Here is a 57,671-nt window from a genome sequence, read left to right as displayed (position 1 = left end):
CTCCAACGCACCCTCGAAGCCATGGGCGCCCTTGTGGCGGAACCACAGGCCGAACTCGGAGGCGCGCAGGCGTGGCAACTGATCCGCGGTCAGGCTCATGGCGTGGTCGAACATCAACTGGTTCTCCCAGTCGAGCAGGGCGGCGCGCTGCTTCTCCTTCTCGCTGGCGATGTTCTGGGTCACGGCGAACAGGCGGTAGCTTTCCTCGGCGCGGGAGTGGCGGTCATGCGAGGCGGAATAGGCATGGCTCATGATCTCCATGGCCAGGTCGATCAGGGTCATGGCGAAGCTGCTGGCCATGGCCGCCTGCTGGGGCGGCAGGGCGGTGCGCAGGATCTCTATCAGCCGGCGCTTGAGCAAGCGAGCGCCGCGCAGCACCAGGTGCACCGGGATGGACACACGGGCATGCACTTCGCCGATCTTGTTCTGATGGGCGATCACCGACTGGATGTCCGTGGTGTCGCGGGTGGAGTACAGGTTGCACACCCAGTTCTCCATGGAGCTGCTCAGGCGGCTCTTCACCTCCTCATGGGACAGAAACAGCGCAGCCTCGGGGTGTTGCAGCATCACCGCATAGAAGTGCGCGGCCAATTCGGTCTTGTGCTGCACCGCCAACTGCGCCGTCAGTTGCCTGATATGGTCGGGGCAGTTGTCCAGCTGGTGCTGCCACTCGGCCGTAAGCTCATCCAGTGACAATCGGGGCATGGCGTTATCGGACTCGGATAAGGAGGGAAGGGGCGTATTTTTCCACAGGCAGCCAAGCAAAACCAGATTTTGCAGAGCTGGTGCGGTATTTCTGGTTGAACCATCGGCGGCATTGAATTTCTATTTTTCTGTAGTCCCCTGAATACACCTGGAGGAACACATGAAACAGCAACTGATCTATAGCGCTTTGTTCAGTTTTGCATTGGCCGCTGCTGTACCGGTGGCTGTGGCCCACGATCATGACGGTGACAAGGACAAGGACAGAAAGACCATGGATGAGCGCAAACAGGATTCCGGAGCCTATGATCCGACCAGTTCCAATCCTGACGCTCCGCCGACCCATCCGGATAACCCGTCCAACCGGGATGGTGCCGGTGGTGGCACCGGTGGCGGCGGTGATGCCAGTGGTGCGGGTAGCGGTAGTGGTTAAGTGTTGCAGTACTTTACAGGCCGGGCTAGTCCCGGCCTTTTCATATGTCGTTGCGGCGCAGACAAGCGCCACCCCCAGCCTTGTCGCAGCCGCAGAACGACGCGATCCAGCCGCAAATCGCGCGGCTGGAATCCCGGCCCTGAACTAGACTGAAAGCGAACCAGTGAACGGGGGGAGTATGAGGCTGCGGATCTGGCTTGTGGTGGGTGTCGTATCCTTGGCGCTGTTCTGCGTGGCAGGCTTCGAGTTCCGGTATGCCTGGTTCCAGTCGCAGTGGATCAGCGATTATGCCAGTCGGCTTCAATACCAGCTCGATGAGGGTGAGAGCGAGGCTATTCGCTTTCCCCAGGCCGGCCCGTTCAATCAGCGACTGGGTTACAGCCTGATTCCGGACCTGCAGCCGCGGCTGCAGCAGCAGGGCTATGGCGTCAGTCGCCAGGTGCGCTTCTCCAGTGAACTGCTGGACTATGCCGATCACGGACTGTACCTGCCGTACCAGGAAAAGACCCACGCGGGCCTGCGGGTGGTCGACTATCAAGGCGAGCCGATCTACCAGTTCACCTATCCTCGTTTCAGCATCAGTGAGTTCGACAGCATTCCGGCACTGCTGGTGGAAGCCCTGCTGTTCATCGAGAACCGCCACCTGCTGGACCCGGCATTGCCGAGAGCCAACCCGGCGGTGGACTGGCCGCGCCTGGCGGGCGCCTCGGTGGCCATGGTAGTCAGTTCGCTGGGCGGCGATGGTCCCAGCCACGGCGCCAGTACCCTGGCCACGCAGAAGGAAAAATACCGCCATTCCTTTGAGGGACGCACCCTGACGCCAATGGACAAGTTGCGGCAGATGGCCTCGGCCAGCGTGCGGGCCTACATGAACGGGCCGGAGACAATGGAGGCACGCCGGCAACTGGTGCGTGACTATCTGAACAGTGTGCCGTTGACGGCGGCGCCCGGGCATGGCGAAGTGCATGGCATCGGCGATGCGCTGTGGGTCTGGTTCGCCGAGGATATCGACAATTTCAGCAGTAGCCTCGATGGTGAGCGCGGGCTGGACGCCCAGGCGCTGGCGCTGCGCCAGGCCCTGGCGTTGATCATCGCCCAGCGTCGGCCCAGCTGGTATCTGCTCGGCGGGCGAGCCGAGCTGCAGGAGCTGGTCGACAGCCATATCCGCCTGCTGGCCAGCCACCAGCGTATCGATGAGGAGCTGGCGCAGACCGCGCTGCGCACGCCGATGGCGTTTCGCGACTGGCAGACCGAGCCACTGCTGGAGCATACCAGCGCCGACAAGGCTGCGCGGGTCACCCGCAACCAGCTGGCATCGCTGCTGGGGCGACCCTTCTATGACCTGGACCGTCTCGACCTGACCGCCAGCAGCAGTCTGGATGTGGGCCTGCAGCGCGCTGTCAGCGCCTTCCTGGAAAACCTGGCCGATGAGCAGGCCGCCGCCCAGGCAGGATTGCTGGGGGAAACCCTGCTGTCACGCCAGCAGGCGGCGCAGGTGCGCTACAGCTTCACCTTGATGGAGCGTACCGCCTCGGGCAACCAGGTACGGGTGCAGACCGATACCACTGGCCTGCCGTTCGACCTGAACGCCGGCAGCAAGCTGGAGCTGGGCTCGACCGCCAAGCTGCGGGTGCTGACCAGCTATCTGGAAATCATCGCCGAGCTGCATGGCGAACTGGCCGGGGCTGACGTGCAGACCCTGCGCCAGGCCAGGACCGAGCATGGCGATCCTCTGACCCGCTGGGCCACCGAGTATCTGCAGGCGCGGCCACAAGCGAGCCTGGCGGAGATGCTCGAGGCCGCGCTGCAGCGCCGCTATTCCGCCTCGCCCTGGGAGCAGTTCTTCACCGGTGGTGGGGTGCAGCGCTTCAACAACTTCCGCAAGCAGGACAACAACCGCATCGTCACCGTGCAGCAGGCGCTGCAGGAGTCGCTGAACCTGCCTTTCGTGCGTCTGTTGCGCGACGTGGTGCGCTACAGCCTGGAGCAGAGTGTGGAGAATGCCGATAGCCTGCTGAGCAATGACCGCGATCCGCGGCGCAAGGCCTACCTGCAGACCTTCGCCGACCGCGAGGGGCGGGTCTATCTGCAGCGCTTCTGGCGGCGCTATGCCGGCATGAACGAGCAGCAACGCTTCGAACGTCTGCTCAAGGAGGTCCAACCGATTGCTGCACGGCTGTCGGTGGTGCATCGAAACCTCTATCCGCAGGCGGACTTCGAGACTTTCCGGACCTATCTCGAGGAGCACGTGCGGGTGCCGCAGAAGCCGGAACGCATCGAGCGGCTGTACCGTACCTATGCCGCGGGCAGCTTCGACCTGACCGATCAGGGCTACATAGCGCAGGTCCACCCGCTGGAATTGTGGTTGCTCGGCTATCTCAAGCAGCACCCCCAGGCCACCCTCAATGAGGTGCTGTCGGCCAGCGCCGTCGAGCGCCAGCAGGTATATGGCTGGCTGTTCCGCACCCGGCATGCCAGTGCGCGCAATGTGCGCATCCGCACTATGCTCGAACGCGAAGCCTTCGATGCGCTGCACCGGCGCTGGCAGCGGGTGGGTTACCCGTTCCCGCACCTGGTGCCCTCGCTGGGTACCGCCCTGGGCAGCTCTGGCGACCGCCCCAGCGCGCTGGCCGAGCTGATGGGGGTCATCCTCAACGATGGCATGCGCCGGGATATGCGGCGTATCACCAGCCTGCATTTCGCCGCCGACACGCCCTGGGAGACCCGCTTCGAGCCGTTGCCGGACCGGGAGCGGCAGGTCTTGCACCCGGAGGTGGCGGCGGCGCTGCGCCGGTCGCTCTCGGCGGTAGTGCTCGATGGTACCGGGCGGCGCCTGCAGGGTGTGTTCATGAGCGCCAGCGGTGAGCCGCTGGAGGTGGGTGGCAAGACTGGCACCGGCGACAATCGCATCCATACCGTGACGGCCAGGGGCGCGGTGATCTCCAGCGAGGTGATGAACCGCACCGCGACCTTCGTATTCTTCCTCGGTCCCAACCACTTCGGCACCCTGACCGCCTTCGTCCCCGGCGAGGACGCCGGCGCCTTCCACTTCACCTCGGCGCTGCCGGCGCAGGTGCTGAAAAGCCTGGCGCCGGTACTGGCGCCTTACCTCACCACACCGCCGGAAGGCATGCTGGCCCGGCAGGATTGACAGGTTCGGCCTCCCAGCTGTGGTGGGATGTGTCGTCGAGCAGGGGCTCGACAACCCGGGAGCTGCGTTACGCCGGTTCTCCGCGTGCAGGGAGGCTTGCTGTCGAGCGGGGGCCAACCCTGGGGGTGTAGCGCGCCTGCGCTACGCCGGTGCTTGTCAGCTGAACTACCGCTTTTTGCAGAAAACGGATAAAGGTGCTGCAGAAAACGGATATTGATCGCCAGCACTGCGTCGTAGCCTTCATCAAACGGACACAATGGCGACGATGCCATCGGTGTCTGCCCGGATTCGATCCGGCTCGGCAACAACAACAAGAGAAACGACGCCATGCGTAAAATAGATGTCCACGGCATCATCGACGATGCCCGCTTCAACGGCTTCCACTGGGTGATCATGGGCCTGTGTGCCCTGTTGCTGATCTTCGACGGCTACGACCTGTTCATCTATGGTGTAGTCCTGCCGGTGATCATGGAGGAGTGGGGCCTGACTCCGCTGGAGGCCGGTGCGCTGGGCAGCTATGCGCTGTTCGGCATGATGTTCGGTGCTCTGGTATTCGGCACCCTGGCCGATCGCATCGGGCGCAAGAAGGGGATTACCATCTGCTTCCTGCTGTTCAGCTGTGCCACAGTGGTCAACGGCTTCGCCAGTACTCCGACCGAGTTCGCTGTGTATCGCTTCCTCGCCGGCCTGGGCTGCGGCGGGCTGATGCCGAACGTGGTAGCGCTGATGAACGAGTACGCGCCGAAGAAACTGCGCAGCACCCTGGTGGCGGTGATGTTCAGCGGCTATTCGCTGGGTGGCATGTGCTCGGCCGGGCTGGGTATCTTCCTGTTGCCGCGCTTTGGCTGGGAAGTGATGTTCTTCGCTGCAGTGGTGCCGCTGCTGCTGTTGCCGGTGATCCTCAAGTTCTTGCCTGAGTCGGTGGGCTTTCTGGTGCGCCAGGGGCGTTCGGAAGAAGCCCGCGTGTTGCTCCAGCGGATACAGCCGGGCGTGCAACTGCCGGCCGACGCCGAGCTGCATATGGTGGACACCTCAGGCCAGAAGAACTCGGTGCTGGACCTGTTCCGTGGCGGGCGCCTGCTGGGCACGCTGTCGATCTGGGTGGCGTTCTTCTGCTGCCTGCTGATGGTCTATGCGCTGGGTTCCTGGCTGCCGAAGCTGATGGCCAACGCCGGCTACAGCCTGGGCTCGAGTCTGTCGTTCCTGCTGGCGCTGAACTTCGGCGGCATGTTCGGGGCGATCCTCGGCGGCTGGCTGGGTGACCGCTTCGACCTGGGCAAGGTGGTGGTGGCCTTCTTCCTGGTCTCGGTGGCTTCCATCAGCCTGCTGGGCATCAAGACGCCGATGCCGGTGCTCTATACCCTGATCACCATCGCCGGTGCCACCGTGATCGGTACGCAGATCCTGCTGTATGCCGCCGCCGCGCAGTTCTATGGTCTGTCGATCCGCTCCACCGGTCTTGGCTGGGCTTCGGGCATCGGTCGCAATGGCGCCATCGTCGGGCCGCTGCTCGGTGGCGCGCTGTTGGGCATCAACCTGCCGCTGCAACTGAACTTCATCGCCTTTGCCATTCCCGGCGTGATTGCGGCGCTGGCCATGACCCTGTTCGTGCTATCGGGCAAGCGGCAAGGTGCCGCCACTGCGGCCCCGCTGATGGCGGCCAGGGCCTGAAGGCCAGTGGTGGATTGAAGGCAGCACGGGGAGGGGATATGCAGCTATCGACATGTGCCAGCCCCGGGGATGCTAACCTCTACCGCCAACAGCGGGCGCCCGCCCCAGGCTCTGAGACGCGAGACGACATGAAGGCATTGCTCAAGGACATTTCACTTTCGGCGCTGGTCGCCGGTTTCATTGCGACGGTCATTTCCTACGCCGGCCCCCTGGTGATCATCTTCCAGGTGGCCCAGGCCGCGGATCTGCCCCACGACGTGCTGTCCTCCTGGGTCTGGGCCATCTCCATCGGCAGCGGTGTGCTCGGCATCGTCCTCAGCCTGCGTTACAAGGTGCCGGTGATCGTCGCCTGGAACGCCCCTGGCTCGGCGCTGCTGATCACCCTGTTGCCGGGCATGAGCCTGAACGAAGCGGTCGGCGCCTACCTGGTCAGCAGCGCCATCATCCTGCTGGTGGGGTTGTCCGGCAGCTTCGATCGGATCATCAGCAAGCTGCCGGCGGCGATTTCCGCGGGCATGCTGGCTGGCATCCTGTTCAGCTTCGGCACCGGCCTGTTCGTCTCGTTGCAGGACCAGCCGCTGCTGGTGCTGGCGATGTTCGGCACCTACCTGGTGTGCAAGCGCCTGGTGCCACGCTACGCGGTGCTGGCGGTATTGCTGGTGGGGGTGGGCATTGCCCTGGGCCTGGGTGAGCTGCGTACCGAGCGACTGGTGATCGGCCTGGCGACACCGCTGTGGATCAGTCCCGAGTTCAGTTGGCAGGCTACGCTCAACGTGGCGCTGCCGCTGGTCATGGTGGCGCTGACCGGGCAGTTCGTCCCCGGCATGGCGGTGCTGCGTGCCGACGGCTACAGCACCCCGGCCAGCCCGCTGATCAGCAGCAACGGGGCGGCGTCGCTGCTGCTGGCGCCCTTCGGCTGCCACGGCCTGACCCTGGCGGCGATCACCGCTGCCATCTGCACCGGCCGCGAAGCCCATGAAGATCCCGCCAGGCGCTATGTGGCAGGGGTTTCCGGTGGCGTGTTCTACCTGCTGCTGGGGCTGTTCGGTGCCACCCTGGTGTCGATCTTCGCGGCCTTTCCCGCCGCGCTGATCGCGGCACTGGCCGGCCTGGCACTGCTGGCGGCGATCGCCAACTCGCTGACCGGCGCCATGGCGATACCGCAGGACCGGGAGGCGGCGTTGATCACCTTCCTGGTGACCGCCTCGGGTATGTCGTTCCTCGGCTTGTCCGCCGCCTTCTGGGGATTGATTTTTGGAGTCGTCGCGCACCTGTTGCTGGGGCTGAGGAAGCCGCCCACCAGCGCGCCATCACCCTGCGTCCAGCGGGAGCAGCAAACCGCCCGCTGATTTAACCGATAACCAGGTTGCACTTTCGCAGCATCTGCTCCGGAAGCAGGCAACCTGCGTCCAGAAAACAACAAGAATGAGTGAAATGCCATGAAAAAACCGTCCGTTTCCCTGCTCGCCCTGGCCGTCGGTGCCAGCCTCTGCCTGCCGGCGTTGGCCACTGCCGAGGAAGGCTTCATCGAAGGTGCCAGTGCCACGCTGCAGGCGCGCAACTACTATTTCAGCCGGGACTATTCGGATATCGTCGGCGCCAACCAGCAGTCCAAGGCCGAGGAGTGGGCCCAGGGTTTCATCCTCAATGTGCAATCGGGTTATACCCAGGGCACGGTCGGCTTCGGCGTCGATGTGCTGGGCCAGTTCGGCATCAAGCTCGACAGCGGCGGCGGGCGCATCAATACCGGATTGCTGCCCGCCGATAGCGATGGCAAGGCGCCGGACAACTACGGCCGTCTCGGCGCGGCGCTCAAGGCGCGGTTGTCCCAGACCGAGCTGAAGGTCGGTGAGCTGACGCCGAATCTGCCGGTGCTGACCTTCAGCGACATCCGCCTGCTGCCGCCGACCTACCAGGGCGCCAGTGTCGTTTCCCGGGAGATCGACGGCCTGACTCTGCAGGGCGGTCAGCTGCGTTCCGGCAGCCTGCTCAACGAGGCCGGCGATGGCAAGATGCGCGCCAAGCTCGGCCATGTGCCGCAACTGGGCGGGAATGCCGCCACCGATCGCTTCAACTATGTTGGCGCCGACTATGCCTTCAATGACCAGCGCACCTCGGTCGGCGCCTGGTACGCGCAGCTGGAGGATATCTACAACCAGCGCTTCTACAGCCTCAAGCACAACGAGCCGCTGGGTGACTGGGTGCTCGGTCTCAATATCGGCTTCTATGATTCCGAGGACGACGGCAACCGACTGCTGGGGGCTATCGACAACCAGGCGGCCTTCACCCAACTGTCGGCCCGGCATGGCGGGCACATGTTGATGCTCGGCTATCAGGCCATCTTCGGCGACGATGCCTTCCCGCGGGTGTTCAACAACATCACGCCACTGGGCAACGAGGTGCCGACCTATGAATTCGCCGGTGCCGACGAGCGTTCCTGGCAGTTGCGCTATGACTACGACTTTGCCGCCAGCGGCATCCCCGGCCTGATCGCCGGCGTGCGCTACATCAAGGGCGACAACGTCGATGTCCAGGCCACCAACCGTGGCGGCCCGCGTTATGAAGGCAAGGAGTGGGAGCGCGACCTGGACCTGGGCTACACCTTCCAGAGCGGTTTGCTGAAGAACCTCAACGTGCGGGTACGCAATGTCGTGGCGCGTTCCAACTACCGTACCGATATCGACGAGAATCGCTTGATCTTCAATTACACCTGGACGCTGTTGTAATCGGCCGGCCTGGGGCAGCGCTTTCGGCTTGCGGTATTTTGCACCCGTCGTGCCAATAGGCGATGATCGAATACCACGCGCCGCAACAAGGTTGCCCCAGCATGCCCGACGAATCCCGCCCCGCCAGCGTGCCGCAGGCACCGGCCATCATCGCCTCGCCGGCCCGGCGTATCGATGCGCTGACCGGCGATCCCGACTTCATGATGTCGCTGGCCCGCGGGCTGGCGGTGATCCATGCGTTCCAGGAGCGCAAGCGGCACCTGACCATCGCGCAGATCAGCCACCGTACCGAGATCCCCCGCGCCTCGGTGCGGCGCTGCCTGCATACGCTGATGAAGCTGGGTTATGTCACCACTGATGGCCGCACCTATTCGCTGTTGCCCAAGGTGCTGACCCTGGGCCATGCCTATCTGTCGTCCACACCCCTGGCGGTAACCGCGCAGCCCATTCTCGACCGGCTCAGCGACCGGTTGAACGAGGCCTGCTCCATGGCCACCCTGGAGGGCGAGGAAATCCTCTATGTGGCGCGCTCGTCGATCCCCCTGCGGCTGACCTCCATCGACCTGAGCATCGGCAGCCGGCTGCCGGCGCATTGCACCTCGATGGGCCAGATACTGCTGGCGGCGCTGGACGATGCGGCGCTGGAGGATTATCTGGAGCATGCCGAGCTGCAACCGCGCACCAGCCGCAGCCTGCGCACCCCGGAGCAGATCCGCACAGTGGTAGCGCAGATCCGCCAGCGGGGCTGGGTGATCAGCGACCAGGAACTGGAAATCGGCCTGCGCTCGCTGGCCGTGCCGCTGCGTGACTCCGCCGGTCAGGTACTGGCCGCGCTGAACGTCGGCACCCCGGTCAGCCGGGTGACCCGCCAGGAGCTGGAAACCCGTTTCCTACCGGTGCTGCTGGAGGCCAGCAAGGAACTGAGCCGGCGGCTGTTCTACTAGGGAATGCTATCTCTCGCGAGATCCTTGATTTTTATCAAGTATAAAAAAATATTGATTAAACATAAGTTATTACTGTTTTGATTTTACTTATCCGTGGGCGCAAACTGTTCGCGTTATTGCTCGCCTGCCTCGCTTCACGGAGTTTTCATGAACGTCCCCTCTGCTTCAGCGGGCTCATCGGAGCCCGGCTATAACTATGATGTAGTCCGCAAGTTCACCGTCATGACCCTGGTCTGGGGTGTGCTTGGCATGGCCGTCGGCGTGATACTCGCCGCGCAGCTGGTCTGGCCGGTACTCAACTTCGACCTGCCCTGGTTCAGCTTTGGCCGTATTCGCCCGATCCACACCAACCTGGTGATCTTCGCCTTCGGTGGCGGCGCCTTGTTCGCCACCTCCCTGTATGTGGTGCAGCGCACCAGCCGCGTGCGCTTGATATCCGACCGGCTGGCGAACTTCGTGTTCTGGGCCTGGCAGGCCATCGTCGTGGCGATCATCGCCAGCTACGCCACGGGCCACACCACCAGCAAGGAATACGCCGAGATGATCTGGCCGATCGCCACCCTGGTCACCATCGTCTGGGTGGTCTACGCCTATCTGTTCTTCGGTACCATCGCCCGGCGCAAGGTCAAGCATATCTATGTCGGCAACTGGTTCTACGGCGCCTTCATCATCGTCACCGGGCTGGTACACGTGGTGAACCATATCGATGTGCCCATATCGCTGTTCAAGTCCTACCCGGTGTACGCCGGCGCCGCGGACGCGATGATCCAGTGGTGGTACGGCCACAGCGTGGTGGGCTTCATCCTGTCGGTCGGTTTTCTCGGGTTGATGTATTACTACGTGCCCAAGCAGGCGGGGCGGCCGATCTATTCCTACCGTCTGTCGATCGTGCATTTCTGGGCAGTGATCGCGCTGTACATCTGGGCCGGCCCGCACCACCTGCACTACACCGCGCTGCCCGACTGGGCGCAGACCCTGGGCATGGTGATGTCGATCATCCTGCTGGCACCGTCCTGGGGCGGGATGATCAACGGCATGATGACCCTGTCCGGCGCCTGGCATAAATTGCGCAGCGATCCGGTGCTGCGCTTCCTGGTGGTGGCGCTGGCGTTCTACGGCATGTCCACCTTCGAAGGGCCGATGATGGCGATCAAGACGGTCAACGCGCTGTCGCACTACACCGACTGGACCATCGGTCACGTGCATGCCGGCGCCCTGGGCTGGGTGGCGATGATCAGTATCGGCGCTCTCTACCACATGGTGCCCAGGCTGTGGGGCCGGGACGGCATGTACAGCATCCAGCTGATCAACCTGCATTTCTGGATGGCCAGCATGGGCACTGTGCTGTACATCGTCGCCATGTGGGTCAACGGCATCACCCAGGGTCTGATGTGGCGTGCGGTGAACGTCGACGGCACCCTGACCTACGCCTTCGTCGAAGCGCTGCAGGCCAGCCATCCGGGCTATATCGTGCGGATGATCGGCGGCGGCATCTTCGCCGCCGGCATGCTGCTGATGGCCTTCAACTGCGCCATGACCATTCGCGGCGCCCGGGTGCGGGAGCAGTCCGGTGACCTGATTGAGGCTGGCCGCTGAGTGGGGTCGAGCAAACCTGGGGGTGTAGCGCCCCCGGTCCGCGTTCGGGCGCTACGCCTGCGGCCTTCGCCGCTGCTAGCTGTCGTCGAGCAGGTGCTCGACAACCCCTGGAGCGTCTACTGGGATAGCCCCCGGTCCGCGTTCGTAGCGATTCGGCAACTTGGGCACTGTCCCGGGGTGTAGCGCCCCTGCGCTACGCCTGCGGCCTTGCCATCGCGCCGAAGCAGCTCTCCCACGGCAATACCTGCATCTATGGAGAACTAGGTTTTTTATCTTGTTTGAATAAAAATTACTGTTCTGTTGGTTAATTATTATTGAATTGTCTGTATTCATGCCCGCGGGCAGAATAGCGGCTCCTTATTTCCCCTTAGCAAAGTTCCGGTTTCTGATGTGCTCCACTGCCGTCACCTATCACCGGCAGGAGTACCATGATGTCTGGTCAGTTGCTGGCCCTTTCCCGGCGCCTGTTCAGTTGGTTGCCGCGTACCGTGCAGACCCGTCCTGGCGAATGGCTGCGCGCCGCTACCGGTGTGGCGCTGGCGGTGTCCTGCACTTTCTGGTTGTCCAGCCTGCTGTACGGCCAGACCACGGCGATGGTGCTGCTGGGGCCGGCGGGGGCGTCGGCGGTGCTGTTGTTCGTGGTCTCGTCCGGGGCGCTGGCCCAGCCATGGCCGGTATTGGGCAGCTACCTGCTGGCGGGGGTGGTCGGGGTGGCTGCACTGCATCTGCCGCTGCCGGAAATGACCACAGCGTGGTTGCTGGTCATCGCCATAGCCGCCGTGGTACTCGGCATGTCGCTGCTACGCTGCCTGCACCCTCCGGCCAGCGCCATGGTGCTGGTAATCGTGCTTGCCGGCGATCTGCTGGCGCCGCTGGGTGGCTGGTTGCTGCTGCCGGTGATGCTCAACGCCTGCTGCCTGCTGTTCTGCGCCACGCTGTTCAACAACCTCACGGGTATCCGCTATCCCAAGCAACTGCCACGAGCCGATCTGCACAACACCCGCGACATCCTGCCGGAGCAGCGCGTCGGCTTCACCGAAGAGGACCTGGACCGGGCGCTGGACAAGTTCGGCGCCTTCATCGACATCACTCGGCATGACCTGGAACAGATCATCCGCGATACCGAAAGCTCGGCATTGCGACGCAAGATGGGCAATATCCGCGCCGAGCAGATCATGTCGCGGGATATCCGCACCGTCGGTCCGGATACCACGGTGATGCAGGCCATCCGCCTGTTCCGTCACCACCACGTCAAGACCCTGCCGGTGGTGGACAGCGAGGGCGTGGTGCAGGGCATCACCAGCCTGAGCGACCTGCTGGCGCAGCTGGACCTGCCGATGGGCCGGATACTGCCGACGCGCATCAACCTGTGGCGCGACCAGCCGCTGCACAAGGTGATGACCGCACCAGTGGTCACCGTGGACGGCCAGACCCATGTGGTCGACATGATCCCGCTGATGTCGAACCAGGGGCTGCATTGCCTGCCGGTACTGGACAACGGCCGCCTGGTCGGCCTGGTGACCCAGACCGACGTGATCGCCGCGTTGCACCGCGATCTGGTCAGCCATCTGGCCTGAGCCTAGATCATCGGGTCCCAGCGCTGCGACCAGTCCTGGCTGGTGTGGGCCAGTTCGCGCAACAGCTTCAATGCCCGCTCCAGCACCTGCGACTCACGCTGGCGCGAATACACCAGGTAGGTCGGAAAGCTGAACTGCGGTGCCAGCGCCACCGTTTCCAGCAGCCCGTTGTCCAGGTAGCTCTGTACCACGCGGCTGCGGAAGTACCCCGAGCCACCCGACTCCAGGATGTACTGCAGTGCCAATGGCCCGAGGTTGAAGGTCACCGGTGCGCGGGCCTTGTCCGGCAGGGCGGCATCATGCTGACGGCGAAAATGCTCACCCCAGTCGATGTACACGTAGGGCTCCGGCCGGCCGGGCAGACTGACCTGGATCAGCTTCTCCTCCAGCAACTCCTCCACCTGCAGGCCGGGCAGGTATTCGGGCTGATAGACCAGCGCGGCATCCAGCGAACCCTGCTCGACGCGCTGCATCAATGCACCGCTATCGCCGATCTCGGCACGCACCGAATGCTCGGGAATCTCCCGCCGCAGCGCACGCACCCAGTGCAGCATCAACGGCGTGCTCAGGCTGGCCTCGCCACCGATATGCAGCACATCACTGAACCCCTTGAGCAAGGGCAGGTCACGCTGGGCGTTGTCCCAGGCCTGGATCATCTGCGTGGCATGGGTGATGAATGCCTCGCCATCGGCGGTCAGCCGGGCGCCGGAGCGGTTGCGGATGAACAGGGTGCAATTGAGCTGGCTTTCCAGGCTCTGGATGCGCGAGGTGATGGCCGCCTGGGTGACATGCAGCCGATCGGCCGCGGCGACGAAGCTGCCACAGCGGACTATCTCCAGAAAGGTGCGAGCCAGGCTGATATCCATGTCCGATTCCCCGAGGGTGAAATCAGGCATTCTATCAAGCCGGGCGGGCATCTGGTGGATGGACGAGGGCGGTGCCGCCAGTCAGGGTCTCAGAACTTGAAGAACGCTACTCGCTGTTTCAGTTGCTCGGCCAGCTGGGTCAGTTCCCGGCTCGAGGCGGCCACCTGGTCCGAGCTGGCGGAGGTGTGCAGGGTGGCATCGCGGATGCGCAGGATGTTCTGGTTGACCTCCTCGGCCACCGCGCTCTGCTGCTCGGCGGCGCTGGCGATCTGGGCGTTCATGTCGTTGACAGCACCCACCTCGTCCCGAATGCTGGACAGGGCACCACCGGTTTCGCGGGTATGTTCCACCGTTTCGTGGGTCAGGGCGCGGCTGGCCTGCATCACCTGGCTGGCCTTGTTGGCGCCTTCCTGCAGCTTGGCGATCATCTCGCGGATCTCGCGTGTCGAGTTCTGGGTGCGGGCGGCCAGGGCGCGCACCTCGTCGGCGACCACGGCAAAACCCCGGCCCTGGTCGCCGGCGCGGGCGGCCTCGATGGCGGCATTGAGCGCCAGCAGATTGGTCTGCTCGGCGATGGCGTTGATTACCTCGGTGATCTTCTCGATGTTGCTGCTGTCCTCGGAGACCTGGGCTACGGTGTCGGCTGCCTCCTCGAGGATCTCGGCCAGATGGTGGATCGAGGCCACGGTCTTCTGCGCCAACCCATGGCCGTGTTCTACTTCCCCTTCTGCCTTCAGGGTCGCGCTGGCGGCGCCGGCGGCGTAACCGGCCACCTCGCCGACCGTGGCGGCCATCTGATTGATGGCGGTGGCCATCTGTTCGGTCTCGGCGGTCTGCAGGCGGATCTGCTCGTTGTTGCTGGCGCTGGTCGCTTGCAGCTGGGTGGCGGCCACCGACATGTGGTTGGCGACGGCGGCGACTTCGGACAGGGTGCCGGTCAGGTGCTCGATGGTGTCGCGCATGGCGGCCATCACGCTGCCCGGATAGCGGGTGCTGATCTTCTGATGCAAGTTACCTTCGGCCAGCGCATGGATGGCCTGGACCACCTCCCGCGGCTCGGCGCCGAGGCGGGTCTGCAGGCTGCGGATGATCAGGAAGGCCACCAGGCTGCCGAGCAGCAGGGCGACCAGGGTCACGCCGAGCATGATGTTGCGGAAGCCGCTGGCCACTGCGCGCACGGTCTCGATGTCGCGGGTGATGTCGCGCTCCTGGTAGTCGATGAAGGCGTTGATGTCGGCCAGCCACTGGGTATAGGCCGATGCGGCATCACGGCTGAGCAGCAGGCGGGCGGCTGCGATGTCGCCACGCTGGCGCTGTTCGATCAGTTGCGTCATCAGGCGCTGGGTCCGGGCCTCGGTGGCCTGGATCTGTTCCAGCAGCTTGCGCTCATCGGCACCGAGCAGACCCTGGGCCACCAGCCTGTTCAGCGGCGTGGCGGAATCCTGGTAGAAGCCATCCAGCCGGGTGATTTCCGCCAGATGTGCGTTCAGTTCACGGGGGTTCTCGGCCAGCACCGCATCGCGTGCGGAGATGGCCCGGTCGTGTACGCTGCCGCGGAAGTTGATGGCGTAGCGCTGCTTGACGGCGGACTGGTTGCTCTGGGTCAGCAGGTTGTCCATGAAGCCGACCCGCAGAATGCCGAGGGCGGTGACCAGCATCATCATGGCCAGGACCAGACCGAAACCGAGGCCGAGACGCTGGGCAATGCTGAGCCTGAAAATGGGTGTACGCATGGTGATACCTACGTGACTGGGTTGATCTAACGGTCGGTTGTCATTGTTGTTCCGGAAACCTGTCCATAGCCCGGTGGGCCCATGGACGGTCTTCCAGCGCCGGGTGGTCGTCATTGACGACGTAGCGGTTCTTGCCTGCTCTCTTTGCCTCATACATGGCCGCGTCGGCCTTGCTGATCAGCAGTTCCGTGTGGTCACCATGCAGTGGGGCGAGGGCCACGCCTATGCTGGCCGACAGCTGGACGAGGCTGCCGTCCGCCATTCTCACCGGCTCGGCGACCGCCCTCAGCAGGCGTTCGAGAACCGGGTAGTGGTCCTGCGGATGTTGAAGGTCGTCGATGATGGCGATGAACTCATCACCACCGAGCCGGGCCAGGGTATCGCCGTCGCGGAGTGTTTCCTGCATATGCAGGGCGGCTGCCTGCAGCAGCTCGTCGCCCTGCATGTGGCCATACTGGTCGTTGACCGCCTTGAAGCCATCCAGGTCGATGAAAGCCACCGCCAGCAAGGTACCGCGCCGTTGCAGCCGGCGCAGCGACTGCTGCATGCGTTCGGCCAGCAGCAAGCGGTTCGGCAGTCGGGTCAGCGGGTCATAGTGGGCAGTATATTCGAGCAGTTTCTGGCGCTCGTTGAGCTGGATCAAACGTTTCACCAGGAGGCTTTGCCGGCGCAGCCTGACCAGTGCCCAGATGAGGCAGCCGGTCAGCAGGAGGATGCAGGCGAGCATCAGGTTGATATGGTTCATGCTAAGCCGCCCCGGCACTGGGTGGAACGGCTGCGCATGGTCCACCTCTGTCGCTCATGGCCGATTACCGAGGGGCAACTCGACGGTGAGAGCGTCGATGTTGCGGGATGACCATTTGCCCATGGGTTCGCGGGCAACGATGCGGTCGCTACAGCCGGGTTGGGACAGGTCGATGATCTCCAGGGGGATCGCCTGCCGCAGCAGTTGGGAAAAGAACACCTTCACCCTGGGTTTGAGCAGGGAGCCGGGGGCCTGTTCGATGACCACGCCGATGCGCCCGCTGTCCAGTCGCACCAGGGAGCCGACCGGGTAGATGCCCACTGCCTTGACGAAGGCCTGGAATATCTCGTCATCGAAGTGGCCTTGCCATTGGGCCATGCGGCCGAGCGCCTCGGCCGGGTTCAGGCGCCCGGGCTTGTTGAGTACCTCTTCGGGAATCGCCATCTTGCCGATGTCGTGCAACATGCCGGCGATACCCGCCTCGCGCACCTGCTCGTTGTCCAGCCCGAGCTGGCGGGCGAGGGCGATCATCAGCGCGCACACCGCCACCGAATGCATGTAGGTGTATTCGTCCGAATTCTTCAGCCTGGCCAGGTTGATCAGCGCATGCGGATGGCGCTGGATCGAGCTGGCGATCTCCTGCACCAGCTCGGGGACCTGGCTGGTATCGACTATCTTGCCCATGCGCGCATCGGCGAACATCGCCATCACCGCATGTTTGCTCCTCAGGCAGATGCGCTGTGCCAGCAGCAGCTCATCCTCCAGGCTCGTCTGCTGGCTGCCGGCCAGTTCCCGGCGCTTGCGCTCGCCTGATGCCGGTGCGCTCACGGCGGCTTGGGACGCGGCCTTGGCCGGGACATCCAGGCCCTTGCTCAGGTCGATCACCACGTCGCGAATCCCGCTCTGTTTCGGACGCAGCAGATCCTCCTCGGCGTCGAGCAGGAAGCTGTTCTTCCAGAAGGGATGTTGCAGCCAGGAGCCGGACAGGCTGTGGATGTACATGCCACACACAAGGTCGGAAACAGCGATAGGTTTAAGCACTGAACAGGAATCCGAAATACATTGAGCTGGTGAAAGACTTCGCAGGATGCGCCGGCCGCTACATCAGAATGTTCTATCAGGGTTCCGGTCTCAAATAGTTTTTCCTGATCGACGATCAGGATGATAGCAATTAAGAATCACGCCAGACTTTGCCAGACGGTCCCATACCTTTGGATGAAGGGAATAAATGCTCTGGGTGCTCTACGACAGGCTTGTAACGTGATAAACCGCATCCCATGACGACAAGAATCACGTTCAAACTGGATGCATTGCAGGGCAGTCGCATTCTGATCGTGGATGACAGCGAAGACGAACGCATGCTATTGGCCACCTACCTGCAGAACCAGGGATGCCGCATCTATCTGGCCAGGGATGGACTCGATGGCATGCACAAGTCCCTGATGATTCAGCCTGATATGGTGCTGATGGACGTGCGCATGCCGGTATGCGACGGACTGACCGCGTGCCGCGCCATGCATAATGATCCGCGTACCCGCGATATTCCGGTGATCTTCCTCTCGGCTGCGGTCATGCCCGGCGAGCGGGTACAGGGCTTGCTGGCCGGTGCGGTGGATTATGTCAGCAAGCCGTTCGATTTCGAGGAGGTGCGGCTGCGCCTGGCGGTGCATCTGCGCGAACGTTCGGTCGTCGAGCTGGAGCGGGCCGGTTCCAGCGAGGCTGCGGCCGAGGTCTCGAACCTTGACAGCATCCTGTTCCAGTCGGCGCGCATGCACCTGCTCGGGTCGCTGGCCGAAACACCGGACCTGCAACGCCTGGCCTGTGCCGTAGGTACCAACAGGCGCCGGCTCAATGCCGCTTTCCGAAATTGCGTCGGTACCACTGTGTTCGAGTATCTGCGTGAAGAGCGCATGAAGGAGGCGCGGCGTCTGCTGGCCAGTACCCAGTTGGAGATACAGGTTATTGCCATGGAGGTCGGTTACACCAGTGGCGCCAATTTCGCTACCGCCTTCAAGGACAGATTTGGTATTTCACCCAGCCGCTTCCGCCAGGTTCGTGCTGTTCGGAGGCAGGCATGAGATGGCTCGATTGGGCAGCGCCCGAGACTCTGTTCACCATGTGCGTGGCCATATTGGGTAGCGCTACCCTACTTGCCATCGTCGGCATCCTGCTCATATACCTGGCGGGCGAACACCGGCAGCGCCTGCGCCTGGAAGAGGAAGTAGCACGGCGCACCGAAGAGTTGCGCCGGGCGCTGATGTCGGCGAATGAAGCCAGTCGAGCGAAGACCGACTTCATCGCGCGGGTCAGTCATGATCTGCGCTCGCCCCTGACCTCGATTCTGGGGTACAGCCAGCTCCTATCCGAGGCCGGCGGCCCACAGGCCTACCAGGCGCGAACTATTTTGCGCAGTGCCAGGCATATGCTCGACCTGATCAATGATCTGATCGAATACACCCGTGGGGGAGGCGACAAGCTGAATGAGGTGCCAGTACGGATTCAGACTCTACTGGAAACCATCGTCCAGGAAGCCTGGGTCCTGGCCAGACAGAACAACAACCAGTTCGTATCCTCAATCCAGCGCGACCTGCCCACCACGCTGGTGCTCGATGGCACGCGGCTGCGTCAGATACTGCTCAACCTGCTGGACAATGCGGCCAAATTCACCCGCAACGGCATGATCGAACTGGTGGCAGGGGTTGAAGCGAGCGGGCATGAGGATCAATCCTGGCTGTGGTTCTCGATCAGGGATACCGGCTGCGGCATAGCGCCGGATGACCAGGGGAAAGTATTCGAACCGTTTTTTCGTAGCGCTGACCTGGCCGAAGGAGTTGGGCTGGGATTGGCGATCGTTGCCGAGTGGACCAGACGCATGAACGGAACGCTGACGCTGCATAGCGCACCGGGAGAAGGAACCGAGATAAAGGTGCGCTTGCTGGTCCGGCTGGCGCCATTGATGGATGCGGAGGCTGACCTGCCGCCACAGCCGGCCGCGAGTGATGAGCCGGGCTACCGGCAACTGGCCGCGGCCCTGATCCGCGCTGACAGCATGGAGGGGGAGGCCGGTGATGATGTTGCTCCGCCTGCCGAGGTGCTGGAGCAACTGGAGCGGCTGCTGGCCATTGGGGCGCTGACCGATCTGCGGGATCGGGTGGAGACCCTGTACCTGACACACCCCCAATGCAGGCGCTTTGTATTACTGTCGCGGGCATTGCTGGAGAAGGGCGATCTGGACGCTCTTCGCTGGCTCATTGAATGCATGCCTGCATGCCGCGTTCAGACTGATCCGGCGATCAATATTTTGACATTGTAGAGTAATTGCTCTATATCGTCAGGAGAGATGTTTTCAGCTGGCAGGGGTGGGTTACTGCCGCTTGAGCATCGATTGACAACAACAATGACAAAATCGGATTGGCTGCCATGTTCAGATTCCCCCTCCTGGCCCGGTTGCTGGGCACATTCGCATTGCTGCTGCCGTTGGCCGGCCAGGCTGACCCTCGTCCCAACATCCTGCTGATCGTCGCTGACGACATGGGGTTTTCCGACCCCGGCGTCTACGGTGGCGAGATCAGCACGCCGAATATCGACGCGCTGGCCGCCGAAGGCCTGCAGTTCACCAACTTCAATGTGGCCGCTACCTGTTCCCCGACCCGCGCCATGCTGATGACCGGCGTCACCAGCCACAAGGTCGGCATGGGCAACATGAAGGAAATCATGGCCGATAACCAGAAGGGCCAGCCCGGTTACGAGACCTGGCTCAACGACCAGGCGGTGACCTTGCCGACCCTGCTGCGCGACGCCGGCTACCGTACCTACATGGCCGGAAAATGGCACCTGGGCGGGCGTCCGGAGAGTCTGCCCAGCGCCCGCGGCTTCGAGCGTTCGGTAGCCCTGCTGGAAAGCGGCGCCGACAATTGGGAGGCCAAGCACTACCTGCCGGCTGGGACGGCGACCTGGGTCGAGGATGGCCAGCCGATCAGCCTGCCGGATGACTTCTACTCATCGTTCTACTATGCCGACAAGCTGATCGAGTACCTGGACAGCGAACCGGACAGTGACCGGCCGTTCTTCGCCTATCTCGCCTTCCAGGCCGTGCATGCCCCGCATCATGCGCCGGAAAGCTATGTGGAAAAGTATGCCGATGCCTACCACGATGGCTGGGATGTCATTCGCCAGCGCCGCTATGAGCGGCTGACCGGGATGGGCATACTGCCACGTGCTGCGGAGTCGGTGGTCAGCAGCGACTGGGGCACCTTCTACGATACGCCGACCATCGACTGGGCCAGTCTCAGCGACCAGGAACGGGCCTACCGTGCCCGGCAGATGGCGATATACGCGGGCATGGCCGAGGCCATGGACGACAGCATCGGGCGGGTCATCGAGCATCTCAAGGCCAGTGGGGATTATGACAATACCCTGGTCATCTTCATGAGCGACAACGGTGCCGAGTCCACGGTGCTGACCGAGATAGCACCGCTGTTCTATCGCCTGCGCTACGACCAGGACCAGGCAGACCTGGGCCGCCCCGGCAGCTGGAGCGAGTACGGCCCGGGTTGGGCCTATGCTTCCAATACGCCGTTCTATTCCTACAAGGGCTCGCCGTTCAATGGCGGCCTGCGGGTGCCGATGATCATGCGCTATCCGGGGGTGATCGAGCCGGGTTCACGCACCTCGGCGTTCGGTTATGTGACCGATATCACCCCCACGCTGCTGGAGCTGGCCAATACCCCGGCACCGGACGGTGAGTACCAGGGGCGCCAGGTGCATCGCATCATGGGTACCAGCATGGCGCCGCTGCTGCGTGGGCAGAGCGAGCGTATCCATGCCGCCGACGAGGCGATTGTCTACGAACTGGCCGGCGGCGTCGCCATCTGGCAGGGTGACTACAAGCTGGTGGTGTCGAGTTCGAGCGCCATCGGCGCGCGTTCCGGCAAGCTGCTGTTCAATCTGCGTGATGACCCGCTGGAACGCCATGACCTGTCGGCGCAGCAGCCTGAACGGGTGGACGAGCTGATGCAGGCCTATCGCAGCTTCGTGAACGAACACGGACTGGTCGAGGTGCCAGCCGACTACAATGCCTGGGAGCAGCTGAACCGTAACGCCCGGGAACAGTTCCTGGACCGGCATGGCCGGCAGTTGCTGATCGGCGCGGTGGTCCTGGCGCTGCTGGTCGGCTGGTGGTTGTACCGGCGGTTCAGTCGCCGCCAGCGCTGAGCAGGCTGGTTGGAATCGCCCCGAAAGCTGTTCAAGCGCAGTCGGGGCGGTCCATCAGCAGGGGCGGATATCCTCCAGGGGTACATACAGCTGATCGCACAGGGCGCGGACCGCCTCCTGGTAGGCCGGCGCCAGGTAACCCTCCTCAAGGACCAGTATCTGATAGATGCCGCGCCGCAGCTGCTGCTGACTCAGGTTCAGCTGAGTGCCCTGGGTGGTGGTCAGAAATTGCGTCCAGGCACTCAGCACTATCCACACGTTGATGCTCAGGGTTTCCACCTGGCGGGTGTCCAGCTGCAGGATGCCGGCATCGGCAAAGGCCTGGTAGATCTTCTGCGTGTTGCACAGGCTGCGCTGGGAGAACTGCCGGTAGCGGACCGCCAGTTCGGGGTCGGATTCGAGCAGGTATTCCAGCCCCTGGTGCAGGAAGCGGAACTGCCAGATGATTTCCAGCAGTCGTTCCAGATAGAGGGTCTTGTCTTCCAGGGTAACGGTAGCGCCTTCAGGCAGGGTGAAGAACACCTCCATCCTGCGTTCGAACTCGGTGAAGAGCTCAGCGACTATCATGGATTTGTTGCGGAAGTGGTAGTACAGATTGCCGGGGGAAATGCCCAGGTGGCTGGCTATATGGTTGGTGGTGACGTTGCGCTCGCCCTGGGTGTTGAACAGCTGCAGGCTGGCCTGCAGGATACGCTCTCGGGTGTTTGGCTTTGCAGCCATGGTTGCTCTCTCACGGTCTTGCTGGATGAATGGGCTGGCCGTCCCGGGCTGCGCCGTACCGCTGGTGCGCAGCCCGGGAGGGGATTCAGTCGGTGAGTGGTTCTATCAGCGCAAAGTCGGGAGTGAAGGTGTCCATCAGACCCAGCAGCTGCAGAAAGCTCTGCGGATTGCCCTTGATGCTGATCTCGCCGGACTGAATGGCCGCCGGGAAGCTGTTTTGTTGCGTCAGGATAGCATTCAGGGTCGCCCTGGTCATGCTGATGCTGGCGTCAGCCTGCTGCGCCTGGCGCTCGGGCAGCCAGGTCAGGGTGGCGTTCTGCAGGTTGATCCGGAACTGCTCGTTGGTATCGGTGAAGTTCCAGTTCAGAACGATGTGCTTGCCCTCGGCCTTGGGGCCATTCAGGCGCACACCGAGCAGATCGAAGAACATGCCGGTCTCCAATGCCTGCAGCATGTCGGTGGCAGCAGCGCCGCCCTCATGTTGCGGTGTACCTGCGCGCAGCTCCTGGGCGCCGGAGAGATAGACGTTGCGCCAGGGGCCGGACTCGGCCTGGTAGCCCAACTGCTCCAGTGCCGCCGCATTGAGTTCCCGGGCGGCCTGGTTGTCCGGCTCGGCGAATACCGCCTGACTCATAACCGAGGCTACCCAGCGGTACTCACCACGCTCGAAGTCCTCGCGGGCACGGGTGATCACCTGTTCGACACCCCCCATGTACGCCATGGCCTTGCGCGCCGCTTCGCGGGTGGTCAGCGGGTTGAGGTTGGCCGGGTTGGCGTCGTACCAGCCCAGGTACTTCTGATAGATGGCGCGGGCGTTATGGCTCAGGGTGCCGTAATAGTCGCGGGCGTTCCATTGCCTGGCAAGGCTGGCCGGCAACTGCAGCTGTTCGGCAATCTCGTTCGGTCGATAGCCATGGTTCATCAGGCGCACGCTCTGGTCATGGATGTACTTGTACAGATCCCGTTGCGCGCTGAGAAACTGCTTCACGCCGTCCTGATCCCATACCGGCCAGTGATGCTGGGCAATCAGGATGTCGGTGCGCGGGCCGTACTCCTCCAGGACCTCGTCGATATAGCGCGACCAGCGGCTGGCGTCACGCACCTCGGCGCCGCGCAGGGTATAGACGTTGTGCAACTGGTGTGAGGTGACCTCGGCGGTGTTGAGTATCCGCGTTGCCGGAAAGTACAGCATCAGCTCGGCCTGGGCCTCGCTGCCCTGGGCCAGGTGGAAGTCGATTTCCACACCGTCGATCACCTGGCGATCATTGCTCGAGATGATGTCGGTCGGCGGGATCAGTGTCAGCGGGCCGCGGCTCAGCGACTTGCCCAGGCCGTTGTCGATATGCCCGGTGGGGCCGACCGGCAGGTTGGTACCGTACATGTACATGGCGCGGCGGGTCATGGCGTTGCCGGCGATCACGTTCTCGCTCACCGCATGCTCCATGAAACCTTCCGGCGCGAAGATGCGTACCCGGCCCTGCTTCACGTCCTCCTCGCTGACCACGCCGCGCACGCCGCCGAAGTGGTCCACATGGTTGTGGGTATAGATCACCGCCACCACTGGCTTGGCCGGGCGGTGTTCCAGGTAGAGGTCCAGTGCCGCCCGGGCAGTCGTGGTGGTGAGCAGCGGGTCGATGATGATCAGGCCGCTGTTGCCTTCGATCACCGTCATGTTGGCCAGGTCCATGCCGCGCACCTGGTAGATACCTTCGGTGACTTCGAACAGGCCGTGGATGCTGTTCAACTGGGCCTGGCGCCACAGGCTGGGGTTGGCGGTGTCGGGCGCGGCCTGCTGGTCGAGGAAGGCATAGGCGGCCATGTTCCAGGCGGTGCTGCCGTCGGGATTGAGCAGTGGGCCGTCCTCGACGGCGGCGATCAGGCCGCGGCGGGCACCCTCGAAGGCCTGGCGGTCGCTGAAGTCGAGCTGCTGCAGCACGGCGGCATTGGCCTGGATGGTGGCCGGCTCGGCGGGCCGGTTGTCGGCGGTTGCCGCGAAAGGCAGGCACAGGGTGGCAGCCAGTGCCGCCGTGAGATAGAAATCCCTGGTCATCTTGTCATGCTCCGGTGTGATTGTGGTCGGGTCTGTCACCCTGCCAGCCGTTCAGCCAGCAGGCTGGACAGCTTCGCGGTCAGGGCATAGATGGAAAGTTGCGGGTTGGCACCGACACTGGTGGGGAACAGCGAGCCATCGTGGATGGACAGGTTCTCCAACTGGTGGTGCCGGCCCAGGCTGTCGGTCACGGCCTGGCTCGGGTCCTCGCCCATGGCGCAGCCGCCCATGACGTGGGCGCTGCCCAGGCGGGTCTTGTAGCGGCGCTGGTCCAGTCCGTCGATCATGCGCCGGGCTGCCTGCATGCTGGTGACCAGTTCGGCATCATTGTGCAGCGGTGCGGCGGCCCTGGCGCCAGCGGCGAACTGCAGCTCGAGCATGGTCAGGTGCGATCGGCGTACCGCTTCCCAGGTGTAGTCGGTCAATTGGTAGTCCAGCACCGGCGAACCATCGTCGCGCAGTTGCACGGTGCCTTCGGCGCTGTCCGGATGGAAGCCGTCGCGCAGCAGGGCGATCATCATATTGCTGTTGGGCAACTGCTTCATCAGGGCGGCGTGGGGCTGGCCGAAGTCGCCGAGCATCGAGGCGGTGAAGCCCGGCTGCAGGGGCGGTACTTCCAGCTTGTAGCCCATGCGGCCGGTGGCGCTGTCGTCGGGCCACAGGAAGTGATCCGAGTAGATCGACTGGGGCGCGCCGTAGAACGGGTTGATGGTCTGCTCGAACTGGCCCCAGGCCGAGGTCGTCGGGTGCAGATAGGTACGTTTGCCGGCCCGCTTGTGCGGATCGGGCGCGTCGGAGCGCATCAGGATGGCCGGAGTGTTGATGCCGCCACCGGCCAGGATGTAGTGCCTGGCGCGTACCCTGATCCGATGCCCGGTGGGCGCCACGCAACGCTCATCCATGGCCAGGCATTCGATACCTGATACCCGGTCGCCTTCCAGCAGCAGGCGCTGGGCGCGGGCCAAGTACAACAGCTCGCCACCCTGTTCCAGCAGGGAGGGGATGCAGGTGACCAGCATGGACTGCTTGGCATTGGTCGGGCAGCCCAGGCCGCAGTAACCGAGGTTCCAGCAGCCCCGCACATTGCGTGGAATGACCGCCCAGTGCAGGCCGAGCTGCTCGCAACCTTTGCGCAGAACGTCATTGTTGTCATTGGGCGGCAGGCCCCAGCGGGCGATACCCAGGCGCTGCTCCATACGCGCGAACCAGGGGGCCATCTGCTCCCTGCTGTGGCCGATCACGGCATGCTCGCTGGCCCAGTGCTGGAGGGTGTGTTCGGGGGTACGGAAGCTGGATGTCCAGTTGACCAGGGTGGTGCCGCCCACCGCACGCCCCTGCAGGATGAGCACGGCGCCGTCCTTGCTGGCGCGTCCGGCGGACTCCTGGTACAGGGTGGGGTAGGCGTCGCTCTCCTGCATCTTGAAGTCGGTACTGGTGAACAGGCCGCCTTCCTCTATCAGCAGTACCTTGTAGCCTGCTGCGCTCAATATCTCCGCGCTGGTCGCCCCACCTGCGCCGCTGCCGACGATGGCGATGTCGGCTTCCAGGGTCAGGTCTTCGGTCAACAGCGAGGCATTATGGGCCTTCCAACCCCGGGCCAGCCCTTCGGCAAAGGGATCCTTTATCGACATGCTTCGACTCCGTTTCAGATGGCTGGTGGGCCGGGGTAGCCGCAGCTGCCCCAGGATTGAGGCGCGGTGTACCAGGCGATCAGTATGGGTTTGGTCAGGGCGTTGTAGCCCTGCTGGAACAGGTCGAAGGAACTGTTCTCCCAGCGCTGCAGGAAGGCCTGCACGGTCTGGTCATCGGCCTTGTCCCAGCTGCGCCAGACACCGGTGGTCGGGCCGCGGGTGATGCTGCTGGCAAGCAGGTCGAACAGCTGCATGAACTGCTTGAGCATGTGCGGCGGCATATGGTTCAGCGCGCTATCGATGGATTGCAGGATGGTGTCGATAGCCTGCTGCTGGTCGGTTGTCGGCAGCGAGCCGTCGAGCACCACCGGGATCAGCCGGCGCAGCAACGGCAGGTCGCTGTCACGCAACTGCACAAAGCTCTCGGCCGGCCTGTCCGCCGCACAGCCGGACAGGGTGGCGATGCCGCCGGCGCTCGCCAGCAGCGCGGTGCCGGTGAGGCCGATCTTGAGTAGTTGGCGACGGCCGATATGGCTGTCGCCCCGGACGGAGGTTGTCATTGTTGTTGCTCTCACCTTGGGTTGTGGAGTCATTGGCAACGCCGGTACCGGGTTGCCCATGCAGCGGTGCGCTGAGCTGTCAGCGAATCAGCAGTTTGCGCAGCCATTTCTGCAGCGCTGTGCCGTAGGGTGGATAGAGCACCCTGGTGGCGTTGTAGCGTGGTTTGCGCAGCACCGCCTTGGCCTTGCTGAACGTCAGAAAGCCCTCGCGACCGTGATAGTGGCCCATGCCGGAGGGGCCTATGCCACCGAATGGCAGGTCGCAGACCGCAACCTGCAGCAGCGTCTCGTTGATGCCGACGCCACCGGAATGGGTCTGTTCCACTACCCGTTGCTGCTCGGCCCGCTCATGGCCGAAATAGTAGAGTGCCAGCGGGCGTGGGCGGGCATTGATGTAGTCGATGGCCTCCTCGATCCGCTGGTAGGGAATGACCGGCAGCAGCGGGCCGAAGATCTCCTCCTGCATCACCAGCATGTCGTCGCTGACATCCAGCAGCAGGGTGTGGGGCAGGCGACGTTCCTGGGCCTCGCCGAACAGTGGCAGCAACTGCGCGCCCCTGGTCCGGGCATCCTCCAGATAGCTGTTCAGTCGGGCCAGCTGGCGCGGGTTGATGATGCTGGTGTAGTCGGGGTTGTCGGTCAGTTGCGGATAGAAGCGGCTGACCGCCTGGCGGTAGGCGGTGACGAACTCCTGCAGCCGCGCCTGCGGTACCAGCACGTAGTCCGGGGCGACGCAGGTCTGTCCGGCGTTCATGGTCTTGCCGAAGGCGATGCGCTCGGCGGCCTCGGCCAGCGGCACACTGGTGGAGACGATGGCCGGCGACTTGCCGCCCAGCTCCAGGGTGACCGGTGTCAGGTTGTCCGCAGCGGCATGCAGGATGTGCCGGCCGATGCTGGTGGCACCAGTGAACAGCAGGTGATCGAAGGGCAGCGCGGAAAAGGCCGCACCGACCTCGGCATCGCCCAGCACCACGGCGACCTGTTCCTCGGTGAACACCCGGGCCAGCAGCTCCTTCAGCAACTGCGAGGTGGCCGGCGTGGCCTCGCTCATCTTGATCATCACCCGGTTGCCCGCCGACAGGGCGCCGAGCAGGGGGCCGACGGCCAGGAACAGGGGGTAGTTCCACGGTACTATCACACCCACCACGCCCAGCGGCTGGTAGACCACCTGCGCCGATCCCGGCTGGAACGCCAGCCCCAGTCTGCGCCGGGAGGGTTTCATCCAGCGGCGCAGATGCCGGCGCACATGGTCGATGGACTGCAGGCTGGGCAGGATCTCGGCGAACAGGGTCTCGTCCCGCGAGCGATTGCCGAAGTCCTGGCTCACCGCCTCGGCCAACGCATCCTGTTGCTCCGCCAGCAGGGCGCGAAGTTGTTTCAGCTGGCCCAGTCGGGTTTCCAGCGACGGCATGGGTGCCATCTGAAAGGCCCGGCGCTGGCGCTGCAACAGCACGCTCAACTGGTCGACGGGGGTATCGGACGAGAAAGTGGCCAACATGAAGGCACTCCGGATTTAGAGTATTTGTTCTAATGGGTTTGTAGAGTAATGCGGTGCCGCCGTCAAGGGGGCGCTCGGGATATGTACAGCAAGCGGCGGTCTAGCCGGCCTGGTTGGCGGCCAGCTGTGTCTGGGGCTGACTCTGGTCGGGCTGTTGGAGAGTCACGCTGAGAATCGTCTCGCCCGGCCTGGAATGAATGTGCAACTGCCCGCCAATGCGGGCTATGCGGGCATGCATGCTGCGCATACCTACGCCCTGTCCCGCTTGCTGGATGGCGGCGACATCGAAGCCCATGCCGTCATCGGTTACCACCAATTGCATGCCACCGCCGCGCAGCGGCTCCATGCTGATGCTCAGGGAACGGGCGTGGCTGTGCTTGATGATGTTGGTCAAGGCTTCCTCGAGAAAGCGGGTGAGCGTCAGTTGTTCGGCTGAAGACAGGTTGCATGGCCACTGGCTGGGCAGTTGCCATTGCGACTCCAGCCCCAGTTCATCGAACAGATGGACGAAGCGGTGGCGTAGCGGAGCCAGCCAATCGGTCGGCGTTGCACTGACAGTGCTGGTGCTGGCTGAGCTGTTGTCGATGATCTGGCGCAGATCGTCGCGGAGCATTTTCAGCATGGACAGGAACTGCGTCCGGTCCGGCGGCTCTGCCGACTGTTCCACGGTGGCGATGGAGCGCATCAGCGAGCTGCCGAGGCTGTCGTGCAGATCGTGGGCGATCACCAGGCGCTCATTGAGACGGGTATTCTCCATCTCCAACTGGTGCTCGCGGCTGAGGGTGTGGGTCAGATCATTTCGCGTGCGGGTGGCGGTCTCCAGCAGATCCTCATTGAAGCGCTCGATGCGTTGCTGGTTTTCGGTGAAACGCCAGGCGACGATCAGGAACATCAGTACCGGGGTGATCAGTGAGGTCAGTTGAACCTGAGACTGACGACCGTTTGTCATGCCCGCCGCGGCCAGGATGTCGTGCAGCATAATGCCCAGGAAAAGCAGCAGACAGGCGGCAAGCAGCACGTTGTGACGTTGCGGATGACGATAGGCGTGCCACTGGAATTGCAGGCAGTTGGCCATGTACAGCAGAATGAAACCGGATGCTGCGCCTATCAGTACCGGGATCAGGTGGCGCTCGGGAACCAGCCAGACCAGCAGCAGGGTCAACAGCGTCGCTGAGCGGAAATACCGGCCCAGGCGGGGGAAATGCTGCTTGCCGAAGCGCCAGATGAACATGCTGGAGGTGAAGCAATAGAGTACCAGGGCGCTGGTGTTGAGCCGTTGCCAATCCGCGCTGTTGGTGAACGGCCAGGGCGAGTAGGCCAGGGCATTGCAGGTGAAGACCGCCCAGCACCAGGAACTGAGGGCAAACCAGCCGAAGGCGGACTCCGAGCGGTGCAGCAGCCAGAGGATCGAGAACAGCGTCGCCATGACCAGGGATACGATCATGTTGATCACCAGCGAGGTGCGCTGCTGCCACCATTGTTGCTGGTGGAGTTGCCATATGTATTCCGGCTGCCCCACCTCGACCTGCCGCAGGCCGGGAAGCGAGTAGGACTTGCCGGTGACGCGCAGCCAGAGGCTGTTGCCTTCGGGGCGCAGGGTGGAGGTCGGCAACAGCCAGTAGCGTGGAATGTTCCAGCTGCGTGACAGCGGCTCGCTCAGGCTGCTGTCGCGCCAGAGCAGCTCGTCATTGACGTAGAGCATGCCGGCCAACGTCAGTCCGGCGATGGACAGGGCGACGGGCTGATCCCGCAGACAGGCATCGTCGAGATCCAGCCGATACCATACCGAGCCGCTGTGCTCAGGCCAGCGCTTGGTCCAGATATCCGGCAGGCTGACCGCCTCCCACCCCTCCGCAGGGCGCTGGCCATCATCGCCCAGCTCGCGGGCCGCCTCCATGGCGGTGATCCACTGCGGGCAGGCCTGGCCCAGCAGTGGCAGGGCCCAGAGCAGCAGCAACAGCAAGCCTCTCAAGGCAGCAGGCCAAGCAGCCGGGCTTCGTTCACCGCGCGGGTGCGGGATGATACGGCCAGTTTCTTGTAGGTGTTCTTGATGTGGGTCTCAACGGTATAGCGGGAGATGAACAGGGACTCGGCTATTTCCCGGTTGGTGAACCCCTGGCCGACCAGCTGCAGGATTTCCGTTTCCCGGCGGCTCAGGCTGACAGCGGCGTCATCGCCGCCCTCGGCCTGGGTAGAGTCCTGCATGGGCGAGCTTTCAGGCAGCAGAGCCAGGATGCGGCGAGCAATGAACGGATCGATGGACACGCCGCCGCGCAAGACATTGCGTATGGAAAAGGAGATCTCCAGATCATCCCGCTCCTTCAGGATATAGCCGGTGGCACCGGCGCGCAGGGCTGCGAGAATCAGGTCCTCTGTGCTCCAGGCCGAAATCACCACGATATACAGGCTGGGGTCGGCACTGCGCAGTTCGCTGATCAGCTCTATACCGCTGCCATCGGGCAGGCCGAGATCGACCAGTGCCAGGGCGATGGGTTGCTCCTGCATATGGGCGCGAGCCTCTGCCAGATTGCAGGAAAATGCCAGGGTCTCGTCATGGTATCCCAACTGCTGCAGCAACAGGCGCAGGCGCCTCTGCATCAACAGCTCATCCTCCACGACCAGCACCGGGGAAGGTAACAGGGGAGGCTGCTGGGGCTGGCTGATCGTTGACATTGTTGGGGAGCCCTCGTGTTATCTGGACAAAGTCTACCAAAAGACCGGGACGGCCAGCCTGCAGGCGCGGACGCCAGGGCGAGACTTTGACTGCGCATCTTATGACAGAGCCTGATCCCGCTGGGAATCACTGAATCTGGGTATTTGCCTAGACGGGCAGGGCAGGGAGGCTGGCTGTGTACTCTGAAAATACCTAGTTGCAGTGATACCGGGATATTGGCGGTACGGGTCTAATCTAGTGCTGGTCAGTGGTAGTGGCCAAATAATGCCATTGCACCTCCGTTGGATGTCAACAAAGCTGCACCCAACCTGATCCGAGTCCACCGGTATGCCTGGCGCAAAAAAAGTAGCGAGTTATGCATGCAAGGAGAAGGACATGAAGTGGTTCGTCTGGCGACTGGGCCGGCTGGCATGGTCGCCACGCAAAGGGCCGACCTGCAAGGAGATCACTGACAGGAGAGGGCGCTGGCGGAGAGTGGGGGGTAACCTGTTCCTGTTGGTCGAGCGACGCTCGATATCCGCACAGAGGAACATGAAGTAACAGCTCGTGGTGTTTTTTGCCGGGAATCGTGACATCCGCTGGATTGTTCCAGACGGATGGCGATGCCCGTGTTGCGCTTGCTGAAGATCTGAATTCAATAGCTGGATAGCAATCGGCCCCGCACTGTCGAAACAGTCGGGGCCGATGCCTTTAATATGGTTGCGGGGGCAGGATTTGAACCTACGACCTTCGGGTTATGAGCCCGACGAGCTACCAGACTGCTCCACCCCGCGTCTGAGGTGGCTCATTCTACGGATTTGAAAGGTGCTGTCAAGCATTTGATGCAAAAAGAATTTTTAAAAGGCGCCGGACCAGCGGCAGGGACACTTCCGGAAAATGTATGATATCTTTTTGATATCAAAATTTGTTGCATGATGGCACGCGGCTGGCTGCCGGTCATTGCTGGAGAGGCCCCGATATCCGTGCTATACGGGGCGAGAACATAATAAAAAGGATGACCATGGACTCCTCCACGAACCCCTACAGAATTTCCGGACTGTTGGCCGAGTTCGTCGATCCGCTGGTGGAACATGCCTACCGCGAACATATGCAGTCGCTCATGGTGCGCCACCTGCGGGTGGCGTTGTGGGTCTGGGGTGGCTTGATCCTGTTGTTTGCCGTCCCGGATCTGCAGGCGCTGGGCTGGGGCGGGGAGTTCTTCATTCTGCTTGGTTGCCGGCTGGTGCAGGCCAGTCTGTTGTTCGGCCTGGCATTCGTGCTGGGCAGCAGGCCGCAGTGGGCCACGGATGGCCGCGCCGTCACCAGCCTGGAGATCCTTGGTTTTTTCCTGTTCCTGCCCATCTATTTCCTGCGCCCGGAGATCGCCTCCTTCACCGTGACGGTGATCGGGTTGATGCTGCTGGCGATGTTCCTGTTCGTGCCCAACCGCCTGGTGCAGACCCTGCTGGCGGCGCTGGTCGGCTATGTATTGACGCTGGCTTGCGTGGCGCTGAATGGTCGCGGTATGGACATCTTCATCGGTGCCACTTTCCTGCTGTCGCTACCGGTGGTCACCGGCTTCTTCGCCGCCCAGCAGTTGCATATCGTGCAGCGCCGGCAGTTCGCCATGTTCAATCAGGCCGAGCAGGCCAACCGGGAACTGGAGCAGGAGGTCGAGCGGCGCAAGCTGCTGGAACTGGAACTCAGCCGCCAGGCCACCACGGATCCGTTGACCGGGCTGCCCAACCGGCGTCAGTACGAGATGCTGTTCCGCCGTGAGCGTGAACGCTGTCGACGGCAGAGTACGGCGATTTCCGTGGCCATGGCCGATCTGGATTCCTTCAAGGCGCTGAACGATGAACTGGGCCACGATGCCGGTGACCTGGCCCTCAAGCATGTGGCGGCGCTGTTTCAGCAGCAGTTGCGTGAAGGCGACGTGGTTGGACGCTTCGGTGGCGAGGAATTCGTCATCGTATTGCCGGACACCGGCGCGGCCGAGGCGCAGGTGGTGGTCGAGCGGCTCAGGAGCATGCTGGAAAGCACGCCGGTCCTGCTCAGAGGGCAGCCACGGCGGATTACCGCGACCTTTTCCGTCTCCGTGGTGCGGGATGATGAAACCGATATCGAGCAGACACTGCGCCGGGTGGATGAGGGCTTGTACCTGGGCAAGCGTGCCGGTCGCAACCGGGTGATGGAGGTCTGATAGGGTACAATGTCCGGTATCTTCAGTCGGACTATCGGCCTTGCGCAAGATCATTCACATAGACTGCGATTGCTTCTACGCCGCCATCGAGATGCGCGACGATCCGCGCCTGCGCCATCGTCCGCTGGCGGTGGGGGGCGATCCGGGCAAGCGTGGCGTGATCGCCACCTGCAACTACGAGGCGCGCAGCTACGGGGTGCGTTCGGCCATGGCCTCGGCCTACGCCAAGAAGCTCTGTCCCGACCTGCTGATCGTCCCCGGTCGGATGTCGGTCTATCGGGACGTATCGGTCGCGATCCAGGCTATCTTTCATGAATACACTGCCCTGGTGCAGCCGCTGTCGCTGGACGAGGCCTTTCTCGACGTGACCGACAGCCAGGCATGCCGCGGCAGTGCCACGCTGATCGCCGAGGAGATTCGCCAGCGGGTGCGTGACAGCCAGGGGATCACCGTCTCCGCCGGGGTAGCGCCGAACAAGTTCCTGGCCAAGATCGCCAGTGACTGGAACAAGCCCGATGGTCTCAAGGTGATTCTGCCCGAGGAGGTCGATGCCTTCGTGCTCGGGCTGCCGGTCAACCGGCTGCATGGCGTGGGCAAGGTCACCGCGGCGCGATTGCATAATAAGGGTGTGGATACCTGCGCTGAGTTGCGCCAATGGCGCAAGCAGGACCTGGCCAGGGAGTTCGGCAGTTTTGGCGAGCGGCTGTGGGAGCTGGCCAGGGGCATCGATGATCGCCCGGTGGTGGTGGACCAGGTGCGGCAGTCGGTGAGTGTGGAAAACACCTACGAGCACGACCTGCCGGACCTGCCGGCCTGTCTCGGTGCGTTGCCGCCGCTGCTCGACAAGCTGGCTCAGCGCCTGGGTCGGTTGGACGGGCAATACCGGGTCAGCAAGCCCTTCGTCAAACTCAAGTTCCATGACTTCACCCAGACCACCCTGGAGCAGGCAGGGGCGCCAATCACGCCCCAGGGATTCGAGGAACTCTGTGCCCAGGCGTTTGCCCGGGGCGGGCGCCCGGTGCGACTGATCGGGGTCGGCGTACGCCTGGACAACGCCCACAGTCCGCTGGGCGAGCAGTTGTCACTGTTCTGAAGCTGCCTTGCTGCAGGCAGGGCACAGGTGCTCTTCGCCGCGCGGGGTCCAGCCCAGTTGACCGATACGTTGTACTGCCTTGGCAGTGCGCTGGCGCAGGTCGTCCTGCTCACGGGCGAGAAACTCGAAGGCCTGCTCCCGGGCGCATTCATCACAGTGGATCGACCAGCCGAGCACCATCTGGCCGCTCAGGTCCGGGCCATTGGCGGTGGCGGTCCACTGGCCTGCGGGGTTGATCAGATAGCGCACCTTGCCCACCACCAGCGGCAGCGGCAGGTCGCGGCTGCCCTTGACGGTGCAGATCAGGGTGTCGCCCGGCTGGATACCGCCACCCTGGCCGGTGACCTGATACAGGCCGGCGGCCAGCGTGCGGCATTCGATCAGCGTATGTGAAGGGTTGAGCGCGGTGCGCCGGAAGTCATGTTCAGCCATGGGAAAGCCCGTCTGTGTGAGGCGCACATGATAACACTGGTGCAGGGCAACATATCACTGTGCTCACTGATGGTCGGTCTTGGCGCAGGCTATCTATATGATCGATCGCCTGTCTGGCAACCAAAACACGAGGAATCACCATGAGCGTAATGCAATTGTTCGATCTGACCGGTAAGGTCGCCCTGATCACCGGCGGTACCAAGGGCCTTGGTCTGCAGATGGCCGAGGCGCTGGGCGAGCAGGGGGCGAAGATCTTCCTCAATGCGCGCAATGCCGACGAAGTGGATACCGTGGTTGCCCAACTGAATGCCCGGGGCATCGAAGCCGCCGGTATCGCCTGTGATCTGGGCAAGCCCGAAGGCAATCCGGTTGCCGCGCTGGTCGATGCGGTGCAGGAGCGTTTCGGCACCGTGGACATTCTGGTCAACAACGCCGGCACCACCTGGGGCCAGCCCGCTGCCGAGCACAGTTATGCCGGTTGGCAGAAGGTCATGCACCTGAACGTGGATGTGTGCTTTCTGCTGGCGCAGGAAGTGGCCCGGCGCTTCATGATTCCGCAGCGCAGCGGCAAGATCATCAATATCGCCTCGATCGCCGGTCTCAAGGGCAACGGCCCGAATACCAGCGTGCACACCGTGGCCTACAACACCAGCAAGGCGGCGGCGATCAACCTGACCCGGGCCCTGGCGGGCGAATGGGGTGCCTACAATATCCACGTCAATGCCATCTGCCCCGGTTACTTCCCGACCAAACTGGCCAAGGGCCTGGATCATGTCGCCGAGGCAATCATCCGCGATACTCCGCTGGGCCGGGTGGGCGGCGAGGATGACATCAAGGGCCTGGCGCTGTTCCTGGCCAGTGACGCCTCGCGTCATGTAACCGGCCAGGCGGTGGCGCTGGACGGCGGTTACTCGGCGGTCTGAAGTTCGCTCAACACCCTGGCGACCCGCTCCACCTCACTGCGGTGGTGGGCCTCCAGGGTTTCCATCTGCTGCTGATGCAGACGGCGCTGGGCGGCGGGTAGCTCCTTCCAGTGCTGGTGGGTGGGGATGTGCGCGGTGGCATCGTAGATGGTCTCGAGTACCCGCACATCCAGCTCGGCACGGCGCGGTCCGCTGTAGTTGTCCAGCAACACCTTGATGCGTATCGCTCCCTCGATCATCGGCAACTGCCCGCTGAGCAGGCTCTGGGCGAGAATGCGTACATCGCCCAGCAGGCGCTCGTTGCGCTCTTGCAGTTGCCTGGCCAGGCGTTGCTGGTTGTGCCACACGCGGCGCCACAGCACCGCGGCGTATACGGCAAGGGCGAAGATGATGCTCAGGCCGGCGATCACCAGCCAGTCGGTCATGTTCATATTCAGAAACTCAGGTCAGCTGGGTCGAGGGTGCCGTGTTCATGAAGGCTGAGCCTGGGCGCCCAGAACAGGCCGGTGCTGATGTGGCCGTCGATCCGGTAATCGACCGGCTGCTGATGCTCGACCAGCTTCACCAGGTCGCCCAGGTGGCGCCAGATGTTCGAGCGCACCGTGATATCGAAGTATTCCGAGCCGTAGGCCGGGACGTTGAAGGCGCGGTCGGTAACGCCGGTGGCCAGGCGCATGTCGTTCAGATAGACCTTGTAGTGCATGCCGCGGATCGGCAGGTTGCGGTCGTTGGGGTTGTCCACGCGCAGGCGCAGGCGGAAGGATTGCTCCCAGAGATTGGACTTGAGCATTTCCACATTGGCCAGGGTGACTTCCGGCTCGGTATAGGAGCGGTTGAATACCGCGCAACCGTTCAGGCTGAACAGGCCGGCCAGCAGTAGCGTCAGCAGCAGAGCAGGTGAACGAATCATCAAGTGGAGCCCCTCCGTTTTAACCGTGCGCCTCGTTATATGAGAAGTTGTCGGCGATCGGCAGCCTGTCCATACTAACCGCAAATCTATGCAAGGGAGTGACAAGATGGCAGTTTTCGAGGTGGTTTTCCATGGTCGGGTGCGGCCCGAGGTGGCGCCGGAGCAGGCGCGGGCGCGTATTGGCCAGCTGTTTCAGGTGGGCGAGCGTCAGCTGGATGTGCTGTTTTCCGGGCGGCGGATCGTGATCAAGCAGGGACTGGATCAGGCCGCCGCGGAAAAGTATCGCCAGGCCATAGAGCGGGCCGGGGCGCTGTGCGAGATCCAGATCATGGATGAGGGTGCCGCCAGTGCTGATGCGCCGCCGCCGTCAACACCGTCTCCTGCCGCGCAGCCTGAGCAGCGTCGTGTCGAAACCCTGGCGCCGCGCGATGAGTTCATGGCAGCGTTCAGCGATGTCGAGGCGCCGGACCTGCCCCTGGCGCCGCTGGGCGCGGATATGCAGGACAGCTATGCCGAGCATGCGCCGCTGGATCTCGACCTCTCGGCTTTCAGCCTGGCGCCGCCGGGCAGTGATCTGCAGCAGTTGAGCTCACCACCGGCGCCGACGGCACCGGATACCAGTCACCTGAGCGTGGAGCAGGAGTGACTACCGGTTCATGGTGGGAGCCGCGCCTCGCGGCGATGAAGCTCAGCAGCGACAGCACTGTTTGAATTTTTTCCCCGAACCGCAGGGGCAGGGATCGTTGCGGCCGACGTCCAGCGGGTGATTGGGATCGATGAAGTACCAGCGCTCACCCAACTTGCAGAAGTCCGAGCATTCCCGGTGGCTGTGCTGGCTGCCGTCCGGGTCGGCCCAGTGGGCGCTGAATATGACCTGGGCGCGGCTGGCCGACGCGCTGGCCGGGTCTTCCCGCTCCACGTTCAGGCCCAGCCAGCGGCTGTCGTGACTCCATTGCGCCATGGCCTGGCGGTCCAGCAGTGGCTGCTGGGCGGGCAGGGTGGTGGTCACCAGGTAGTCGATCAGTCCCAGCACGTAGGCGCTGTAGCGCGAACGCATCAGGCGTCCGGCATGGGCGGCGGGCTGGCCCTGGCAGTGGCTGGCAACAGATGCTATAGGGCTGGCCATCATCGCAGGGGCAGGGAGCTGTGGGGTCAAGGGGCATGCTGATCACCTGTATTGTGCGCTGAGTCCGGGCTGGCATCGGACGGGAATGGAGCGCAGATGTTATCATCCGCGCTCTGCTCCGGAGTCCGCATGCTCAACGAAGACCTCAAAGGCCAGATCCAGACGGCCTACCGTACCTTCCTCGAAAACAAGTCGCTGAAGCCGCGCTATGGCCAGCGGCTGATGATTGCCGAGGTGGCCAAGCTGTTTGGCGGCGTCGAGCTGGACGACGAGGGGCACCGGGATGGCGAGCCGGCGGTGGCGGTAGTGGAGGCAGGTACCGGTACCGGCAAGACCGTCGCCTACTGTCTGGCCGGCATTCCGATCGCCAAGCAGCTGGGCAAGCCGCTGGTAATCTCCACGGCCACGGTGGCGCTGCAGGAGCAGATCGTGCTCAAGGACCTGCCGGATATCCAGCGCAACGCCGGGCTGAACTTCCATTTCGCCCTGGCCAAGGGGCGTGGTCGCTATGTGTGCCTGTCCAAGCTCGACCAGCTGTTGCAGGACAACCAGTCGCTGGCCAGCCAGCAGCAGGGCTTTGCCGAGGAAGGTTTCCGCATCGATGTGGATGAGGCCGGACTCAAACTGTACACGCGCATGGTCGAGGCGCTGGGCAGCAACAAGTGGGATGGCGAGCGTGACTCCTGGCCCGAGGCGCTGGATGACCAGGATTGGTCGCGACTGACCACCGACCATATCCAGTGCACCAACCGCCGCTGCGGGCATTTCAACCAGTGCGTGTTCTACAAGGCCCGGGAAGGCATCCAGAAGATCGATGTCATCGTCACCAACCACGACCTGGTGCTGGCCGACCTGGCGCTGGGTGGTGGAGCCATCCTGCCCGACCCGCGCGATTGCCTGTACGTATTCGACGAGGGCCATCACCTGCCGGACAAGGCCATCTCCCACTTCGCCCACCACACGCGCATGGCGGCGACCGCCGACTGGCTGGATCAGCTGGACAAGAACCTCAGCAAGCTGCTGGCGCAGCATCCGTTGCCGGGGGATTTCGGTCGTTTGCTGGAGCAGGTGCCGCAGCTGGCGCGCGAGCTGCGACCGCATCAGCAGTTCATGACCCAGGCCCTGGGCGAGGTGGCGGATTTCGCCAGTGCCGAGGACATGGCCGGGCAGACCCGCCCGCAGTACCGTTTCGAGCATGGTGTGGTGCCCGAGCATCTGCGCGAGATGTCGATGGAGCTCAAGGCCGGTTTCGGCCGTATCAGCGACCTGTTGCAGCGCATGGTCGACATGCTCAAGGATGCCATGGACGGCGAGGTGGTCGGCGTGCACCAGACCCAGGCCGAGGAATGGTATCCGCTGTTCGGCGCGCTGCAGGCCCGGGCCGAGGGCAACTGGACGCTGTGGACCCAGTTCAGCCTGGTCGATCCGGAAGACAAGCCGCCGACCGCGCGCTGGCTCACGCTCACCGAGCAGAGCGACCTGGACGTGCACGTCAGCCCGATACTGGCCGCCGATACTCTGCGCCAGTACCTGTGGCACAGCGCCTTTGCCGCCCTGGTGACCTCGGCGACCATCACCGCGCTGGGCCGCTTCGACCGTTTCAGCCACCGCGCCGGATTACCCAAGAGCGCGGTCTGCACCCTGGCACCCAGCCCGTTCCGCTATGCCGAGAGCGGGGTGCTACGGGTGCCCAACCATGGCGCGGACCCGCGCGACAACGCCGGACACAGCGCGGCGATCATCGAGCACCTGCCGGATATGCTGCAGGATGAGCCCGGCAGCCTGGTACTGTTTTCCTCGCGCCGGCAGATGCTCGAAGTCTATGCCGGGCTGCCGGCGGCGTTCCGTGAGCGGGTACTGGTACAGGGTGACCTGTCCAAGCAGGAGCTCATTCGCCAGCACCGGGCGCGGGTCGACGATGGCCAGCCGAGCGTGATCTTCGGCCTGGCCAGTTTTGCCGAAGGGGTCGACCTGCCGGGCAAGTATTGCCAGCATGTGGTGATTGCCAAGATTCCCTTCGCCGTGCCGGATGATCCGGTAGAGGCGGCGCTGTCGGAATGGATCGAGCGCAATGGCGGCAACCCGTTCATGGAGATCGCCGTGCCGGATGCCTGCCTGCGTCTGGTGCAGGCCTGCGGTCGGCTGCTGCGCACCGAGCAGGACACCGGCACCGTGACCCTGCTGGATCGGCGGTTGGTCACCCAGCGCTACGGCAAGGCCATCCTCAATGCGTTGCCACCATTTCGTCGAGAGATCGACTGAGGCTGTGCCTGCGGTTACGCTTGCACGGACTCCACTGATTGACAGACCCATCGGATGACGGAACTCACATGACCCAAGTACAAGGCTATTTCGACCCCCGCTTCGAATCCGTTCGCCAGCTGTTCGCCGAACAGCAGAGCGACCCGCAGGCCCGTGGTGCGGCGCTGTGCGTCACCGTCGGCGAAGACACCGTGCTGGACCTGTGGCATGGCGTGACCGACAAGGACAACAGCCAGGTCTGGGAGCAGGACACCCTGGTCAATGTGTTTTCCTGTACCAAACCGCTGGGCGCAGTGGCGTTGCTGCAGCAGGTACAGGCCGGTCGTATCGGCCTGGATGATGCGCTGGCGGATATCTGGCCCGAGTTCGCCCAGGCCGGCAAGCAGCAGGTCACCCTGCGCCAGATACTCAGCCATCGTTCCGGACTGTCGGCGATCAGTGCGCCGCTGGCCCCCGAGGCGTTGTTCGACTGGCAGGCGATGACCACCGCGCTGGCCGCCCAGCAGCCCTGGTGGACGCCCGGCGAAAGCCATGGTTATGCACCGCTGACCTATGCCTGGCTGCTCGGCGAGCCGCTGCGCCGGCTGACCGGCCAGATGCCGGGTGATTATCTGCGCGAGCAGCTGTGCCAACCGCTGGGCATGGATTTTCATGTCGGCGTGGCGGATGCCGATCTGCCCCGTATCGCCCATGTCTCCCGGCTGCGCAACCAGTACGGGGATGAATACGCCCGGGCGCTGTTCGCCGCGATGGGCGATGCCGAGGGGCTGAGCTGGAAGGCCTTCGCCAACCCCAGCAGCCTGCAGAACAGCACCAACAAGCGGGAGTGGCAGCAGGCGCAGATCCTCGCGGCCAACGGTACCGGCAATGCCCGCTCGCTGGCGCGCTTCTGGCAGGTCATGGCCCACGGTGGTCAGCTCGGCGAGGCGCGCCTGCTGGATACCGAACTGGTCGCGCTGATGCGCCGCGAACACAGTGCCGGGCTGGACCGTACCCTGCGCTGCCCGACCCGCTTCGGCCTAGGCGTGATGCTGGAGCAGGACTGGCAGGGTGGCAGTTTCGGCATGGGCGCCAATGCCTTCGGGCATCCCGGTGCCGGTGGCGCGCTGGGCTTTGCCGATCCCGATGCGCAGGTCGGCTTCGGCTATGTGACCAACACCATGGGCCCCTATGTGCTGACCGACCCGCGCGCCGGTGAGCTGAGCAGGGCGGTGTATCGCTGCCTGCAGGCGAGCCGGTAGATATCCTTGTCCGGGGTCAATGGGTCTTGAGCCGCCTGGTGCTAAAATCATGGTTATCGTTTTCAGGAGCACATGAATGAAGCTCAGCATTGCCGATATGCGCCGTAACTACACCCGTGACGGGCTGCTGGAAAGCCAGGCTCCGGATGAGCCCTTCGCCCTGTTCGGCACCTGGTTCAGCCAGGCGGTGGAGGTCGAGTCCACCGAGCCCAATGCGATGATGCTGGCCAGCGTCGACGCCGCCGGCCAGCCGCACCTGCGCACCCTGTTGCTCAAGGGCTTCGATGCCCGCGGCTTCGTGTTCTTCACCAACTACCAGAGCGCCAAGGGCGAGCAGTTGCTGGCGCATCCGCTGGCGGCGATGACCTTCTGGTGGCCGGACCTGGAGCGCCAGGTGCGTATCGAGGGGCGGGTCGAGCAGGTCAGTGGCGAGGAGTCGGATGTGTATTATCACAGCCGCCCGCTGGGCAGCCGCCTGGGCGCCTGGACCTCGCCGCAGAGCCAGGTGATCAGCGGCCGCGAAGCGCTGGAGCAGCGTCTGGCCGCGATCGAGGCGCAGTACGCCGATAGCGCACCGCCCCGACCCGCGCACTGGGGCGGGTTTCGCCTGGTGCCGCAGATGATCGAATTCTGGCAGGGCCGCCCGAGCCGCCTGCATGACCGGCTGCGTTATCGGCTGGACAATGGCCAGTGGCTGCGTGAGCGGTTGGCGCCCTAGCTACCCAGCCAGTCAACCACGCCCCGCGCCGCCACCAACCCGCTGGCAAAGCAGGCGGTCAGCAGGTAGCCGCCGGTGGGCGCTTCCCAGTCGAGCATTTCCCCGGCACAGAACACCCCGGGTAGCTGCCTGAGCATTAAACGCTGATCCAGCGCCTGGGCCATGACACCACCGGCGCTGCTGATCGCCTCATCCAGCGGACGGGTGCCCAGCAGGCGTACGCTCAGCGCCTTGATGCCGCCAGCCAGCTGCTCGGCATCGGTCAGTTGCGACTTGTCCAGGCACTCATGCAGCAAGGCGCTTTTCAGCGCATCGAGCCCGGCGCGCTTGCGCAGGATATTGCCCAGTGACTGCCCCTTGCGCGGCTGGGCCAGCAGCGCAGCCAGCTGGGCGTGGCTGCGGTCGGGGGCCAGGTCCAGTTGCAGGACCGCGTGCCCCTGGCGCTGGATCTGCTCGCGCAGTGGCGCGGACAGCGCATAGATCAGACTGCCTTCCAATCCCTGTTCGGTGAGGATGCACTCGCCGCGGCGTTCATGTGGCTGCCCATCGAGGTCGGTGAAGCGGGCGATGACCTGCTTCAGTGGCTGGCCGGCGAAACGCTGACGCAGGTATTGGCTCCAGTTGGCGGTGAAGCCGCAATTCGTCGGCAGCAGCTCGCGCACGGCTATGCCGCGCTCGCGCAGCAGCGCTGTCCAGCTGCCATCCGAGCCGAGCCGCGCCCAGCTACCGCCGCCCAGTGCCAGTACCACGGCATCGGCATTGACCTGTCGCGGTCGTCCGTCCGGAGTAATGAACGACAGCTGTTGCCGCGCGTCCCAGCCCTGCCAGCGGTGGCGGGTGTGGAACTGCACACCGCTGTCGCGCAGGCGCTTGAGCCAGGCCCGCAGCAGCGGCGCGGCCTTCATGTCGGTGGGAAACACCCGACCGGAGGAGCCGACGAAGGTCTCGATGCCCAGGCCATGTATCCAGTCGCGCAGCGCCGGGCCATCCAGCTGCCGCAGCCATTCGCCGACCCAGGGGGCGGCCTCGCGGTAGCGGCCGACAAACGCCTCGGCCGGCTCGGAATGGGTGATGTTCATGCCGCCGACACCTGCCAGCAGGAACTTGCGTCCCACCGAGGGCATGGCGTCATACAGCGCCACGCGCAGGCCGGCCTGGGCCAGCTGTTCGGCGGCCATCAGGCCGGCCGGGCCACCGCCGATGACGGCAACTAGTGGCCGGCTGCAAGAGGAGGATGGAGTCATGCTGGGTTCCGCAGTGAATTGCCGTGCAGTGTACCGCAAACTATGATTGGCGCCGCCCTAGCCGCTGCGTCAATCGGCATTGGGGAAGCACTGATGAATTCGCAGGGTCCGCCCGACTGTCGCTACCCGGGCCGCCAGGTTCTTGCATATTCCCCCAGCAAGACAGATCAGTGATCCCGATCCCCGCCTGCCCGCTCCAACGCATCGCCCAAGGGGCCGACCAGAGGCTTGACCCCGGCCCGGTGGCCCGCGCGGGAAATCGCGTGGGCGGCCAACGGTGCCGTGATCAGCAGCACCGTGATCGCCAGCAGCACCGCGAACCAGCGTTGCCCGTCCGTGGCGCACAGCACCCCGAGCAGTACCAGGATAGCGCCCAGTGCACCGGCCTTGCTGGCCGAGTGCATGCGGGTATAGGCATCCGGCAGACGCCACACCCCCAGCGCTCCAAGCAGGCTGAACAGTGCCCCGAGCAGAACCAGCGCCGACGCCACAACGGACCAGAAGGTCATAGCCCACCCTCCCCACGCTGCGGCGGCTGGTCATGCGGGTCATCGCTGTGATGGGTGCCTTTGAACAACAGGGCAAAAGCCACACTGCCAAGGAAACTGACGATCGCCAGTACAATGGCCACATCCAGCAGCATTGCCTGCCCGCGCACCAGAGCGATCACCCCGACCCCGGCCACCCCGATCAAAGTCATGGCATCGATCGCCACCGCTCGATCCGGGCCGCTGGGCCCAGCCAACAGCCGCCACATAACACATATCGTGCTGATCACCAGCATGGCGCCAGCCAACGGCAGCACCCAAAAAGCACCCGCCAGTTCAACCGTCATGTTTGCCTCCCGGTTTGCCTCCCATGGGATAGACCCAGGCCATCAAGCGCAACTCGATGTCATGAATCGCCTGCTGTACCGGGTCGGCCGAGGCGGTATCCAGTACATGCACGAACAACTCGCCGGGCCGGTAGGACAGCGCCAGGGTACCCGGCGTCAGCGTCAGCAGACAGGCGATAACCGTGACCAGCCGACGGTCCCGGGTATCCAGCTTGACCTGCACCACCGCCGAGCTGACCTGCCGACGCGGGTTGATCACGATCAGCGCTACATCCAGCGAGGCACTGAACACCTTCCAGGTGAACCAGGGCACGAAGCGCGCCCCGGCCTCGACCCGCATGGCATAGACCCGGCATACCGGCAGCAGCAGGCCAAGCAGCTTCAGCAATACATAGACCAGCACGAACGCCAGCAGCCAACTGGCCAGCGTCGCACCGTCATATCCGAGGCTGAGCAGACTGGTCAGCAATAGATGGACAAAAACCATCATTCAGCTCCCCGTTCGATCAGTTGCAGATAGGCCGGCGCCTCGACCAGTTGCTCGGCCGAGGCCACCGCATACTCCATCACCGGCCCGGCGCCGAAGCCGATCAGCACGGTGATCGCCGCCAGCACGATCATGGTCAGCCAGGCCCCTCGCGGCCCGTCGCCGGCAACACCCAGTTGTTCGGGTTGCGGATGGGCCTTGAGGAAGCTTTCGTTCCAGATCTTGCTCATCGACAGCAGGGTAAAGATCCCGGTGAGCAGGGCGAAGAAGGTAGCAACCCAGACCCCGGCATCGAGACTGGCCTTGACCAGCACGAACTTGGCCCAAAAGCCAGACAACGGCGGAATCCCGGCCAGCGACAGCGCCGGAATCGCAAACAGCACCGCCAGCAGTGGCTTGCTGGCATACAGCCCGCCCATCGCCGCCAGACGCTCCGAACCGGTCAGCCGCGCGGCCACGCCACCGACGAAGAACAGGTTGGCCTTCACCACGATATGGTGAATCAGATAGAACACCGCGCCAGCCAGAGCCAGCGGCGTGGCCAGCGCCAGCCCCAGCACCATGTAGCCGACCTGGCTGACGATATGGAACGACAGAATCCGCCGCACCTCAGTCTGCGCCGCCGCCCCCAGCACCCCGATGATCATGGTCGCGCAGGCCACCCACAGCAGCACCGTATGTACCATCCCCGGCTCCGGCCAGAGCAAGGTCACCATCCGGATCAGGGCATACACCCCAACCTTGGTCAGCAACCCGGCGAACAGCGCCGATACCGGGGTCCAGGCCACGTGATAACTGGCCGGCAGCCAGCCAAACAACGGGAACAGCGCCGCCTTTACCGCGAACGACAGCAGCATCAGCATCACGCCCAGCCAGGCCCCGGAACTGGCCTGCTCGGCGCGGAAGATCAGCGCCAGCTCGCCCATGTTCAGCGTCCCGGTGGAGCCATAGACCAGACCGGCAGCCAGCAGGAACATCAGGGTCGCCAGCATGTTCAGTACCAGATAGGTCATGGCTCCGGCCAGCCGGCGCTCGCCACCACCCAGGGCAATCAGGGCAAACGAGCCGATCAGCAGCACCTCGAACCAGACATACAGGTTGAACACGTCAGCGGTGATGAAGGCGCCGCAGATACCGGCCAGCAGGCCCTGAACGAACAGGTGCACATCGCGCAGAAAATCGGCTGGCATCGGCTGGCGATGGGCATATACCAGGGTTGCCAGACCAATCACCCCGGTAATCGCCACCATCACCGCAGACAGCCGGTCGATCACCAGACTGATGCCGTAGGGCGCCGCCCAGTTGGCCATCTGACCGCTGAGCACCATGCCCTGGGCAGCCAGCATCACCAGCCACGCCCCGGCCGCCAGCAGCGCCAGACTGCCGCTCAGGCTGATGAACGACACCCAGGCATGACGGCGCTTGAACAACAGGCCCAGCAACAACGTGGTCAACGGAATGACCACAGGCAGGACCAGCAGGATATTCATCATGCGCGGCCCTCCGGCTCATGGTGATCCTCGTTGTGATCCGGAGCCGGCTGCTCGGTGGCCGCACTGACCTTGTCGGTATCCTTGTCACCATGCAGTTCGTGGGTTCGCTTGAGTACCGCCAGGGCGAACACGAACAGCGCAAAACCAATCACGATCGCGGTCAGCACCAGCGCCTGGGGCAGCGGGTTGGCAGCATCGGTCACGGCCTCGTTACCAAACACGAAGGCCGCTCGCTCACCCGCGAAACGCCCGGCGGTCAGCACCCCGAGATTGATCGCATTGCCCAGTACGGCAATGCCCAGCACCACTCGCATCAAGTGGCGGTCCAGCATCATCCACACGCCCAGCGCGGCCATGATGCCGGCGGTAATGGCGGCAATCCACTCCATCAGCCAGCCCTCCCGATCAGATTACGCAGCATGTGCATCACCGAACCGAACACGGTGAGAAACACACCAATGTCGAACAACAGCGGTGTCCCCAGCTTGATCCCGGCCAGCTCCACCCAGTGCCCGCTCATGTACGGCAAACCGCTGGCCAGGCCAAAGAACCCGGCGCCAACCGTACAGGCCAGGCCAAGACCAATCAGGGTCGGCGGGGTGATACGTTCCAGCCCACGGCGGATACCGCGACCAAAGGTCACCACCAGCAGGGTGAAACCGGTCGCAGCCACCAGACCACCGATAAAACCGCCGCCCGGCAGATTGTGGCCACGCCACAGGATCACCAGCGACACCAGCAGCAGAATCGCCGCCAGTGGTCGCATGCCCTGGCGCAGCAGCACCGAGCCGAACTCCGGCAGGCCCTTGGGTTTGGGGTCGGCCGCCTGCCCGGCGCCCAGCAGGGTCGCCGCGCCCAGTGCGGCAATCGCCACCACGACGATCTCGCCCAGCGTATCCACGGCGCGAAAATCGACCAGGATCACATTGACCACATTGCTGCCGTAGCCGCCGGGCAGGCTGTTGGTCAGGAACCACTCGGCCAGGTCGCCCGGCAACGGCTGACTGACCGCGGTCATGATCATCAGCGTCACGGTCAGCCCCAGTACCACGGCAACCACGCCATGCCAGATACTGACCCGGCGATAGCGCGAACCGCTGGCCGGGACCATCGGCAGGCGCCGCAGGACCATGGCCAGGAACACCACGGTCAGGGTCTCGACCATCAATTGGGTCAGTGCCACGTCGGGTGCGTTGATCGACACGAAGAACAAGGCCAGCCCCAGGCCACTGGCACCCAGTGAGGCCACCAGCACCAGCCGGCCGGGCATGAAGGCGGCACCTGCGGCCCCGCCCAGGGCCAGCAGACAGCCAATCACGCCCGGTACGGTAACGGCCGAGAGGTTTTCGGCCGAGAATGGCTGCACACCGACCACCAACGCCCAGCCCAGCACGCTGATGCTGATCATCAGCGTCATCAGCGCCATGTGCAGACGCAACGATCCATGCTGGAACTGCCGCGCCACCCAACCAGCCACCTGGAATACCCGGTTGAGCAGCAGGTCCCAGAGCAGGTCGCCGCTGTAGTTCCAGGCCTTGCCAAGCCGAGTCGCCAGATGGCGAACCTGATCGGCATGGAAGTAGAACCAGGCCCCCAGCCCCAGTGTCAGGACACTGGCGAACACCGCCGGGGTTATGCCACCCCACAGGTACAGGCTGACCTCGACCGGGCCGGTAGCCACGCTCTGCACCGCGGTATTGACCAGCCAGGTCTCCGGCCAGTGATTCCAGGCCCCTAGGCCGAAGCCGCCAATCGCCAATAGCAGCGGCCCCAGCCACATGAAGGCTGGCACCTCATGTGGATGACCCGGCCAGTCACCACGCTTGCCCAGGAAGGTGCGGAAGAAGATCAGCGCCGCAGCCGCTACCAGCAAGGCATTGGTCAGAATCATCACCAGAGTTACAGTCCAGCCGATACTGCCCATCTGCATCAGGCCGGTGTACTTGAACTCCTTGGCAATAAAACCGAAGAACGGCGGCAGGCCGGCGTTGGAGAACGCCGCCAGTCCAACAGCAAAACCGGTGATCGGCATCAGCTTGATCAAGCCACCCAGGTGGCGCAGATCCCGGGTGCCGGTGGAGTGATCAATCGAGCCCACCGCCATGAACAGCGCGCCCTTGTAGAACGAGTGAGCCACCAGATACAGCACGAAGGCCTGCAGACCATACGTGGTGTTGGTGCCGATCAGCATGGTCAACTGCCCCAGCACTGTCACCGTGGTATAGGCCAGCATGCGCTTGAGGTCGTATTGCCGTATCGCCAGCACCGCCCCCAGCACTGCCGTCAGCGCGCCCAGCCCGATCAGGATGGTACTCCAGCCGGCACCACCACCGAGCACCGGATTCAACCGCGCCAGCAGGTAGATACCCGCCTTGACCATGGTCGCCGAGTGCAGATAGGCCGACACCGGGGTCGGCGCATTCATCGCATTGGGCAACCACAGATGAAACGGGAACTGGGCCGACTTGGTGAAACAACCCACCAGTACCAGCAGCATGATCGCCGGAAACAGCGAGTGAGCCTGAACGACCCCCTTCTCCAGTGCCGAGAACTGCCAGGCCTCACCGGCGATGCCCAGCAACACCAGACCGGCCAGCAACGCCAGGCCACCGCCGCCAGTAATCAACAGCGCCTGCAGCGCAGCCCGGCGCGACTCGCCCTTCTCGTGTTGGTAACTGATCAGCAGATAGGAAGCCACGCTGGTCAGCTCCCAGAATACAAACATGGCGATCAGGTCATCGGCCAGCACCAGGCCGAGCATGGCCATCATGAAGATCAGCAGGTAGGCGTAAAACCGCCCGAGATGGTGATGATCGTGCAGATAGCCCGCCGAATACAGCACGATCAGCGCACCAATACCGGTGATCAGCAAGGCGAACAGCAGCGACAGACCGTCCAGACGCAGGGTCAGGGCCACATCCAGGGCCGGCACCCAGGCAATGCTGGCAGTCAGCACCTCGCCCGCGGCCACCGCCGGAATGGCCGCCACGAACCAGGCAAAGCAGGCCGCCGGCACCAGCGCCAGCAACCAGCCGGCATGACGCGGAGACACGCGCCAGATCCAGGGCGCCAACAAGGCATTGAGAGCAATGGTTAGCAAACTGACATGCATACCCACAACCCTGTACGGATGGAACTCAACATGGGCCGGTTATCTCCGTTATAGTTTGGTAGAGCATTTACTTACCACAAGATACGGGCGGGGCAACATCTTGACAGCCTCGGTTGAATTCACAGATGAGAACTCTTGGGACGGGGTTATAAATAAGAGGGGAAAACTGCTGGTTCTGTAGTAATTTGAAGTAATTTTCCTACCCGGGACGAGGTTTGGGAGGGTGAATCTGACATTACCTGGTAACTTGCGACTCGCCATTCACAGTTGGAATCTGTGCCCGGTCGTCCGGAGCCAAGCTGATGCTATTGAGCATCTGCTGCGCATAAGACCCTTGAGGTAACGGATTGGCTCAGCGATTCCTTAACAAGCAAACACTGTAAGAATTGTGCCGGCGGGTTTAGAATTCCTCCCTTTCTCCGGTGCGACACTCTGCCGCGCACCCGATGTTGTTCGCCCCGGCCTGCGGGCCGCCAGGTAGTCGAGGATTCGTCATGACCCAATTGCTGGATAATCTGGTCAGCTTGCTGGCCCTGGAAAAGATCGAGGAAAACCTGTTCCGCGGCCGTAGCGAGGACCTGGGGTTTCGCCAGCTGTTCGGTGGTCAGGTGCTGGGCCAGGCGCTGTCGGCAGCCAGTCAGACCGTTGCCTCCGAGCGCAAGGTGCATTCGGTGCATGGCTACTTCCTGCGCCCGGGCGATGCCAGCCTGCCGATCGTCTACCAGGTCGAGACGCCGCGTGATGGTGGCAGCTTCACTACCCGTACGGTCAGTGCGATCCAGAAGGGCCGGGCGATCTTCACCCTGATGGCATCCTTCCATGGCGAGGAGCGGGGTGTTTCCCATCAATCGCCGATGCCGCAGGTGGCGGGCCCCGATGGCCTGAAGAACGAGCTGGAAATCTGCCTGGAAAACCAGCATCTGCTGCCCGACGCCGTGCGTGACAGCGTGCTGTGCCCCAAGCCCATCGAGATTCGCCGGGTCAATGGCTATAACCCGTTCAATCCGAAGCCGAGCGAACCCCAGCAGTACATCTGGTTCCGCGCCGACGGCCAGTTGCCGGATGACGACCACCTGCATCGCTACCTGTTCGCCTACGCCTCGGACTTCAACCTGCTCGGCACCGCCGCGCTGCCGCATGGCATCTCCAGCTGGTCGCCGCACATGCAGGTGGCCAGCCTCGATCATGCGGTCTGGTTCCATCGCCCACTGCGCATGGATGACTGGCTGCTGTACGCCATGGACAGCCCGTCGGCCAGTGGCGCGCGCGGCCTGTCCCGCGGCCTGGTGTACAACCGCGCCGGTGAACTGGTGGCCTCGGTGGTCCAGGAATCGCTGATGCGTGATCGCAGCCAGAAAGGCAAGTGACGTGCAGGCGCGTGGCTGGATATTCGATCTGGATGGCACCCTGACGGTAGCCCAGCATGACTTTCCGGCGATTCGCCGGGAGCTGGGCATTCCCGCCGATGAAGACATCCTTAAGCATCTGGGGCGTCTGCCAATTGCCGAGCGCGAGCAGCTCAACGCCCGGCTCGATGCCATCGAGCTGCGCCTGGCTGCCGAGGTGGCGCCGGCGCCGGGCGCCGCCGATTTGGTGCGCCAGCTGCATGACAGTGGCATGCGCCTGGGTATTCTGACGCGCAACCTGCGCAAGGTGGCGATGGCGTCGCTCGAGCGCATCGGCGTGCTGGACTGCTTTGCGCCGGAACATATCCTCGGGCGCAACGACGCACCGCCTAAACCCGCGCCGGATGGCATTCACCAGTTGTTGGCCGACTGGCAGCTGCAGCACAGCGAGGCGGTGATGGTCGGGGACTTCCGTTTCGACCTGGAAGCCGGCCGCGCTGCCGGCTGCCACACCTGCCTGGTCTTTCCGGACAATGCCTGGCCGGAACTGACCGACCTGCATGTCGCCGACTGCCACGCGCTGCTGGCGTATCTAAGGCGGGTTACATGCTCAGTCGCATGGACAGATCCACAGCCTTGATGTCCTTGGTCAGGCTGCCGATGGAGATATAGTCGACACCGGTCTCGGCCACTTCGCGCAGGGTGCTTTCGTTGATGCCGCCGGAGGCTTCCAGCCTGGCGCGGCCGGCGCTGATCTGCACCGCGGTGCGCATGTCCTCGTTGCTCAGCTCGTCGAGCATGATGATGTCGGCGCCGGCATCCAGTGCCTGGCGCAGTTCATCCAGGCTTTCCACCTCGACCTCCACCGGCTTGCCCGGGCTCAGGGCCCTGGCCTGGGTGACTGCGGCCTGGATGCCGCCACAGGCGGCGATGTGGTTTTCCTTGATCAGGAAGGCATCGAACAGGCCGATGCGGTGGTTGTGGCAGCCACCGCAGGTGACCGCGTACTTCTGCGCCAGGCGCAGCCCGGGCAGGGTCTTGCGGGTATCCAGCAGCTTGACTGCGGTGCCCTCGACCAGGTCGGCGAAGTAGCGACTGCGGGTAGCGGTGGCGGACAGCGTCTGGATGAAGTTCAGCGCGCAGCGCTCGCCACTGAGCAAACCACGGGCCGGGCCGCTGAGCTTGCAGAACGGCTGGTTCGGCTGCAGTCGGTCGCCGTCGGCAGCCAGCCATTGCACCTGGATGCGCGGGTCGACCTGGCGAAACACCTCGTCAGCCCAGGCGGTGCCGCAGAGGATCGCCGGCTCGCGGGAAATGATGGTGGCCTGCGCCTGGCGCTCGGCCGGAATCAGTGCCGCGGTGATATCGCCACTGCCGATGTCCTCGGCCAGCGCACGACGTACCTCTTCCGAAATGGAGGACTGCAGACTGTCGAGGGTGATATTCGGCATGGGTTGCTCCGTTGCGGGTCGCTGAAAGCCAGGAAGTATACCCGATGCGCAGCGACACGGCGGGCGATATGCTTGCGACGACCACCGTTTGCGATGAGACATTGTCCTGTTTTGTATTGCAGAACTGTGAGCTTCAGCAAGGAATGGGATGCTGATGAATTGTCGAAAGGATGTATACTATCGCCAATTTGACGCCAGAAAGTCGTCACACAGGCGTGGCACTATTTCAGCGACAGACTGATTGCCCGGAGAGATGGCATGTCCAAGGATTACAAGGTAGTTTCGCTCGCCTCCGTTGCCGCCGCCGCACCGCAGAACGCAGCCATTCGTCACGGTGCGCTGTCCGCCCCCCTGGCGGCGGTGCGCGACCGGGCGCTGACCTATCTGCGGGTCGGGCTCAGTGAACTGTTCGACAACGCCGACGACACCCTCTTCGAAAAGGCCGACCGGGCCGGCAGCAATGCCGACCAGAGCATGTTCTTCGACGCCATGCGCCTGCTGCGTCTGCAACGCCACGCCATCGAAAAAAGCTGCTGCGACGGCCTGGACCGGGAATTCGGCAGCCTGCAATACGGGCGCCCGGCCACCAGCGAGACGCCGGTGACCTTCGATCTCGATAGCCTGAGCCTGGTACAGCCCGATGAAATGGAGCAGACCGTGGCGCTCGACGGCATGGTGGGGCGGGTCAACGCCCGCAACCAGGCCAGCCTCGGGCAATTGGCGCTGCGCCTCAACAGTCTGGTGAAAACCCCGGTGGATGAGGCCAGCAATCCCCTGGCACCGGCCCACATGGTGCAGTTGTTCGCTGACAGCTGCGCGCCGCTGAACCTGGATATCAAGGTACGGCTGATCATCCTCAAGATGTTCGAGCGCTATGTGCTCAATTCCATCGACTCGCTGTACATCGATGTCAACGAGTTGCTGATCAATGCCGGCATCCTGCCCGACCTCAGGCAGGGGGCGGTGCAACGTCCACGTTCCTCCGCTTCCGCGGCGCCACGTGCCCAGCAGGGTGCAGCAGCCATGCCGGAGGGTTCCGAGCAGCAGGTGCTGTCGCTGTTCAGCGAACTGATCAGCAGCTGGCGACATACCAGTGGTGATATCGCGCTCAGCGCCCTGGGCGCACCGTCGGCCCCGCCGGTACGCAGTGACGAGCTGCTCGGCATGCTGAGTGGTTTCGCCGCCATGCAGGCAACCGGCCCGGGCGCCACGCTGCGCGAGTTGCGCGGACATATCGACCGGCAACTGCATGAGCAGCAGCGCCAGACCGGTGAGGTGCGCAAGCTCGACCGGGTGGACGACGACGTCATCAGCCTGGTATCGATGCTGTTCGACGTGGTGCTGGATGACGATCAACTGCCGGCGGCGCTCAAGGCGCTGATCGGCCGCATGCAGCTACCGATCCTGCGGGTAGCGATAGCCGACAAGAGTTTCTTCAACCGCTCCTCGCATCCGGCCAGGCGCCTGCTCAACGAGCTGGCGCGCGCGACCATGGGCTGGAGCGATCATGATGATCTGCGCCGCGACCAGCTGCATGCGCTGCTCGAGCGCATGGTCGAGCGTCTGCTGGGTGAACAGCAGGCCGATGCGGCGTTCTTCGAACAGATGCACGAGGAGCTGGCCGGCTTCGTACGCATCGAGCAGCGCCGGGTGGAGCGTCTGGAACAGCGCACCCGTGATGCCGAAGAGGGGCGCGCCCGGGTCGAGGCGGCCCGGGCCAAGGCGGCCAGGGTATTGAACGAATTGATGCTGGGGCGGACGCTGCCGGTATTCATCGTCGATCTGCTGCGCGACACCTGGAGCCAGGTGCTGCAGCTGGCGTTCCTGCGCGAGGGCGAAAGCTCCGCCGCCTGGCGCGGCGCGGTGCTCACCGCCCGGCAACTGGTGCAGAGCATCGAGGTGGTACAGGGCCTCGAGGTGGCGGGCGAGCAACGTGATTCACGCCTGGCATTGAATACCGAGGTCTGCCGCGCATTGGGCGAGGGCCTGAGCCTGATCGGCGAGGAACAACCGCAGGGATCGCCGCAGCTGGTTCAGCTGCAGGCTTTGCAGCAGGCGGCGCTGGCACCCCCGGTCCAGCCCGCGGAGCCCGTACTGGGCACCAGTGCCGACGGGGCCGGGCAGGATGCCGGCATGGCGTTGGCCGAGCCGGCGCCAGCCTATCGACTGCCGCCCGACGACGATATCCCGGTACTTACCGACCTGGTACGCATCGATGAGCCGGTGCTGGCGGTGCAGGAGGAAGAGCCGAGCCTGCTGGTCGAGGACCTGCCCAACGCCGAGGCGGCAGCCTGGGTGGACGGTTTGCATGCCGGCAGCTGGTTCGAGCTGTCCGGGCTGGCGGACAAGCCCACGCAGCGTTGCAAGCTGGCAGCCATCATCAGCTTCAGCGGCAAGTATATCTTCGTCAATCGGGCAGGCATGAAGGTGGCCGAATTCACCCGTCAGGCGCTGATCCAGCACCATGAGCAGGGGCTGGTGCGTTTGCTGGCCGATGACCAGTTGTTTGACCGGGCACTGGAGTCGGTCATCGGCAACCTGCGTCAGTTGCGCGACAGCAAGATCTGATATTTGCACCGCGCAGCAACGCAGTTTGCAATGAAGCGTCAACAGACCCTAGCATAGCGTTTTCGCTATCGGGGTAGGGATGTCCATGCAGATCGACGCCGCCACTGGCTGGCTGAGCGCAATAGCCCATTGTCCATCGGCGCACTTCAACGAGCGTCCCGCCGGTATGGACATTTCGCTGCTGGTTATCCATAACATCAGCCTGCCGCCAGGGCAGTTCGGTACTGGCTGTGTGCAGCAGTTCTTCCGTGGCGCCCTGGACCCCGCGGCTGATCCCTACTTTGCCGGTATCGCCGATCTGCGGGTCTCGGCGCACTTTCTCATCGAGCGCGATGGCGGTATCACCCAGTTCGTTTCCTGCCTGCAACGGGCCTGGCATGCCGGGCAGTCGTGCTTCGACGGGCGCGACAACTGCAACGATTTTTCCCTTGGCATAGAGCTGGAAGGCACCGACGACCAGCCTTTCAGCGATGCCCAGTACGCCAGCCTGATAGCACTGACCCGGACCCTGCAACAGGCCTTTCCGCTGATCACCCGCGAGCGGATCACCGGCCACGAGCATATCGCCCCCGGACGCAAGACCGACCCGGGACCCTGTTTCGACTGGCCACGCTATCTGCATGACGTGACCGACAATGCACTGAAGGATGGGAGCTGCTGATGAATTTCCTGGTTTTGCTGCTGGTGGCGATGATTCTGCTATGGACACCCTGGCGGACCGGCTACCCGCGGGATGTGCTGCAGCCGTGGGTGGCCCGGGCTGCCGGTAGCGACCGGGCGTGGGCTGGTGCGCTTGTCCTCCTGGCGCTGTTGGTACCGGTATGGTTGCTGCTCTGGGTGCTGGAAGGCCATGCCTATGGCCTGTTCACTCTGGTGCTGCATGTCGGTGTCCTGCTGCTGAGTGTTGGTCGGCATGACCCGCTGGCCGGAATGAATGCGGATTTCCTGGCGGCCTGGCAGCGTCACGACCAGGCCGCCGCCGCTCTGGTCGCCGAGCAGCAACTGGGAATCACCGCCGAGCACGCCGACGACCTGCTGGCCGCGGTGCGTGGGCGCATGGTGACCGCCAGCCTGCAGGATTATTTCGTACCGGCCTTCTGGTACCTGCTGCTCGGGCCATTGGGTGCACTGGGCTATCGGCTGCTGGAGCTGGCCTGCCGACGGGAAGGGCGGCCGGTGGCACGGCCCGCCGCAACACTGGTACACGCTCTGGAGTGGATACCGGCCCGCCTGCTGGCCTTGAGTTTCGCCCTGGTAGGTCAGTTCGATACCACTCTGCGAACCTTGCGCAGCCTGGCTGCCGACTGGGAGTTGGCGGGTGGTGAGCTGGTCAACCGCTGCGCCCGGGCGGCGCTGGTGCCGGAGCCTGACTCGGTCTCTGACCCTGACCAGCAGGAGCCGCTGAGCGATACCCGGCAATTGCTGGTTCGGGCCATTCTGACCTGGGCGGTGGTGATCGCCTTTCTGTCCATGCTGGGCTAGCAAGTATTAAAGATAACCTGCGTCAGGCCGATAAGGGACACAACGCCGGCCACATCCAGCGCGATATAAACAGCACAATTATTCCAAGAAGCCAGCCTGTGTGACGACACGGAGCAGGTTCGACAAGGAGACGCACTTGAACAGTCTATTGGCACCCGCAATGGCATTGATGAACCGACTCGGTTATGCCATGAAATTCTGTCTGATCAGCGCCCTGTGCTTCGTTCCCCTGATCGTGGTCAGCGGCATGCTGGTGAACCAGGCGTGGGACCGGGTGCAGGTCTCCCGGCATGCGCTCGATTCCATGCAACTGTTGCGGCAGGTCACCCAACTGATCGACGATGCGGAAAGGCTGCGTGGGCTGGACATAGCCGCCTTTCATCTGGGGGTTGGGGAGCACGGTGCCGAGCTGGAGCAGCGTAGCGGCGAGGCGCTGAAACGGCTGATCAGCGGCCTGGAGGGCCTGCCACTGAACCGCTCGGATGCCGAGGCGGCGGAGCTGATCGAAAAGCGCGATGAGTTGGTGGCCGAATACCAGAGTATCAGCAGCGCCTCGCTGCGCAATCGCGGCCAGATGTCCACCCAGGCGCATGCCGACCTGCTCTCGCTGCTGATCTTCAGCGCCGCCTACAGCGGCCTGTCCCACGATTATGATCGCAATGTGCGCCAGTTGACCGACCTGCTGGTCAACCATACTCCGCAGATCACCTCGGCGGTCGGTATGGGCCGGGCTACAGGAGCCTACTCCATCGGGCTTGGCTACCTGATGTCCGATGCCAGCCAGCATATGGACAACGTGCTGGAGGATATCCGACGCCTGTCGGCGAATTACGCCCAGGCACTATCCTTCCTGCAGCAACCGGAGTTGCAATCGCTGCGTGCCCCGGCGGCGGCCAGCAGCGAGTCGCTGGAGCGGGCGTTGGAGATCTTCGAAGAAGAAATCATCCTGGCTTCCACCTATGACGACACCTGGGACAACTACTTCCAGCGGATCAGCGTGGAAATGGCCAAGACTCATCAGTTCAGCAAAGCGATTCTGGACTATCTCGAGAACGACCTGATCCAGCGGCTGGGCGAGGGCAAGCGCGCCATGCTGATCCTGGTCAGCGCGTTGGTGGTCATACTACTGCTGATCGTCTGGCTGTACCTGGGCTTCTACATGGCTACCCGGCGCACCATCGAAGAGTTGTCGGCGACCATGCGCCAGGTGGCGGCCGGTGACATGACCGGTCGGGTCAAGGTGACCAGTCGTGATGAGCTGGGCAACCTGGCGGGAGAGTTCAACGGCAGCATCGAGCGTATCCAGGGGTTGATCCGGCATGTCAGCCAGACCTCCGGGCAGGTCAGCGACCAGTCGCGGCAGGTGGTGGGTATTTCCGCTGAAAGCAGCCAGGCGGTGGAAGCCCAGCGCAGCCAGATCGAGCAGGTGGCCACCGCGATGAACGAGATGGCCGCCACATCCCAGGAAGTGGCGCGCAGCGCGGCACTGGCGGTGACCAACGCCGAGCAGGTCAACAACGAAACGGCCAATGGCCGGCGCATGGTGGAATCCTCGGTCGATGGCATCGAGAAGCTGGCCGGTGAAATCGAGAACTCGGTGAAGGTGATCAACAACCTGGCCGAGGACAGCGCTTCCATCAGTCGCGTACTGGACGTGATCAAGGGCGTGGCCGAGCAGACCAACCTGCTGGCGCTCAACGCGGCGATCGAGGCGGCACGGGCCGGTGAGCAGGGGCGTGGTTTCGCGGTGGTGGCCGATGAGGTACGCACCCTGGCCCAGCGCACCCAGCAATCGACCCAGGAGATCGAGCAGATGATCGCCCGGTTGCAGGATGGGGTCGGCGCAGCGGTCAAGGCGATGGGCAGCAGCCACAGCATGACCGGTGAGGCGGTGGATTCCTCCCTCAAGGTGCAGTCGGCGTTGGACAACATCCTGCGTGCGGTCACCCAGATCGTCGATCAGAGCCAGCAGATCGCCGCCGCCGCCGAACAGCAGACGGCGGTCAGTCACGACATCGATCAGAACATCGTGCAGATCAACCAGTCAGGCGAGCGCACCGCCGATGGCGCCCGGCGTACCGAGCAGGCCAGCGGCCGCATGGGTGAACTGGTCAGCGAACTGCAGAAGATCATCAGCGCATTCCGGGTGTGAGTGGGGTGGGGGCGCCAGTCATCGGCAAGCTCCCATCGCCCCGGGGCGGGGCTTGTATGGTTTTCCTACAGGTCCAAAATGGACCTGTCAGGGTGGAGGGGCAATCGGGGCTTCCGGCCTTAC

The 57,671-nt window shown here is 63.6% G+C and carries 47 protein-coding genes, 1 tRNA gene and 1 pseudogene (1 of these 49 running past the window's edge); 24 read left to right on the top strand and 25 right to left on the bottom strand.

Annotation, left to right across the window (positions count from 1 at the left end):
- A protein-coding gene (locus H6X51_RS08025) for a diguanylate cyclase (RefSeq protein ID WP_185267024.1) crosses the window boundary here: on the bottom strand, window positions 1–705 show its 5' portion. The gene continues 675 nt to the left of window position 1, outside the view; only the first 705 of its 1,380 coding nucleotides appear in the window; the start codon lies at window positions 703–705; its stop codon lies off the left edge, out of view.
- Between the two features lie 160 nt (window positions 706–865).
- Here H6X51_RS08025 and H6X51_RS08020 point away from each other — a divergent pair, with 160 nt between their 5' ends.
- From H6X51_RS08020 to H6X51_RS07985, 8 genes are all read left to right on the top strand, one after another.
- On the top strand, window positions 866–1,135 hold the full coding sequence (locus H6X51_RS08020) for a hypothetical protein (protein WP_185267023.1): 270 nt from the start codon (window positions 866–868) through the stop codon (window positions 1,133–1,135).
- 178 nt (window positions 1,136–1,313) lie between these two features.
- On the top strand, window positions 1,314–4,286 hold the full coding sequence (locus tag H6X51_RS08015) for a transglycosylase domain-containing protein (RefSeq protein ID WP_185267022.1): 2,973 nt from the start codon (window positions 1,314–1,316) through the stop codon (window positions 4,284–4,286).
- Window positions 4,287–4,613: 327 nt separating this feature from the next.
- Window positions 4,614–5,957: an MFS transporter gene (locus tag H6X51_RS08010; RefSeq protein ID WP_185267021.1), complete on the top strand. Its 1,344-nt coding sequence runs from the start codon at window positions 4,614–4,616 to the stop codon at window positions 5,955–5,957.
- Window positions 5,958–6,085: 128 nt separating this feature from the next.
- Window positions 6,086–7,306 (top strand): benzoate/H(+) symporter BenE family transporter, encoded by a 1,221-nt coding sequence (locus H6X51_RS08005; protein ID WP_185267020.1) that lies wholly within the window; start codon window positions 6,086–6,088, stop codon window positions 7,304–7,306.
- Between the two features lie 90 nt (window positions 7,307–7,396).
- A complete protein-coding gene (locus H6X51_RS08000; protein WP_185267019.1) occupies window positions 7,397–8,683 on the top strand; it encodes an OprD family porin in 1,287 nt (428 codons plus the stop codon).
- Between the two features lie 101 nt (window positions 8,684–8,784).
- Window positions 8,785–9,627: an IclR family transcriptional regulator domain-containing protein gene (locus tag H6X51_RS07995; RefSeq protein WP_185267018.1), complete on the top strand. Its 843-nt coding sequence runs from the start codon at window positions 8,785–8,787 to the stop codon at window positions 9,625–9,627.
- A 147-nt stretch (window positions 9,628–9,774) separates the two neighbouring features.
- On the top strand, window positions 9,775–11,223 hold the full coding sequence (gene ccoN / locus H6X51_RS07990) for a cytochrome-c oxidase, cbb3-type subunit I (protein WP_185267017.1): 1,449 nt from the start codon (window positions 9,775–9,777) through the stop codon (window positions 11,221–11,223).
- Window positions 11,224–11,654: 431 nt separating this feature from the next.
- Complete coding sequence (locus H6X51_RS07985) at window positions 11,655–12,800, top strand: HPP family protein (RefSeq protein ID WP_185267016.1); 1,146 nt, start codon at window positions 11,655–11,657, stop codon at window positions 12,798–12,800.
- Between the two features lie 2 nt (window positions 12,801–12,802).
- Here the strand turns inward: H6X51_RS07985 and H6X51_RS07980 are convergent, their stop codons facing one another.
- From H6X51_RS07980 to H6X51_RS07965, 4 genes are all read right to left on the bottom strand, one after another.
- Window positions 12,803–13,666 carry a LysR family transcriptional regulator gene (locus tag H6X51_RS07980; protein ID WP_185267015.1) on the bottom strand — a complete coding sequence of 288 codons (864 nt, stop codon included), beginning with the start codon at window positions 13,664–13,666 and terminating at the stop codon, window positions 12,803–12,805.
- A gap of 89 nt (window positions 13,667–13,755) precedes the next feature.
- Window positions 13,756–15,399, bottom strand: a complete 1,644-nt coding sequence (locus H6X51_RS07975; RefSeq protein ID WP_185267014.1) for a methyl-accepting chemotaxis protein — start codon at window positions 15,397–15,399, stop codon at window positions 13,756–13,758.
- A 40-nt stretch (window positions 15,400–15,439) separates the two neighbouring features.
- Entirely contained in the window at window positions 15,440–16,144 is a 705-nt protein-coding gene (locus H6X51_RS07970; RefSeq protein WP_185267013.1) for a GGDEF domain-containing protein, read from the bottom strand.
- A gap of 54 nt (window positions 16,145–16,198) precedes the next feature.
- A complete protein-coding gene (locus H6X51_RS07965) occupies window positions 16,199–17,185 on the bottom strand; it encodes an HD-GYP domain-containing protein (protein WP_185267012.1) in 987 nt (328 codons plus the stop codon).
- A gap of 236 nt (window positions 17,186–17,421) precedes the next feature.
- On the opposite strand from H6X51_RS07965, the gene H6X51_RS07960 reads away from it, so the two are divergent.
- The 3 genes from H6X51_RS07960 to H6X51_RS07950 all read left to right on the top strand — a co-directional run bounded on the left by H6X51_RS07960 (window position 17,422) and on the right by H6X51_RS07950 (window position 21,358).
- Complete coding sequence (locus tag H6X51_RS07960; RefSeq protein WP_185267011.1) at window positions 17,422–18,222, top strand: response regulator transcription factor; 801 nt, start codon at window positions 17,422–17,424, stop codon at window positions 18,220–18,222.
- Entirely contained in the window at window positions 18,219–19,457 is a 1,239-nt protein-coding gene (locus H6X51_RS07955; RefSeq protein WP_185267010.1) for a sensor histidine kinase, read from the top strand. Before H6X51_RS07960 ends, H6X51_RS07955 begins: the two co-directional genes overlap by 4 nt.
- Before the next feature lie 107 nt (window positions 19,458–19,564).
- On the top strand, window positions 19,565–21,358 hold the full coding sequence (locus H6X51_RS07950) for an arylsulfatase (RefSeq protein ID WP_185267009.1): 1,794 nt from the start codon (window positions 19,565–19,567) through the stop codon (window positions 21,356–21,358).
- A gap of 54 nt (window positions 21,359–21,412) precedes the next feature.
- Here the strand turns inward: H6X51_RS07950 and H6X51_RS07945 are convergent, their stop codons facing one another.
- The 8 genes from H6X51_RS07945 to H6X51_RS07910 all read right to left on the bottom strand — a co-directional run bounded on the left by H6X51_RS07945 (window position 21,413) and on the right by H6X51_RS07910 (window position 31,264).
- Window positions 21,413–22,078, bottom strand: coding sequence for a TetR/AcrR family transcriptional regulator (locus H6X51_RS07945; RefSeq protein ID WP_185267008.1), 666 nt, complete (start codon window positions 22,076–22,078; stop codon window positions 21,413–21,415).
- A gap of 85 nt (window positions 22,079–22,163) precedes the next feature.
- Window positions 22,164–24,128: an alkyl/aryl-sulfatase gene (locus H6X51_RS07940; protein ID WP_185267007.1), complete on the bottom strand. Its 1,965-nt coding sequence runs from the start codon at window positions 24,126–24,128 to the stop codon at window positions 22,164–22,166.
- 35 nt (window positions 24,129–24,163) lie between these two features.
- Window positions 24,164–25,759, bottom strand: coding sequence for a GMC family oxidoreductase (locus H6X51_RS07935; protein WP_185267006.1), 1,596 nt, complete (start codon window positions 25,757–25,759; stop codon window positions 24,164–24,166).
- Window positions 25,760–25,773: 14 nt separating this feature from the next.
- Window positions 25,774–26,319: a twin-arginine translocation pathway signal protein gene (locus H6X51_RS07930; RefSeq protein WP_185267005.1), complete on the bottom strand. Its 546-nt coding sequence runs from the start codon at window positions 26,317–26,319 to the stop codon at window positions 25,774–25,776.
- Window positions 26,320–26,398: 79 nt separating this feature from the next.
- A complete protein-coding gene (locus tag H6X51_RS07925; RefSeq protein WP_185267004.1) occupies window positions 26,399–27,817 on the bottom strand; it encodes a coniferyl aldehyde dehydrogenase in 1,419 nt (472 codons plus the stop codon).
- Window positions 27,818–27,917: 100 nt separating this feature from the next.
- The gene (locus H6X51_RS07920; RefSeq protein WP_185267003.1) at window positions 27,918–29,774 is read right to left on the bottom strand and encodes a sensor histidine kinase; all 1,857 of its coding nucleotides are present in this window, start codon (window positions 29,772–29,774) and stop codon (window positions 27,918–27,920) included.
- An 11-nt stretch (window positions 29,775–29,785) separates the two neighbouring features.
- A complete protein-coding gene (locus tag H6X51_RS07915; RefSeq protein WP_185267002.1) occupies window positions 29,786–30,490 on the bottom strand; it encodes a response regulator in 705 nt (234 codons plus the stop codon).
- 697 nt (window positions 30,491–31,187) lie between these two features.
- Window positions 31,188–31,264: transfer RNA gene (locus H6X51_RS07910), tRNA-Met, on the bottom strand.
- A 227-nt stretch (window positions 31,265–31,491) separates the two neighbouring features.
- Between H6X51_RS07910 and H6X51_RS07905 the strand changes: the two genes are divergently transcribed.
- Window positions 31,492–32,673 carry a GGDEF domain-containing protein gene (locus H6X51_RS07905; RefSeq protein ID WP_185267001.1) on the top strand — a complete coding sequence of 394 codons (1,182 nt, stop codon included), beginning with the start codon at window positions 31,492–31,494 and terminating at the stop codon, window positions 32,671–32,673.
- Between the two features lie 40 nt (window positions 32,674–32,713).
- Complete coding sequence (gene dinB, locus H6X51_RS07900) at window positions 32,714–33,766, top strand: DNA polymerase IV (RefSeq protein WP_185267000.1); 1,053 nt, start codon at window positions 32,714–32,716, stop codon at window positions 33,764–33,766.
- Here the strand turns inward: dinB and H6X51_RS07895 are convergent.
- A complete protein-coding gene (locus H6X51_RS07895) occupies window positions 33,755–34,198 on the bottom strand; it encodes a hypothetical protein (RefSeq protein WP_185266999.1) in 444 nt (147 codons plus the stop codon). The two genes, dinB and H6X51_RS07895, sit on opposite strands and share 12 nt — an antisense overlap.
- Before the next feature lie 140 nt (window positions 34,199–34,338).
- Between H6X51_RS07895 and H6X51_RS07890 the strand changes: the two genes are divergently transcribed.
- Entirely contained in the window at window positions 34,339–35,121 is a 783-nt protein-coding gene (locus H6X51_RS07890) for an SDR family oxidoreductase (RefSeq protein ID WP_185266998.1), read from the top strand.
- Here the strand turns inward: H6X51_RS07890 and H6X51_RS07885 are convergent.
- Together H6X51_RS07885 and H6X51_RS07880 are read right to left on the bottom strand one after the other, a co-directional pair.
- Entirely contained in the window at window positions 35,106–35,552 is a 447-nt protein-coding gene (locus H6X51_RS07885) for a DUF2489 domain-containing protein (protein ID WP_221627275.1), read from the bottom strand. The two genes, H6X51_RS07890 and H6X51_RS07885, sit on opposite strands and share 16 nt — an antisense overlap.
- Window positions 35,553–35,554: 2 nt before the next feature.
- On the bottom strand, window positions 35,555–36,031 hold the full coding sequence (locus tag H6X51_RS07880) for an LEA type 2 family protein (protein WP_185266996.1): 477 nt from the start codon (window positions 36,029–36,031) through the stop codon (window positions 35,555–35,557).
- Between the two features lie 106 nt (window positions 36,032–36,137).
- On the opposite strand from H6X51_RS07880, the gene H6X51_RS07875 reads away from it, so the two are divergent.
- The gene (locus tag H6X51_RS07875) at window positions 36,138–36,677 is read left to right on the top strand and encodes a P-loop NTPase family protein (RefSeq protein WP_185266995.1); all 540 of its coding nucleotides are present in this window, start codon (window positions 36,138–36,140) and stop codon (window positions 36,675–36,677) included.
- A gap of 42 nt (window positions 36,678–36,719) precedes the next feature.
- Here the strand turns inward: H6X51_RS07875 and H6X51_RS07870 are convergent.
- Window positions 36,720–37,194, bottom strand: a pseudogene (locus H6X51_RS07870) (YchJ family protein).
- 92 nt (window positions 37,195–37,286) lie between these two features.
- Here H6X51_RS07870 and dinG point away from each other — a divergent pair.
- The 3 genes from dinG (at window position 37,287) to pdxH (ending at window position 41,378) form a co-directional block, all read left to right on the top strand.
- Window positions 37,287–39,419 carry an ATP-dependent DNA helicase DinG gene (gene dinG, locus H6X51_RS07865; RefSeq protein ID WP_185266994.1) on the top strand — a complete coding sequence of 711 codons (2,133 nt, stop codon included), beginning with the start codon at window positions 37,287–37,289 and terminating at the stop codon, window positions 39,417–39,419.
- Window positions 39,420–39,487: 68 nt separating this feature from the next.
- Window positions 39,488–40,660, top strand: a complete 1,173-nt coding sequence (locus H6X51_RS07860) for a serine hydrolase domain-containing protein (RefSeq protein ID WP_185266993.1) — start codon at window positions 39,488–39,490, stop codon at window positions 40,658–40,660.
- Between the two features lie 76 nt (window positions 40,661–40,736).
- Complete coding sequence (pdxH, locus tag H6X51_RS07855) at window positions 40,737–41,378, top strand: pyridoxamine 5'-phosphate oxidase (protein ID WP_185266992.1); 642 nt, start codon at window positions 40,737–40,739, stop codon at window positions 41,376–41,378.
- Here pdxH and H6X51_RS07850 read toward each other — a convergent pair.
- From H6X51_RS07850 to mbhE, 7 genes are all read right to left on the bottom strand, one after another.
- Window positions 41,375–42,622, bottom strand: a complete 1,248-nt coding sequence (locus tag H6X51_RS07850) for a TIGR03862 family flavoprotein (RefSeq protein ID WP_185266991.1) — start codon at window positions 42,620–42,622, stop codon at window positions 41,375–41,377. The two genes, pdxH and H6X51_RS07850, sit on opposite strands and share 4 nt — an antisense overlap.
- A gap of 167 nt (window positions 42,623–42,789) precedes the next feature.
- Entirely contained in the window at window positions 42,790–43,131 is a 342-nt protein-coding gene (mnhG, locus tag H6X51_RS07845; protein ID WP_185266990.1) for a monovalent cation/H(+) antiporter subunit G, read from the bottom strand.
- Window positions 43,128–43,457 carry a monovalent cation/H+ antiporter complex subunit F gene (locus tag H6X51_RS07840; protein WP_185266989.1) on the bottom strand — a complete coding sequence of 110 codons (330 nt, stop codon included), beginning with the start codon at window positions 43,455–43,457 and terminating at the stop codon, window positions 43,128–43,130. Before H6X51_RS07840 ends, mnhG begins: the two co-directional genes overlap by 4 nt.
- Window positions 43,447–43,944 (bottom strand): Na+/H+ antiporter subunit E, encoded by a 498-nt coding sequence (locus tag H6X51_RS07835; RefSeq protein WP_221627274.1) that lies wholly within the window; start codon window positions 43,942–43,944, stop codon window positions 43,447–43,449. Before H6X51_RS07835 ends, H6X51_RS07840 begins: the two co-directional genes overlap by 11 nt.
- A complete protein-coding gene (locus tag H6X51_RS07830) occupies window positions 43,944–45,437 on the bottom strand; it encodes a proton-conducting transporter transmembrane domain-containing protein (RefSeq protein ID WP_185266987.1) in 1,494 nt (497 codons plus the stop codon). The genes H6X51_RS07835 and H6X51_RS07830 overlap by 1 nt, the downstream gene beginning before the upstream one ends.
- Window positions 45,434–45,826: a sodium:proton antiporter gene (locus tag H6X51_RS07825; RefSeq protein ID WP_185266986.1), complete on the bottom strand. Its 393-nt coding sequence runs from the start codon at window positions 45,824–45,826 to the stop codon at window positions 45,434–45,436. The genes H6X51_RS07830 and H6X51_RS07825 overlap by 4 nt, the downstream gene beginning before the upstream one ends.
- Window positions 45,826–48,489, bottom strand: coding sequence for a hydrogen gas-evolving membrane-bound hydrogenase subunit E (gene mbhE, locus H6X51_RS07820; protein ID WP_328795635.1), 2,664 nt, complete (start codon window positions 48,487–48,489; stop codon window positions 45,826–45,828). Before mbhE ends, H6X51_RS07825 begins: the two co-directional genes overlap by 1 nt.
- A 554-nt stretch (window positions 48,490–49,043) precedes the next feature.
- Here mbhE and tesB point away from each other — a divergent pair.
- Both tesB and H6X51_RS07810 read left to right on the top strand, forming a co-directional pair.
- Complete coding sequence (gene tesB / locus H6X51_RS07815; RefSeq protein WP_185266984.1) at window positions 49,044–49,916, top strand: acyl-CoA thioesterase II; 873 nt, start codon at window positions 49,044–49,046, stop codon at window positions 49,914–49,916.
- On the top strand, window positions 49,891–50,535 hold the full coding sequence (locus tag H6X51_RS07810) for an HAD family hydrolase (protein WP_328795634.1): 645 nt from the start codon (window positions 49,891–49,893) through the stop codon (window positions 50,533–50,535). Before tesB ends, H6X51_RS07810 begins: the two co-directional genes overlap by 26 nt.
- Here the strand turns inward: H6X51_RS07810 and nadC are convergent.
- Window positions 50,498–51,346, bottom strand: coding sequence for a carboxylating nicotinate-nucleotide diphosphorylase (gene nadC, locus H6X51_RS07805; RefSeq protein WP_185266983.1), 849 nt, complete (start codon window positions 51,344–51,346; stop codon window positions 50,498–50,500). The genes H6X51_RS07810 and nadC overlap by 38 nt on opposite strands.
- A gap of 258 nt (window positions 51,347–51,604) precedes the next feature.
- Between nadC and H6X51_RS07800 the strand changes: the two genes are divergently transcribed.
- From H6X51_RS07800 to H6X51_RS07785, 4 genes are all read left to right on the top strand, one after another.
- Window positions 51,605–53,914 (top strand): DUF1631 domain-containing protein, encoded by a 2,310-nt coding sequence (locus tag H6X51_RS07800; RefSeq protein WP_185266982.1) that lies wholly within the window; start codon window positions 51,605–51,607, stop codon window positions 53,912–53,914.
- A gap of 85 nt (window positions 53,915–53,999) precedes the next feature.
- The gene (gene ampD / locus H6X51_RS07795) at window positions 54,000–54,575 is read left to right on the top strand and encodes a 1,6-anhydro-N-acetylmuramyl-L-alanine amidase AmpD (protein WP_185266981.1); all 576 of its coding nucleotides are present in this window, start codon (window positions 54,000–54,002) and stop codon (window positions 54,573–54,575) included.
- Window positions 54,575–55,396: a regulatory signaling modulator protein AmpE gene (gene ampE, locus H6X51_RS07790; RefSeq protein WP_185266980.1), complete on the top strand. Its 822-nt coding sequence runs from the start codon at window positions 54,575–54,577 to the stop codon at window positions 55,394–55,396. Before ampD ends, ampE begins: the two co-directional genes overlap by 1 nt.
- 136 nt (window positions 55,397–55,532) lie before the next feature.
- A complete protein-coding gene (locus tag H6X51_RS07785; RefSeq protein WP_185266979.1) occupies window positions 55,533–57,548 on the top strand; it encodes a methyl-accepting chemotaxis protein in 2,016 nt (671 codons plus the stop codon).
- Window positions 57,549–57,671: the final 123 nt, after the last annotated feature.

The sequence above is a fragment of the Halopseudomonas xiamenensis genome, from assembly GCF_014219065.1.
GTDB classification, from domain to species: domain Bacteria; phylum Pseudomonadota; class Gammaproteobacteria; order Pseudomonadales; family Pseudomonadaceae; genus Halopseudomonas; species Halopseudomonas xiamenensis.
Note: the sequence above shows the minus strand (reverse complement) of the source record. Positions and strands in the feature narration are given on the sequence as shown.

Coding starts and splice junctions, on each gene's coding strand:
- H6X51_RS08020 (WP_185267023.1), top strand. CDS start 866: ATGAAACAGCAACTGATCTATAGCGCTTTGTTCAGTTTTGCATTGGCC.
- H6X51_RS08015 (WP_185267022.1), top strand. CDS start 1,314: ATGAGGCTGCGGATCTGGCTTGTGGTGGGTGTCGTATCCTTGGCGCTG.
- H6X51_RS08010 (WP_185267021.1), top strand. CDS start 4,614: ATGCGTAAAATAGATGTCCACGGCATCATCGACGATGCCCGCTTCAAC.
- H6X51_RS08005 (WP_185267020.1), top strand. CDS start 6,086: ATGAAGGCATTGCTCAAGGACATTTCACTTTCGGCGCTGGTCGCCGGT.
- H6X51_RS08000 (WP_185267019.1), top strand. CDS start 7,397: ATGAAAAAACCGTCCGTTTCCCTGCTCGCCCTGGCCGTCGGTGCCAGC.
- H6X51_RS07995 (WP_185267018.1), top strand. CDS start 8,785: ATGCCCGACGAATCCCGCCCCGCCAGCGTGCCGCAGGCACCGGCCATC.
- ccoN (WP_185267017.1), top strand. CDS start 9,775: ATGAACGTCCCCTCTGCTTCAGCGGGCTCATCGGAGCCCGGCTATAAC.
- H6X51_RS07985 (WP_185267016.1), top strand. CDS start 11,655: ATGTCTGGTCAGTTGCTGGCCCTTTCCCGGCGCCTGTTCAGTTGGTTG.
- H6X51_RS07980 (WP_185267015.1), bottom strand. CDS start 13,666: ATGGATATCAGCCTGGCTCGCACCTTTCTGGAGATAGTCCGCTGTGGC.
- H6X51_RS07975 (WP_185267014.1), bottom strand. CDS start 15,399: ATGCGTACACCCATTTTCAGGCTCAGCATTGCCCAGCGTCTCGGCCTC.
- H6X51_RS07970 (WP_185267013.1), bottom strand. CDS start 16,144: ATGAACCATATCAACCTGATGCTCGCCTGCATCCTCCTGCTGACCGGC.
- H6X51_RS07960 (WP_185267011.1), top strand. CDS start 17,422: ATGACGACAAGAATCACGTTCAAACTGGATGCATTGCAGGGCAGTCGC.
- H6X51_RS07955 (WP_185267010.1), top strand. CDS start 18,219: ATGAGATGGCTCGATTGGGCAGCGCCCGAGACTCTGTTCACCATGTGC.
- H6X51_RS07950 (WP_185267009.1), top strand. CDS start 19,565: ATGTTCAGATTCCCCCTCCTGGCCCGGTTGCTGGGCACATTCGCATTG.
- H6X51_RS07945 (WP_185267008.1), bottom strand. CDS start 22,078: ATGGCTGCAAAGCCAAACACCCGAGAGCGTATCCTGCAGGCCAGCCTG.
- H6X51_RS07940 (WP_185267007.1), bottom strand. CDS start 24,128: ATGACCAGGGATTTCTATCTCACGGCGGCACTGGCTGCCACCCTGTGC.
- H6X51_RS07935 (WP_185267006.1), bottom strand. CDS start 25,759: ATGTCGATAAAGGATCCCTTTGCCGAAGGGCTGGCCCGGGGTTGGAAG.
- H6X51_RS07930 (WP_185267005.1), bottom strand. CDS start 26,319: ATGACAACCTCCGTCCGGGGCGACAGCCATATCGGCCGTCGCCAACTA.
- H6X51_RS07925 (WP_185267004.1), bottom strand. CDS start 27,817: ATGTTGGCCACTTTCTCGTCCGATACCCCCGTCGACCAGTTGAGCGTG.
- H6X51_RS07915 (WP_185267002.1), bottom strand. CDS start 30,490: ATGTCAACGATCAGCCAGCCCCAGCAGCCTCCCCTGTTACCTTCCCCG.
- H6X51_RS07905 (WP_185267001.1), top strand. CDS start 31,492: ATGGACTCCTCCACGAACCCCTACAGAATTTCCGGACTGTTGGCCGAG.
- H6X51_RS07895 (WP_185266999.1), bottom strand. CDS start 34,198: ATGGCTGAACATGACTTCCGGCGCACCGCGCTCAACCCTTCACATACG.
- H6X51_RS07890 (WP_185266998.1), top strand. CDS start 34,339: ATGAGCGTAATGCAATTGTTCGATCTGACCGGTAAGGTCGCCCTGATC.
- H6X51_RS07885 (WP_221627275.1), bottom strand. CDS start 35,552: ATGAACATGACCGACTGGCTGGTGATCGCCGGCCTGAGCATCATCTTC.
- H6X51_RS07880 (WP_185266996.1), bottom strand. CDS start 36,031: ATGATTCGTTCACCTGCTCTGCTGCTGACGCTACTGCTGGCCGGCCTG.
- H6X51_RS07875 (WP_185266995.1), top strand. CDS start 36,138: ATGGCAGTTTTCGAGGTGGTTTTCCATGGTCGGGTGCGGCCCGAGGTG.
- dinG (WP_185266994.1), top strand. CDS start 37,287: ATGCTCAACGAAGACCTCAAAGGCCAGATCCAGACGGCCTACCGTACC.
- H6X51_RS07860 (WP_185266993.1), top strand. CDS start 39,488: ATGACCCAAGTACAAGGCTATTTCGACCCCCGCTTCGAATCCGTTCGC.
- pdxH (WP_185266992.1), top strand. CDS start 40,737: ATGAAGCTCAGCATTGCCGATATGCGCCGTAACTACACCCGTGACGGG.
- H6X51_RS07850 (WP_185266991.1), bottom strand. CDS start 42,622: ATGACTCCATCCTCCTCTTGCAGCCGGCCACTAGTTGCCGTCATCGGC.
- mnhG (WP_185266990.1), bottom strand. CDS start 43,131: ATGACCTTCTGGTCCGTTGTGGCGTCGGCGCTGGTTCTGCTCGGGGCA.
- H6X51_RS07840 (WP_185266989.1), bottom strand. CDS start 43,457: ATGACGGTTGAACTGGCGGGTGCTTTTTGGGTGCTGCCGTTGGCTGGC.
- H6X51_RS07835 (WP_221627274.1), bottom strand. CDS start 43,944: ATGGTTTTTGTCCATCTATTGCTGACCAGTCTGCTCAGCCTCGGATAT.
- H6X51_RS07830 (WP_185266987.1), bottom strand. CDS start 45,437: ATGATGAATATCCTGCTGGTCCTGCCTGTGGTCATTCCGTTGACCACG.
- H6X51_RS07825 (WP_185266986.1), bottom strand. CDS start 45,826: ATGGAGTGGATTGCCGCCATTACCGCCGGCATCATGGCCGCGCTGGGC.
- tesB (WP_185266984.1), top strand. CDS start 49,044: ATGACCCAATTGCTGGATAATCTGGTCAGCTTGCTGGCCCTGGAAAAG.
- nadC (WP_185266983.1), bottom strand. CDS start 51,346: ATGCCGAATATCACCCTCGACAGTCTGCAGTCCTCCATTTCGGAAGAG.
- H6X51_RS07800 (WP_185266982.1), top strand. CDS start 51,605: ATGTCCAAGGATTACAAGGTAGTTTCGCTCGCCTCCGTTGCCGCCGCC.
- ampD (WP_185266981.1), top strand. CDS start 54,000: ATGCAGATCGACGCCGCCACTGGCTGGCTGAGCGCAATAGCCCATTGT.
- ampE (WP_185266980.1), top strand. CDS start 54,575: ATGAATTTCCTGGTTTTGCTGCTGGTGGCGATGATTCTGCTATGGACA.